56 protein-coding genes, 1 tRNA gene and 1 other RNA gene (1 of these 58 only partly in view) are annotated in these 56841 nt (G+C 66.5%); 20 read left to right on the forward strand and 38 right to left on the reverse strand.

Annotated elements, in window-relative coordinates; all coding sequences use genetic code 11:
- Positions 1–225 carry the end of a M16 family metallopeptidase gene (locus HLH35_RS01310; protein ID WP_182977405.1) on the forward strand. Its footprint begins 2478 nt before the window's first position, so 225 of the gene's 2703 nt are visible here — the last part of the coding sequence; its start codon lies beyond the left edge, outside the window; its stop codon occupies positions 223–225.
- Positions 226–300: 75 nt separating this feature from the next.
- Positions 301–450 carry a hypothetical protein gene (locus HLH35_RS01315; RefSeq protein WP_182977406.1) on the forward strand — a complete coding sequence of 50 codons (150 nt, stop codon included), beginning with the start codon at positions 301–303 and terminating at the stop codon, positions 448–450.
- Positions 451–460: 10 nt separating this feature from the next.
- On the opposite strand, the gene rpsA is transcribed toward HLH35_RS01315, so the two are convergent.
- The 3 genes from rpsA to aroA form a co-directional block, all read right to left on the reverse strand.
- Complete coding sequence (gene rpsA, locus HLH35_RS01320) at positions 461–2176, reverse strand: 30S ribosomal protein S1 (RefSeq protein ID WP_182977407.1); 1716 nt, start codon at positions 2174–2176, stop codon at positions 461–463.
- A 235-nt stretch (positions 2177–2411) separates the two neighbouring features.
- Entirely contained in the window at positions 2412–3068 is a 657-nt protein-coding gene (cmk, locus tag HLH35_RS01325; protein ID WP_182977408.1) for a (d)CMP kinase, read from the reverse strand.
- Positions 3065–4405 (reverse strand): 3-phosphoshikimate 1-carboxyvinyltransferase, encoded by a 1341-nt coding sequence (gene aroA / locus HLH35_RS01330; RefSeq protein WP_408870082.1) that lies wholly within the window; start codon positions 4403–4405, stop codon positions 3065–3067. Before aroA ends, cmk begins: the two co-directional genes overlap by 4 nt.
- A 204-nt stretch (positions 4406–4609) precedes the next feature.
- Between aroA and HLH35_RS01335 the strand changes: the two genes are divergently transcribed.
- Positions 4610–4936 (forward strand): TIGR02300 family protein, encoded by a 327-nt coding sequence (locus tag HLH35_RS01335; RefSeq protein ID WP_182977410.1) that lies wholly within the window; start codon positions 4610–4612, stop codon positions 4934–4936.
- A 197-nt stretch (positions 4937–5133) separates the two neighbouring features.
- Here HLH35_RS01335 and folB read toward each other — a convergent pair whose 3' ends face one another.
- The 9 genes from folB to HLH35_RS01380 all read right to left on the reverse strand — a co-directional run bounded on the left by folB (position 5134) and on the right by HLH35_RS01380 (position 13887).
- Entirely contained in the window at positions 5134–5541 is a 408-nt protein-coding gene (gene folB / locus HLH35_RS01340) for a dihydroneopterin aldolase (protein ID WP_182977411.1), read from the reverse strand.
- Between the two features lie 20 nt (positions 5542–5561).
- Positions 5562–6353 carry an SDR family oxidoreductase gene (locus tag HLH35_RS01345; RefSeq protein WP_182977412.1) on the reverse strand — a complete coding sequence of 264 codons (792 nt, stop codon included), beginning with the start codon at positions 6351–6353 and terminating at the stop codon, positions 5562–5564.
- Between the two features lie 171 nt (positions 6354–6524).
- On the reverse strand, positions 6525–7121 hold the full coding sequence (gene recR / locus HLH35_RS01350) for a recombination mediator RecR (RefSeq protein ID WP_182977413.1): 597 nt from the start codon (positions 7119–7121) through the stop codon (positions 6525–6527).
- A 25-nt stretch (positions 7122–7146) separates the two neighbouring features.
- A complete protein-coding gene (locus HLH35_RS01355) occupies positions 7147–7470 on the reverse strand; it encodes a YbaB/EbfC family nucleoid-associated protein (RefSeq protein ID WP_182949653.1) in 324 nt (107 codons plus the stop codon).
- A 13-nt stretch (positions 7471–7483) separates the two neighbouring features.
- Positions 7484–9529, reverse strand: coding sequence for a DNA polymerase III subunit gamma/tau (locus tag HLH35_RS01360; protein ID WP_182977414.1), 2046 nt, complete (start codon positions 9527–9529; stop codon positions 7484–7486).
- Positions 9530–9615: 86 nt separating this feature from the next.
- An RNA gene (gene ffs, locus HLH35_RS01365) (signal recognition particle sRNA small type) lies at positions 9616–9712 on the reverse strand.
- Positions 9713–9965: 253 nt separating this feature from the next.
- A complete protein-coding gene (gene ggt, locus HLH35_RS01370; RefSeq protein ID WP_220790482.1) occupies positions 9966–11753 on the reverse strand; it encodes a gamma-glutamyltransferase in 1788 nt (595 codons plus the stop codon).
- A 71-nt stretch (positions 11754–11824) separates the two neighbouring features.
- Complete coding sequence (gene map / locus HLH35_RS01375) at positions 11825–12634, reverse strand: type I methionyl aminopeptidase (RefSeq protein WP_182977415.1); 810 nt, start codon at positions 12632–12634, stop codon at positions 11825–11827.
- 113 nt (positions 12635–12747) lie between these two features.
- Entirely contained in the window at positions 12748–13887 is a 1140-nt protein-coding gene (locus tag HLH35_RS01380) for a D-alanyl-D-alanine carboxypeptidase family protein (RefSeq protein ID WP_182977416.1), read from the reverse strand.
- 302 nt (positions 13888–14189) lie between these two features.
- On the opposite strand from HLH35_RS01380, the gene clpS reads away from it, so the two are divergent.
- Positions 14190–14597: an ATP-dependent Clp protease adapter ClpS gene (gene clpS, locus HLH35_RS01385; protein ID WP_182977602.1), complete on the forward strand. Its 408-nt coding sequence runs from the start codon at positions 14190–14192 to the stop codon at positions 14595–14597.
- 323 nt (positions 14598–14920) lie between these two features.
- Positions 14921–17254, forward strand: a complete 2334-nt coding sequence (clpA, locus tag HLH35_RS01390) for an ATP-dependent Clp protease ATP-binding subunit ClpA (protein WP_182977417.1) — start codon at positions 14921–14923, stop codon at positions 17252–17254.
- Between the two features lie 183 nt (positions 17255–17437).
- Here clpA and HLH35_RS01395 read toward each other — a convergent pair whose 3' ends face one another.
- The 3 genes from HLH35_RS01395 to HLH35_RS01405 all read right to left on the reverse strand — a co-directional run bounded on the left by HLH35_RS01395 (position 17438) and on the right by HLH35_RS01405 (position 19604).
- Entirely contained in the window at positions 17438–17848 is a 411-nt protein-coding gene (locus HLH35_RS01395) for a DUF3465 domain-containing protein (RefSeq protein ID WP_246384781.1), read from the reverse strand.
- Between the two features lie 80 nt (positions 17849–17928).
- Positions 17929–18843: a PPK2 family polyphosphate kinase gene (locus HLH35_RS01400; RefSeq protein WP_182977419.1), complete on the reverse strand. Its 915-nt coding sequence runs from the start codon at positions 18841–18843 to the stop codon at positions 17929–17931.
- Between the two features lie 2 nt (positions 18844–18845).
- Complete coding sequence (locus tag HLH35_RS01405; protein WP_182977420.1) at positions 18846–19604, reverse strand: SDR family NAD(P)-dependent oxidoreductase; 759 nt, start codon at positions 19602–19604, stop codon at positions 18846–18848.
- Positions 19605–19721: 117 nt separating this feature from the next.
- On the opposite strand from HLH35_RS01405, the gene HLH35_RS01410 reads away from it, so the two are divergent.
- Positions 19722–20306, forward strand: a complete 585-nt coding sequence (locus HLH35_RS01410; RefSeq protein WP_182977421.1) for a YqgE/AlgH family protein — start codon at positions 19722–19724, stop codon at positions 20304–20306.
- 133 nt (positions 20307–20439) lie between these two features.
- Here HLH35_RS01410 and HLH35_RS01415 read toward each other — a convergent pair whose 3' ends face one another.
- From HLH35_RS01415 to cobU, 5 genes are all read right to left on the reverse strand, one after another.
- Complete coding sequence (locus HLH35_RS01415) at positions 20440–21297, reverse strand: TIGR01459 family HAD-type hydrolase (RefSeq protein WP_182977604.1); 858 nt, start codon at positions 21295–21297, stop codon at positions 20440–20442.
- The gene (locus HLH35_RS01420; protein ID WP_408870077.1) at positions 21297–22370 is read right to left on the reverse strand and encodes a quinone-dependent dihydroorotate dehydrogenase; all 1074 of its coding nucleotides are present in this window, start codon (positions 22368–22370) and stop codon (positions 21297–21299) included. Before HLH35_RS01420 ends, HLH35_RS01415 begins: the two co-directional genes overlap by 1 nt.
- A gap of 488 nt (positions 22371–22858) precedes the next feature.
- Positions 22859–24307, reverse strand: a complete 1449-nt coding sequence (gene fumC / locus HLH35_RS01425) for a class II fumarate hydratase (protein WP_182977422.1) — start codon at positions 24305–24307, stop codon at positions 22859–22861.
- Positions 24308–24628: 321 nt separating this feature from the next.
- Positions 24629–25579: a hypothetical protein gene (locus tag HLH35_RS01430; RefSeq protein ID WP_182977423.1), complete on the reverse strand. Its 951-nt coding sequence runs from the start codon at positions 25577–25579 to the stop codon at positions 24629–24631.
- Between the two features lie 765 nt (positions 25580–26344).
- A complete protein-coding gene (cobU, locus tag HLH35_RS01435) occupies positions 26345–26878 on the reverse strand; it encodes a bifunctional adenosylcobinamide kinase/adenosylcobinamide-phosphate guanylyltransferase (protein ID WP_246384751.1) in 534 nt (177 codons plus the stop codon).
- A 95-nt stretch (positions 26879–26973) separates the two neighbouring features.
- Here cobU and cobT point away from each other — a divergent pair, with 95 nt between their 5' ends.
- The 4 genes from cobT (at position 26974) to HLH35_RS01455 (ending at position 29531) form a co-directional block, all read left to right on the forward strand.
- Positions 26974–27972, forward strand: coding sequence for a nicotinate-nucleotide--dimethylbenzimidazole phosphoribosyltransferase (gene cobT, locus HLH35_RS01440; protein WP_246384752.1), 999 nt, complete (start codon positions 26974–26976; stop codon positions 27970–27972).
- A complete protein-coding gene (cobS, locus tag HLH35_RS01445; RefSeq protein WP_182977426.1) occupies positions 27969–28733 on the forward strand; it encodes an adenosylcobinamide-GDP ribazoletransferase in 765 nt (254 codons plus the stop codon). Before cobT ends, cobS begins: the two co-directional genes overlap by 4 nt.
- Before the next feature lie 110 nt (positions 28734–28843).
- Positions 28844–29077 (forward strand): hypothetical protein, encoded by a 234-nt coding sequence (locus tag HLH35_RS01450; protein ID WP_182977427.1) that lies wholly within the window; start codon positions 28844–28846, stop codon positions 29075–29077.
- Between the two features lie 121 nt (positions 29078–29198).
- Positions 29199–29531: an SMR family transporter gene (locus HLH35_RS01455; RefSeq protein WP_182977428.1), complete on the forward strand. Its 333-nt coding sequence runs from the start codon at positions 29199–29201 to the stop codon at positions 29529–29531.
- A gap of 24 nt (positions 29532–29555) precedes the next feature.
- Here HLH35_RS01455 and HLH35_RS01460 read toward each other — a convergent pair whose 3' ends face one another.
- A complete protein-coding gene (locus HLH35_RS01460; protein ID WP_408870078.1) occupies positions 29556–30065 on the reverse strand; it encodes a CHRD domain-containing protein in 510 nt (169 codons plus the stop codon).
- A gap of 8 nt (positions 30066–30073) precedes the next feature.
- Complete coding sequence (locus tag HLH35_RS20120) at positions 30074–30208, reverse strand: hypothetical protein (protein ID WP_275943759.1); 135 nt, start codon at positions 30206–30208, stop codon at positions 30074–30076.
- Between the two features lie 317 nt (positions 30209–30525).
- Here HLH35_RS20120 and HLH35_RS01465 point away from each other — a divergent pair, with 317 nt between their 5' ends.
- Positions 30526–30753, forward strand: a complete 228-nt coding sequence (locus HLH35_RS01465) for a hypothetical protein (RefSeq protein WP_182968385.1) — start codon at positions 30526–30528, stop codon at positions 30751–30753.
- Between the two features lie 70 nt (positions 30754–30823).
- Here the strand turns inward: HLH35_RS01465 and HLH35_RS01470 are convergent, their stop codons facing one another.
- Complete coding sequence (locus HLH35_RS01470; RefSeq protein WP_246384753.1) at positions 30824–31750, reverse strand: lysophospholipid acyltransferase family protein; 927 nt, start codon at positions 31748–31750, stop codon at positions 30824–30826.
- A gap of 323 nt (positions 31751–32073) precedes the next feature.
- Between HLH35_RS01470 and HLH35_RS01475 the strand changes: the two genes are divergently transcribed.
- Together HLH35_RS01475 and HLH35_RS01480 are read left to right on the forward strand one after the other, a co-directional pair.
- A complete protein-coding gene (locus HLH35_RS01475; RefSeq protein WP_182977430.1) occupies positions 32074–32226 on the forward strand; it encodes a hypothetical protein in 153 nt (50 codons plus the stop codon).
- A 225-nt stretch (positions 32227–32451) separates the two neighbouring features.
- Complete coding sequence (locus HLH35_RS01480) at positions 32452–32865, forward strand: hypothetical protein (protein ID WP_182977431.1); 414 nt, start codon at positions 32452–32454, stop codon at positions 32863–32865.
- A 21-nt stretch (positions 32866–32886) separates the two neighbouring features.
- On the opposite strand, the gene HLH35_RS01485 is transcribed toward HLH35_RS01480, so the two are convergent.
- The 3 genes from HLH35_RS01485 to HLH35_RS01495 form a co-directional block, all read right to left on the reverse strand.
- The gene (locus HLH35_RS01485; protein ID WP_182977432.1) at positions 32887–33813 is read right to left on the reverse strand and encodes a 2-hydroxyacid dehydrogenase; all 927 of its coding nucleotides are present in this window, start codon (positions 33811–33813) and stop codon (positions 32887–32889) included.
- 100 nt (positions 33814–33913) lie between these two features.
- Positions 33914–35020 (reverse strand): DNA polymerase IV, encoded by a 1107-nt coding sequence (gene dinB / locus HLH35_RS01490; RefSeq protein ID WP_182977433.1) that lies wholly within the window; start codon positions 35018–35020, stop codon positions 33914–33916.
- Positions 35021–35423: 403 nt separating this feature from the next.
- Positions 35424–36464, reverse strand: a complete 1041-nt coding sequence (locus tag HLH35_RS01495) for an alpha/beta hydrolase (RefSeq protein ID WP_182977434.1) — start codon at positions 36462–36464, stop codon at positions 35424–35426.
- Between the two features lie 173 nt (positions 36465–36637).
- Between HLH35_RS01495 and HLH35_RS01500 the strand changes: the two genes are divergently transcribed.
- Positions 36638–39541, forward strand: a complete 2904-nt coding sequence (locus HLH35_RS01500; RefSeq protein WP_338029270.1) for a diguanylate cyclase domain-containing protein — start codon at positions 36638–36640, stop codon at positions 39539–39541.
- A gap of 19 nt (positions 39542–39560) precedes the next feature.
- Here HLH35_RS01500 and HLH35_RS01505 read toward each other — a convergent pair whose 3' ends face one another.
- Positions 39561–40139, reverse strand: a complete 579-nt coding sequence (locus HLH35_RS01505) for a TetR/AcrR family transcriptional regulator (protein ID WP_182977436.1) — start codon at positions 40137–40139, stop codon at positions 39561–39563.
- A 90-nt stretch (positions 40140–40229) separates the two neighbouring features.
- On the opposite strand from HLH35_RS01505, the gene HLH35_RS01510 reads away from it, so the two are divergent.
- Entirely contained in the window at positions 40230–40625 is a 396-nt protein-coding gene (locus HLH35_RS01510) for a DUF5367 family protein (protein ID WP_246384754.1), read from the forward strand.
- Positions 40626–40954: 329 nt separating this feature from the next.
- The gene (locus tag HLH35_RS01515; protein ID WP_182977438.1) at positions 40955–41287 is read left to right on the forward strand and encodes a YciI family protein; all 333 of its coding nucleotides are present in this window, start codon (positions 40955–40957) and stop codon (positions 41285–41287) included.
- A gap of 145 nt (positions 41288–41432) precedes the next feature.
- On the opposite strand, the gene HLH35_RS01520 is transcribed toward HLH35_RS01515, so the two are convergent.
- The 9 genes from HLH35_RS01520 to HLH35_RS01560 all read right to left on the reverse strand — a co-directional run bounded on the left by HLH35_RS01520 (position 41433) and on the right by HLH35_RS01560 (position 52799).
- Positions 41433–42434: an ABC transporter ATP-binding protein gene (locus HLH35_RS01520; RefSeq protein ID WP_182977439.1), complete on the reverse strand. Its 1002-nt coding sequence runs from the start codon at positions 42432–42434 to the stop codon at positions 41433–41435.
- Positions 42431–43441, reverse strand: a complete 1011-nt coding sequence (locus HLH35_RS01525; RefSeq protein WP_182977606.1) for an ABC transporter ATP-binding protein — start codon at positions 43439–43441, stop codon at positions 42431–42433. The genes HLH35_RS01520 and HLH35_RS01525 overlap by 4 nt, the downstream gene beginning before the upstream one ends.
- On the reverse strand, positions 43431–44405 hold the full coding sequence (locus tag HLH35_RS01530) for an ABC transporter permease (RefSeq protein WP_182977440.1): 975 nt from the start codon (positions 44403–44405) through the stop codon (positions 43431–43433). The genes HLH35_RS01525 and HLH35_RS01530 overlap by 11 nt, the downstream gene beginning before the upstream one ends.
- Positions 44405–45430, reverse strand: coding sequence for an ABC transporter permease (locus HLH35_RS01535; RefSeq protein ID WP_182977441.1), 1026 nt, complete (start codon positions 45428–45430; stop codon positions 44405–44407). Before HLH35_RS01535 ends, HLH35_RS01530 begins: the two co-directional genes overlap by 1 nt.
- A gap of 238 nt (positions 45431–45668) precedes the next feature.
- The gene (locus HLH35_RS01540) at positions 45669–47363 is read right to left on the reverse strand and encodes an ABC transporter substrate-binding protein (RefSeq protein WP_182977442.1); all 1695 of its coding nucleotides are present in this window, start codon (positions 47361–47363) and stop codon (positions 45669–45671) included.
- Entirely contained in the window at positions 47360–49042 is a 1683-nt protein-coding gene (locus HLH35_RS01545; RefSeq protein ID WP_456305627.1) for an ABC transporter substrate-binding protein, read from the reverse strand. The genes HLH35_RS01540 and HLH35_RS01545 overlap by 4 nt, the downstream gene beginning before the upstream one ends.
- Before the next feature lie 81 nt (positions 49043–49123).
- Entirely contained in the window at positions 49124–49735 is a 612-nt protein-coding gene (locus HLH35_RS01550) for an SCO family protein (protein ID WP_182977443.1), read from the reverse strand.
- Positions 49735–52557, reverse strand: a complete 2823-nt coding sequence (gene polA / locus HLH35_RS01555; protein ID WP_182977444.1) for a DNA polymerase I — start codon at positions 52555–52557, stop codon at positions 49735–49737. Before polA ends, HLH35_RS01550 begins: the two co-directional genes overlap by 1 nt.
- An 11-nt stretch (positions 52558–52568) precedes the next feature.
- A complete protein-coding gene (locus HLH35_RS01560; protein ID WP_114727402.1) occupies positions 52569–52799 on the reverse strand; it encodes a zinc-finger domain-containing protein in 231 nt (76 codons plus the stop codon).
- Between the two features lie 58 nt (positions 52800–52857).
- On the opposite strand from HLH35_RS01560, the gene HLH35_RS01565 reads away from it, so the two are divergent.
- Complete coding sequence (locus tag HLH35_RS01565) at positions 52858–53940, forward strand: alpha/beta fold hydrolase (protein WP_182977445.1); 1083 nt, start codon at positions 52858–52860, stop codon at positions 53938–53940.
- Between the two features lie 52 nt (positions 53941–53992).
- Positions 53993–54069, forward strand: a tRNA-Arg gene (locus HLH35_RS01570).
- Positions 54070–54210: 141 nt separating this feature from the next.
- On the opposite strand, the gene HLH35_RS01575 is transcribed toward HLH35_RS01570, so the two are convergent.
- The gene (locus HLH35_RS01575; RefSeq protein WP_182977446.1) at positions 54211–54402 is read right to left on the reverse strand and encodes a hypothetical protein; all 192 of its coding nucleotides are present in this window, start codon (positions 54400–54402) and stop codon (positions 54211–54213) included.
- A 202-nt stretch (positions 54403–54604) separates the two neighbouring features.
- On the reverse strand, positions 54605–54826 hold the full coding sequence (locus HLH35_RS01580; RefSeq protein ID WP_182977447.1) for a hypothetical protein: 222 nt from the start codon (positions 54824–54826) through the stop codon (positions 54605–54607).
- Between the two features lie 121 nt (positions 54827–54947).
- Here HLH35_RS01580 and HLH35_RS19745 point away from each other — a divergent pair, with 121 nt between their 5' ends.
- Together HLH35_RS19745 and HLH35_RS01590 are read left to right on the forward strand one after the other, a co-directional pair.
- Positions 54948–55646 carry a LuxR family transcriptional regulator gene (locus HLH35_RS19745; RefSeq protein WP_220790483.1) on the forward strand — a complete coding sequence of 233 codons (699 nt, stop codon included), beginning with the start codon at positions 54948–54950 and terminating at the stop codon, positions 55644–55646.
- 73 nt (positions 55647–55719) lie between these two features.
- Positions 55720–56349 (forward strand): acyl-homoserine-lactone synthase, encoded by a 630-nt coding sequence (locus HLH35_RS01590; RefSeq protein WP_182977448.1) that lies wholly within the window; start codon positions 55720–55722, stop codon positions 56347–56349.
- Positions 56350–56841: the final 492 nt, after the last annotated feature.

The following is a 56841-nucleotide window of genomic DNA, read 5'->3' on the forward strand; positions in this document are numbered from 1 at the left end:
AAGGCGTCACTGCTGCGCGGCCTGCCACTCGCCCGCGCCAGCCTGGATTCGATCGCGGCGGAAGATCTGCACCTGATCGAACTCGGCCTGCCGCTCGACACGCCCGACCGCGCCGCCCGCTCCTATTACGACATGACCGCCGCCGCCGTGCAGACCGCCTTCCGCACCTGGGTCCGCCCGCACGACATGGCGGAAATCGTCAAGGGGCCGACACCGACGCCGTGATCTCGACTTGAAGAGAAGCCTCTTCTTTTTCTGAAGAAAAAGAAGCAAAAAGACTTTTACCCGTTCAGGAGCCTTGTGCTTGCTCGTTCCGAGGCTCCTGAACAAATCAGAAGTTTTTTGGTTCTTTTTTTCAAAAAAAGAACCGCACTTCCCTTGATGACCAGCCACACAAAGAAAAAGGGCGGTGCCGTTTCCGGCACCGCCCCTTCCCTGTTCAATCCGTGAAACGGACCGATCAGACCTCGGCGTTACGACGACGGATCGCCGCACCCAGGATGTCACCCAGCGAGGCGCCGCTGTCGGACGAGCCGTACTCGTTGATCGCCTGCTTGTCTTCCTCGACCTCGCGGCCGCGGATGGTCAGGGCCAGCTTGCGGGCCGCACGATCGACCGACACGATCTTCGCGTCGACCTTCTCGCCAACGGCGAAGCGCTCCGGACGCTGGTCGGCCTTGTCGCGCGCCAGCTCGGCGCGGCGGATGAAGCCGGTCAGCACGTCGTCAACCTTCACCTCGACGCCGTTCGACTGCACGGCGGTCACGATGCAGGTCACGATCGCGCCCTTCTGCACCTTGCCCAGCGCGTCGGCGGCGGGGTCTTCATGCAGCTGCTTGATGCCCAGCGAGATGCGTTCCTTCTCGACGTCGACATCCAGCACCTTCGCCTGAACGACCTGACCCTTCTCGTAGTGGGTCATGGCGACTTCGCCGGCTTCGTCCCACGACAGGTCGGACATGTGAACCATGCCGTCGATGTCCGCGGACAGGCCGATGAACAGGCCGAACTCGGTGATGTTGCGGATCTCGCCCTCGACCGTGGAGCCGATCTTGTGCTCCTCGGCGAACTGCTCCCACGGGTTGCGCTGCACCTGCTTCAGACCCAGCGAGATGCGACGCTTGCCGCTGTCCACATCCAGGACCATGACGTCGACTTCCTGCGAGGTCGCGACGATCTTGCCCGGATGGACGTTCTTCTTCGTCCAGGACATTTCGGAGACGTGCACCAGACCCTCGACACCCGGCTCCAGCTCGACGAACGCGCCGTAGTCGGTGATGTTGGTGACGCGGCCGGAATAGCGGGCACCCGGCGGATACTTGATCGCCACGTTCTCCCACGGATCAGCCTCGAGCTGCTTCATGCCCAGCGAGATGCGCTGCGTATCCGGGTTGAAGCGGATAACCTGCACGCGAACCGGCTGGCCGATCTGCAGAGCCTCGGACGGGTGGTTGATGCGCTTCCAGGCGATGTCGGTGACATGCAGCAGGCCGTCCACGCCGCCCAGGTCGACGAACGCACCGTAGTCGGTGATGTTCTTGACCACGCCGTCCAGGATCATGCCTTCCTTCAGGCCCTGGATCAGCTCGCTGCGCTGCTCGGCACGCGTCTCTTCCAGCACCGCACGGCGCGAGACGACGATGTTGCCGCGCGCCCGGTCCATCTTCAGGATCTGGAACGGCTGCGGCACGCCCATCAGCGGGGTGACGTCGCGCACGGGGCGGATATCGACCTGGCTGCCCGGCAGGAAGGCCATGGCGCCGCCGAGGTCGACCGTGAAGCCACCCTTGACACGGCCATAGATCGTGCCGTTGACGCGCTGGTTGCTCTCGAACGCCTTTTCCAGGTTCGTCCAGGCTTCCTCGCGACGCGCCTTCTCGCGCGACAGGACGATCGAGCCGTCGCGGTCTTCGTACCGTTCGACGAACAGTTCGATGACGTCACCCGGCTTCACGTCCGGCGACACGCCCGGCGGGCCGAATTCCTTGAGCGCCACGCGCCCTTCGCTCTTGAGGCCGACATCGACGATGGCGAATTCGTCGGTCAGGCGCACGACGCGGCCGGTGACGACCGAACCGTCGAACGCGGTATCGCGGCCGAGGGTCTCGTCCAGCAGGGTCGCGAAATCTTCACCGCCGAAATGGTCGGTGGCAGACTGTAAGGTGGCTGAAGCCATGAGGTACCGTAAATCCTGTCTCCGGCACGGCGGGCGGACCGGATGTCTTGCGCACCGCCGGTCAACGGCGGAACGACTTGCCCGGCTTGGTCCACGACCCTTGTCGCGACATGCCTGACGGCCGATGCATCAGCGCGCCCCAGGGAGGAACCGCGCGTGGCATGCACAGACACCCTCGCACCCCGGCCTGTCAACACAAACCGGCACAGATCAGCCCCCGCCGCGCGAAATCCGCCTACACGGTGCCGAGAGCCCCGGCCCGCACGCGCACCACCCGCAGCGCCTCGACCAGCACCTGTTCGGCCGTCAGATGGTCGGTATCGATCACCACCGCGTCGGCGGCGGCCTTCAGCGGCGCCACCGCGCGGCCGGCATCGGCGGCGTCGCGCGCCACCAGTTCCGCCTCGACCCGCGCGATCTGGGCCTCGCGGTCGGGGGCATGGAGATCGGTCGCCAGTTGCTCCCACCGCCGGCGGGCCCGCGCGGCGGGCGAGGCGGTGATGAACAGCTTGACCTGCGCATCGGGGAAAATGACGGTGCCGATATCCCGCCCATCCAGCACGCCGCCCGCCGCGCGGGCGAAATCACGCTGCACATCGACCAGGATCGCCCGCACCGCCTGCTGGGCGGCGACCAGGCTGGCCGCACGATCGACTTCCGGCACCCGCAGATCGCCGCGCTTCAGATCCTCTGGCGTGACCCGCCGCGCCTGTTCGTCGGCCGGGTGGGCCGCCGGGTCCAGCCCGGCATCCAGCATCCGCCGCCCGACCGCGCGATAGAGCAGCCCGGTATCCAGGTACGGCAGGCCCAGCGCGTCGGCCAGCCGGCGGGCCAGCGTGCCCTTGCCGGCCGCCGCCGGGCCGTCGACGGCAATGACCAGCGCGCGGCTCATGCCGCCAGCCCCGCGCCGATGCTGTTCATCAGCGCGATGAAGCCGGGGAAGCTCGTATCGATAAAGGCCGTGTCGTCCACCTGCACCGGCTGGGCCGCGACCAGGCCCAGCACCGTGGCGCTCATGGCCAGGCGGTGATCCATGCGGGTCTCGACCAGCCCGCCGCCAGGCACCGCCCCGCCCGTGCCGGTGACCAGCATGTCGTCCCCCACCACGTCCACGCTCACGCCGTTCCGCTGCAACAGCGCCACGGTGGCCGACAGGCGGTCGCTTTCCTTCACGCGCAGCTCCTCCAGCCCCCGGAACCGCGACGGGCCGGTAGCATGGGCGGCGACAACGGCCAGGATCGGATATTCGTCGATCATCGAGGGCGCCCGCTCGGCCGGCACGTCCACGCCATGCAGCGGGCCCGCCACCGCCGTCAGGTCGCCGACCGGCTCGCCGCCCTCGACCCGCTCGTTCGACAGGCGCAGGTCGGCGCCCATCTCGCGCAGGGTGGTGAACAGGCCGGTGCGCAACGGGTTCAGCCCCACGCCCCGCACCGTCACCGACGATCCGGGCACCAGCAGCGCCGCCGCCAGCACGAACGCGGCCGATGACGGGTCGCCCGGCACCGCCACGTCCCGCGCCACCAGTTCCGGCCGGCCGGTCAGGGTGATCACGCGCCCGCCGGCTCCCAGCGAGGCGACCGAAACCTCGGCGCCGAAATGGCGCAGCATGTTTTCCGTATGGTCGCGCGTCGCCACCGGCTCCTCGACGCGCGTGGTGCCGGCGGCATTCAGCCCGGCCAGCAGCACGGCCGACTTCACCTGCGCCGAGGCCACCGGCAGGCGGTAGGAAAGCGGCGCCGGGTCGGCCACGCCCTCGATCGCCAGCGGCAGCCGCCCGCCCGAACGGGCGGTGAAGCGCGCGCCCGTGGCCGACAGCGGGTCGATCACCCGCTTCATCGGCCGGCCGCGCAGGCTGCCGTCACCGGTCATGACCGAAAAGATGCCGTGGCTGGCCAGGATGCCGGACAGCAGCCGTGCCGCGGTGCCGGAATTGCCCATGTCCAGCACGTCGTCCGGCTCCTGCAACGCGCCCAGCCCCTGGCCCGTTACCTGCCAGGTGCCCGGCGCCACACGCGTAACGGTGGCGCCCAGGGCCCGCATGGCGGCGGCGGTGCGCAGCACGTCCTCGCCTTCCAGCAGGCCGGTGATCCCGGTTTCGCCGCGCGCCAGCGCCGCGAACATCAGCGCGCGGTGGCTGATCGACTTGTCGCCCGGCACCGCGACGGACCCGGAGAGAGGAGTCGTCGCCGAACGGACGGTCAGCGGGCGCGAGGCGGGGGCATTCATGCTTTCCATGGGACCAATCCCTTCCGGATTGTTCGCGGCGAAGTCAATTACCGGCGTGCATCCCGACATCAAAAAACGCCGTAATGTCGCAGATGCCACGATCGCGGTTTGACATGCGGCGCGCAAGCTGGCATGGGGCTCCGCCCTGAGCAGCCTTCGCCGCGGCTTTTGTCCAACCCACTCCAGGATCGACAGGTTTCAAGCATGGCCCAGCCTAATCTCGGCACCAAGCGCGTCTGTGTCTCCTGCGGCGCCCGTTTCTACGATCTGGGCAAAAGCCCGGTCGTCTGCCCGAAATGCGGCACCGAGCAACCGGCGGATGTGCCCCGCCCGCGCCGTACCCCCGCCGATGCCGTCCCCGAGAGCCCGAAAAAGGCCCAGGACGGTGACATCGATACCGCCGTCGATCTGGATACCGACGACGAGGCCGATGACGACGTGATGGAAGATACGTCGGACCTCGACGACGATGACGACGAGATCAGCGCCGACATCGACGTCAGCACCGACTCCGACGAGCACGATAACTGACGCCCTCCCCCCGCCTTCGGGCGGGGGCCAAAGGCTGATCCAAACCAGCCGCTGCTGGCAATCCAACGCGCGTTTTCTGCGCTTCGCGGCTCACGGCCGACAAGGCCGCTGCGCTGCGCTGCGATGCTCAAAAACACACGCTGGCCGCGGCCCGTCGGGCCGCTCTTGCTCAGCATCGACTGGTTTGGATCAGCCTTTTATCCTTGTTCGGCGGGCTGCCAGCGTTCGATCTCGACGCCCACGGCATCGAGATCGTCGAAGATGTCCAGCTTCTCGACCCGCACTCGCACCACGTGCACCCGCTCGTCGGCCAGCACGCCGACCGCGATTCGCTCGGCCAGCGTCTCGACCAGCCGCACATGGCCCTCGGCGATGATCCGCCGCACCATCAGCACGATCCGTTCATACGACACGGTGCGGCTCAGATCGTCGCGGCCGACCGCCAGCCCCGGCTCGTCCGGCACGCCGAACGAGATATTGACCCGGATACGCTGGGTGACGCCCTGCTCGTGGGGATAGATCCCGATATTGGCCTGAAGCACCATGTCCTTCAGGAACACGCGGCGCAACGGCGGCTGAACCGGCCAGGCGGCGAAAATGGACATCGAACGGCCTTTTGTTCTGGTTACTCTTCCGGGGTGTGGCCGGACGGGGGGGCCGGCGACCATTGCAGATGCTGCCCGCCATCCAGCGCCAGCATCTGCCCGGTCACCGAAGGCAGGCACAGCAGCGACAATGCGGCCCGCGCGACCTCGTCGGGGCAGGTCCCCCGCCCCATCGGCACCGAGGCGCATTGCCGCGCGAACTGTTCCACGCTCTGGCGCGGGCTGGGCAGCGCGGGGCCAGGCCCGATGGCATTGACCCGGATGCGCCTTGGCGCCAGCGCCAGCGCCATGGTACGCGTCAGCGTCCATAGCGCGGATTTCGAAACCGTATAGCTGACGAAATGCGGCGTCAGCGACCAGACACGCTCGTCGAGCATGTTCAGCACCATGCCCTCGGCCCCTTCGGGCACCTGCCCCGCGAAGGCCTGCGTCAGCACGAAGGGCGCGCGCAGATTGGGCTCCAGATGCGCATCCCAGCCAGCACGGGTGGCGTCGAACCATTCGTCACGCTCGAAGGTGCTGGCATTGTTCACCAGCACCCCGATCGGCCCCAGCTCCGCCCGCACCCGCGCGATCAGCGGCGTCACCTCGGCTTCATGGGCCAGATCGGCCCGCAGCATGCAGGCACGCTGCCCACGCGCCACGATATCTTCCACCGTCCGCCGGGCCTCATCGTCCCCCGAACGATAATGAATGGCGACGTCAAAGCCCGCATCCGCCAGCGCCAGCGCAATGGCCCGCCCCAGCCGCACCGCCCCACCCGTCACAAAAGCAACCCGGGGGATCGCCTCAGAAACCGGCCACATCGTCATCCCCCTCTTCACATAGTCTCCAAAAATCTGTTCGAAAACGCAGGCTGGCGAGCGAGAGTGCCGCAAAGCGGCACGCCCGGCGTGTGTTTCCGAGCACCGGAGCGGAGCGGCCTTGTGGGCCGTGAGCACCGGAGCACAGGAAACGCGCGTCGGATCGCCGCCAGCATGCGTTTACGAATAGATTTTTCGGGCCGTCAAAGCGGCGGCGAGCGTCCCATCATCCAGCACGTCGAGGGCACCGCCCATCGGCACGCCCTGCCCGACGCGGCTGACCGGCACATCATAGGCCGCCAGACGGTCCTGCAGCCAGTGCGCCGTCGCGGCCCCCTCGACCGTCGCCCCCAGCGCCAGGATCACCTCGCGCACGCCGCCCTCTTCCAGCCGCGCCAGAAGCGGCGCCACGTTCAGATCGTCCGGTCCGGTGCCCGACAGCGCCGACAGCGTGCCGCCCAGCACCTGATAGACACCGCGATGCACGCAGGCACGCTCCAGCGCCCACAGATCGCCCACCGTCTCGACCACGCAGACCACCGCCCGGTCGCGCGCCAGATCGGCGCAGATGCCGCAGGGGTCGTGCGTATCCAGATTGCCGCAGCTGGAGCAGGTCCGCACCGAGCGCGCCGCCTGCTCCATCGCCTGGGCCAGCGGGAGCATGCGCGTCTGCGGCTGGCGCAGCAGCGCCAGCGCCGCGCGCCGGGCCGAACGCGGCCCCAGTCCCGGCAGACGCGCCAGCAGCGCGATCAGCCGTTCGATGTCCGCTCCGCCCATGCGCCCGCCTGACCCGATCTGGTTCTTAGAACGGCAGCTTCAGGCCCGCCGGCAGGTTCAGCCCGCCCGTGACCTTCTTCATTTCCTCGGACGCGCGCTCGTCCAGCAGCTTGCGCGCATCGGCACAGGCGGCGACGATCAGGTCCTGCAACATTTCCATCTCGTTCGGATCGGCCAGCTTGGGGTCGACCTTGATGGCCTTCATGTCGCCTTTGCCATTCAGCGTCACCTGCACCATGCCGGCCCCGGCACTGCCCTCGATCGTCATGCCTTCCAGCTTGGACTGCATCTCTTCCATGCGCGCCTGCATCTGGGTGGCCTGCTTCATCAGCCCGGCAAGATTCTTCATCGACTGTCTCTCCTTACCTCTCGTCGCCCGCGTCCAGATCGTCCTCGTCCACCAGTTCGGCATCGAGTGGGGCGAATTCCAGATCCGGCGCCAGCGTGACGGATGCCGCCTCTTCGGGCGGCAGCCCGTAATCGTCAAGGGAATGATCGGTCACCGCCCCGAGTACGGCGTCGGGAAAGCGCGCGAAGATCGCCCGCACCAGCGGGTGGCTCTCGGCCGCCGCACGATGGAACTGGATGATCTGGGCACCCTGTTCCGCCAGCGTCGCCTGCCCCTCCTCGGTCGAGGACCGAATCTCCCATTCCTCCTGCCCGGTCTCCCGGCGCAGCAGGGCTTCCAGCCGCCGCGCCAGCCCCGGCAGGCCGGCGCGCTGCACCCGGATATCGATGCGCGGCGGCGCAAAGGCGACCAGATGGGTGGAATGCAGCATATGTCCATGCAGCTTGGGGTCGCGCCCGGACACGAAGGCCATGACCGCGCGCCATGTCGTCAGCGCGGGCGGGGTATCGTCTTCCGGCAGCGGCGCGTCCGGACGTTCGCCTGGAGCCTCCGGCACCACCGGGTCGGCAACCGAGTCGCCCGCCGGGTCGGCAATCCGCACGCCGCCATTGGCCACCATCCGCAACCCGCCATGGGCCATCACCTGCCCGCCACCCGGCCGCCCGGGGGCCGCCATGCCGGAAGCCGCCACCGCCATCCCGCCGCCGCTCGCACCCGGCCCGCCATCGGATGCCCCGCTCCGCACCGCCGGGCCGGCAGCAGCAGAAGCCCCCCCTTCGGTCAGGCGCCGCACCAGATCGCCAGGCGGCGGCAGGTCGGCCACATAGCACAGGCGGATCAGCACCATTTCAGCCGCCTGGCGCCGGTCGGCCGCCATCTCGACCTCCGACAGGCCCTTCAGCAGCATCTGCCAGGTCCGCCCCAGCACCGGCACCGACAGCCTGTCGGCGAGTGTCCCGCCCCGCTCGCGCTCGGCCTCCGGCAGATCGGCGGCCTGACGCAGCGCCGGCACGGCCTTGAGGCGCGAGACGGTGTGGATCAGCTCCAGCAGGTCGCCCAGCATCACGCCCAGATCGGCGCCACGGGCATGGGCTTCGTCGGTAATGGTCAGCGCCCGGTCCGGCTGGCCCGACAGCACGGCTTCCAGCAGGTCGAACACCCGGCCGCGATCGGCCAGCCCCAGCATGTCCGCCACACGCTCGGCGCCGATCGGCCCGCCATCCGCCTCGGCACTACCTTGGGCAATCGCCTGATCCAGCAACGACAGCCCGTCACGCACCGACCCGTCGGCGGCGCGGGCGATCAGTGCCAGCGCGTCTTGTGTGCACGCCGCGCCCTCAGCCCGGGCGATCCGGCCGAAATGGGCCGCCAGCTCGGCCTGCGGCACACGGCGCAGGTCGAATCGCTGGCAGCGCGACAGCACCGTCACCGGCACCTTGCGCAGTTCGGTGGTGGCAAAGATAAACGTGACCTGGGCCGGCGGCTCCTCCAGCGTCTTGAGCAACGCGTTGAACGCGTTGCGCGACAGCATGTGGACCTCGTCGATGATGAAGACCTTCATCCGCCCCTGCATCGGGCGGAAGCGCGTGGCCTCGATGATCTCGCGCACATCGTCCACGCCGGTGCGCGAAGCCGCGTCCATCTCCAGCACGTCGGGGTGGCGATCGGCCAGAATCGCCACGCAATTGGCACACACCCCGCACGGATCGGCGGTGGGCCCGCCATGACCATCCGGCCCGACGCAATTCAGCGCCCGGGCAATGATGCGCGCGGTAGTCGTCTTGCCCACCCCGCGCACGCCCGTCAGCATGAAGGCATGGGCCACCCGCCCCAGCGCAAAGGCATTGCGCAGGATACGGACGGTAGAATCCTGGCCGATCAGGTCATCGAGGGTGGTCGGGCGATATTTGCGCGCCAGCACGCGATAGGGGCCCTGCATGGGCGCGGGCGCCTTCTGGGCGGCGGGCGCGGGGGCGTCCCCGAACAGGCCCATGCCCGAATCGGGCGGAAGCGGCAGGTCCGGGTCCCCGGAAACATCCTGGTCCGAAGACACGGTCATCACGATTTCCGGAGAGAGCGCAGCACCGCATCCGGGGCGGCGGCATCATCGAAAACTGAAATCTCAGGGACCACTGAAATCCCGAGGTGGGAGACCGGACAGACGACCCGGGCGAAACTCACTGCGGCTGCTTCCTTCCGGACCTGACCGGGTTGGCAAGGCGCCCGTCCGTTGCCGGTCTCCCACCGCCTTCTTAGCACGCAAACGGGTGGCGGGCACAAGGGGGCCAACGGGCCGGCAGGCCGGTTTCAACATGCCACCGACGCATCCCGGAGATCAGAAATCCATCAATCTTTTGATTTTATTACCATAAACCCCGAAGCCAAAATCCCTCCGGGCCGATCGCACGACGCCGGCTCGCCCCTATGCGGGCCGAATCGCGCGACCGGGAGAAGAAACATTTCCCGTGCCGGCAGAGCCGGCACGGGACCAGCCTTTACTCCCCGACAGCCGCCCCACCGGGATGCCGCCGGTCGAAGCCACCGAAATAACGCGCCGTCCCAACAGGCCGCGCGCCCAGGCGCGGCGCGCCGACCAGGATACCCTCGGCCACGCCCCACGGCGCATGCGGCGCCAGCTTGTATCCCTCCTGCTGCAGCGTCGCCGCCACCGCATCGGTCAACGCGCCCTCCTCGATCTCGACCGGCTCGGGCTGCCATTGCTCGTGGATGCGCGGCAGGTCCACCGCCTGCTGGATATCCAGCCCGTAATCCACCACGCCCAGAATCGCGGACAGCACGATGGTGGGAATGCGCGATCCGCCCGGGCTGCCGATCACCATGACCGGCTTGCCGTTGCGCGACAGGATGGTGGGCGACATCGACGAAAGCGGCGTCTTGCCGGGCGCGATGGCATTGGCGGCGCTGCCGACAATGCCGAACATGTTGGGCACGCCCGGACGGGACGAGAAATCGTCCATCTCGTCATTCAGGAAGATGCCGGTATGTCCCCCGATCACCTTCGCGCCGAACCAGCCGTTCAGCGTATAGGTCACCGAAATCGCCATGCCCTTGTCGTCGGCAACCGAAAACTGGGTCGTCTCGTGCTTCTCGAGCTCGATCTGGCCGGGCGTCAGCGCGGCCGAGGGCACCGCGCGATCGGCGGGAATCGCCGCCCGCACCTGCCGCGCATAGCTCGGGTCGATCAGATGCGTCACCGGATTCTGCACGAAGGCCGGGTCGCCCAGATCCTGCCGGTCGGCATAGGCGCGGCGCATCGCCTCCACCTCGCGCTGCACCGCGGGCGCGCTGTACAGGCCGAGCTTGTGCATGTCATAGCCCGAGAGAATGTTCAGCATCTCGCACAGCGCCACGCCGCCGCCGCTGGGCGGCGGGGCCGTATCGACCTTGTAGCCGCGATAGGAGCAGGTCAGCGTCGGCAGCACGCGGGGCGCGTAGCGGCGGAAATCCTCGGCCTGGAGAATGCCGCCCCCGACCGTGCTGGCCTGGACGATCGCATCGGCAATCGGCCCGCGATAGAAGGCCGCCGCCCCGCTCCGCGCGATCAGCGACAGGCTGTCGGCCAGGTCGGCCTGCACCAGACGGTCGCCGACCTGCAACGGCGTGCCGTCCGGCCGCAGGAAGATCCGCCGCGCCTCGGGATCGCGGGCGAAATCGGCGGTCGACGTGTTCAGCAACTGCACATCGCCCTCGGCCAGGACAAAACCGTCCCGCGCCAGCGCGATCGCGGGCGCCATCACCTGCTGGCGCGTCATATGCCCCCAGCGATGCAGGATCATATCCATACCCGCCACCGTTCCCGGCACCGCGACGGCCTTCCAGCCCACGATCGACAGGTTGGGCACGACGGTACCCTTGGCGTCCTGATACATGGTCGCGGTCGCGGCCAGCGGCGCATGTTCGCGGAAATCGATGAAGACCGTATGCCCGTCGGGCGCGCGCAGCGTCATGAAGCCGCCGCCGCCGATATTGCCCGCCGCCGGATAGACCACGGCCAGCGCATAGGCCACCGCCACCGCCGCATCCGCCGCATTGCCGCCCTGCGCCAGAATATGCGCCCCGACCTCCGAGGCCAGATGCTGGGCCGACACGACCATGCCATGCGCCCCCTGCGCCGGCGCCAGCGACGGCAGGGCAGCCTGCGCCGGGCCGAAGGTCAGCACATCCCCCTGCGTCGCCGGCGCCGCCCCGGCGGGCAGCGCCGCCAGCATCGACCCCGCCAGCATGAGGGACGCACAGCGGACTCGAAACGGGGGAAAGCGCATTACAAACCTTTCAAGGATAAGGGATTTCCGTCACGAACGCCCGGCCGTGATCGGATCAGGCCGTGATCGGATCAGGCCGTGACCGTATAAGGCGGTTGGTCCAGACCGGCGGGCGAAAGCGTGAAGATTTCGCACCCATCCTCGGTCACGCCCAGCATATGTTCGAACTGAGCCGACAGCGAACGGTCGCGCGTCACCGCCGTCCAGCCGTCATCCAGCACTTTCACGTCCGGCCGGCCGCCATTGAGCATCGGTTCGATGGTGAAGAACATGCCCGGACGCAGCACCAGCCCCTGGCCAGGGCGGCCGTAATGCAGCACATTCGGCGCGGCATGGAAGGTGCGGCCGATGCCATGGCCGCAGAAATCGCGCACCACCGAAAAACGATGCGATTCGGCGAATTCCTGGATCGCGTACCCGATATCGCCCAGCGTATTGCCCGGACGCACCTGGGCGATGCCCAGCATCAGCGCCTCATAGGTCGCCTCGATCAGCTTCTCGGCTTTCCGCGGCACCGCGCCGACCGTGTACATGCGGCTGGTGTCGCCGAACCAGCCGTCCAGGATCACGGTCACGTCGATGTTCAGGATATCGCCATCCTGCAACTGCCGATCGCCCGGAATACCGTGGCACACGACATGATTGAGCGAGATGCAGCTCGATTTCGGATAGCCGCGATAGCCCAGGGTCGCCGGCGTGGCCCCGTGCGCGATCATGAAATCATGAATCAGCCGGTCCAGCTCTCCGGTCGTCACGCCCGCGCGAACATGCGGCACGATCATGTCCAGCGTACGCGCCGCCAGCTGGCCCGCCGCCCGCATGCCGACGAAATCCTCTTGCGTATGCAGGATCACGCGCCGCGCGTCCGTGTCACCATCCATAACGATGCCCCCTCGCTTGTTCATCGGCCGCAGAACGGCACCATCAACTCTCGGGGATAAATGCGCGGGACAGGGCCGCTAGGCAAGGGCAACGCGCCGCTCGTCCCCTCGCCTCAGCCGTGGCTGCGCCCACGCCGGCGCGTTGCGTGGCCTGCATGGCCAGCCGCGACCATATGCACGGGGGCATGGGCGCGCCCATGGTGCGTCCCGGCACGATGATGGGGCGTGCTCGGCAGTTCGGCCACCTGCTCCGGCCCGCCGCTGCCACGCGTCGCGGCGGCCAGCATGATCGCAGCCCGGCGATGGGTCCCACGCGCCAGCACCAGCGGCCGGCGCACATCGGCCACGCCTTCCTGGCGGAAACCGTCATCGAGGATACCGGCCATCAGGGCACTGCGCTGCGGATTGCTCCGCGCCCCCAGCACCACGCCGATCAGCCGCACATTCTCGCGAACCGCCGAGGTGACCAGATTGCGCCCGGCCAGGACCGTATAGCCCGTCTTCAGCCCGTCGGCGCCCGGATAGATCCGCAGCATCGGATCATGGTTGGGCACCTGACGACCGTGGAAATAGAAGGCCGGAACCGAGAAATAATGATAATATTCCGGGAATTCGGTGATGATCTGCCGGGTCAGAACCGCCAGATCGCGCGCCGAGGTCATCTGCTCCTCGTTCGGCAGCCCCGAGGCATTGCGAAAGGTCGTGTTGACCATGCCCAGCGTCCGCGCCTGGCGGGTCATGAGATCGGCGAACCGGGTCTCGTCCCCCCCGCCCAGCAATTCACCCAGCGCGCAGGCGGCATCATTGGCCGATTTGGTCACCAGTCCCAGCACCGCCTGCTCCACCGTCAGGTAGCTGCCGGGCACCAGCCCCAGCTTCGACGGCTCCATCGAGGCCGAATGGGCCGAAACCGGCACCGACTGGTCGAGCGTGATCTGCCCGCCCCGCATGGCCTTGAAAGCCATGTAGAGCGTCATCAACTTTGTCAGGCTGGCGGGAAAGCGCTGAAGGTCGGGGTTGCTCTGCGACAGCACGGCGCCCGTGCGGGCGTCCATGACGATGGAACTGATCTGGCCGACATACTGGGCATGGGCACGGGGCGTGGCGACCACGGTCGTGGCCAGATATCCGGCCGCCAGACCAACGGACAGGCGCAGGGTGCGCCCCCGACCGTCCTGACGGCGCGCGCCGTCAGGAACGAGAGACACCACAGCGCGACGCAGGTGGGCGAGCCATCCCCGCTTCTCGTCCATCCATGCTCCGTCGGCCACCGCCTGTCCCCTCGTTACAGGATCCGCATCATCCGTCAACTTTATGGCCTTTTTTCGGAACCCGTCCAGAGAAAACCACGATAAGGGGAAGAAAATACAGTCTTTTCAGTGGTGCCCACGCCCGGCCGCAAGCGGGAACAGGCAGCCATGCGCCGCTTCCGGTGGATTTCATCATCGAAAGCGGGCCCAGCCATGCTTAAAATTCCCCCGCTTCGCTCTTCCAACCCACGATGCCGATCCAATATGGTATGACCATGACAGCAGCATTTTCCCCTGTCCGTCCCATGATCGGCCCGCGCGTCACAGTCGCGGCGGGTCCGGTGTGGGCGCATGGCGGCAACAACCCGACCCGACGCGATGGCAACGGACAGGATTCCGATCCGGACAATCCCGATTCCCCCACGATCGGCGTCGTCGTCCGCACCCGGCCGCAGACGCGCAAGCCGGCGATGTACAAGGTCCTGATGCTGAACGACGATTACACGCCGATGGAATTCGTCGTGCATGTCCTCGAACGGTTCTTCCAGAAATCGCGCGAGGAAGCGACGGACATCATGCTGCATGTCCACAAGCGCGGCGTCGGCGTCTGCGGCGTCTTCACCTACGAGGTCGCCGAGACCAAGGTGACACAGGTGATGGACCTGGCGCGGCAGAACCAGCACCCGCTGCAATGCACGATCGAGAAAGACTAGGCTGAATCCCACCTCGTGGATTTAGCGCACGATCTTCGCCAGGTCGTTGTTTTTGCAACCTATCTCCGGCCATTCGGGCCGCTCGGCCCGAACCGGACGCCCGGCATGCCGCCGGCAGCGTCCCTCCCCTCCGGCCCACGCGCGCGGGCGCATGCGGCGTGCGAAAAGCCCACCCTGTCGCAGCCATGCGGCACCTGCGCGCCCCCGTCAGAACTTTATCGTTCTTTCCACTGGCTTTCCGTCCAAAACACACCAAATATGGTCCTGTTCGACCGGCCCAACCCGTCGGGTTCGTGTCCGGCCCAGGAAAAGGAGCGTCACGGATGTTGTCACGCAATCTCGAACAGACGCTTCACCGTGCCCTGACCCTAGCTGGGGATCGGCGTCACGAATATGCGACCCTGGAACATCTGCTGCTGGCCCTCGTCGATGACAGCGACGCGGTGACGGTCTTCCGCGCCTGCGGCGTCGATCTCGACAAGCTGCGGTCGGACCTGACCGAATTCCTCGACAAGGACCTGGCGGGGCTGGCATCCGACCGGACGGTCGATCCCAAGCCCACCGCCGCCTTCCAGCGCGTGATCCAGCGCGCCGCCATCCACGTCCAGTCCACCGGCCGCGACGAGGTCACGGGGTCGAACGTGCTGGTCGCCCTGTTCGCCGAACGCGAAAGCCATGCCGTCTATTTCCTGCAGCTTCAGGACATGACGCGGCTCGACGCGGTCAATTTCATCTCGCACGGCATCGCCAAGGCGCCGGACCGGTCCACACGCCGCCCGATCACCGGCAGCGCGCAGGAGAATCCGGAGGGCGAGCGCGAGGAACGCGGCAAGGGCAGCCAGAAGAATCAGGACGCGCTGAGCGCCTACTGCACCAACCTCAACCGCAAGGCCGAGGACGGAAAGGTCGATCCGCTGATCGGCCGCGATTCGGAAATCGAGCGCACGATCCAGATCCTGTGCCGCCGCACCAAGAACAACCCGCTCTATGTGGGCGATCCGGGCGTAGGCAAGACGGCCATCGCCGAGGGGCTGGCCAAGCGCATCGTCGAAGGCGACGTGCCCGAAGTGCTGCTCAAATCCACGATCTATTCGCTGGATATGGGTGCGCTGCTGGCCGGCACCCGCTATCGCGGCGATTTCGAGGAGCGGCTGAAGGCGGTCGTTACCGAACTGGACAATAATCCGGGCAGCATCCTCTTCATCGACGAGATCCATACCGTGATCGGCGCGGGCGCGACCTCCGGCGGGGCGATGGACGCTTCCAACCTGCTGAAGCCCGCGCTCGCGGCCGGCACGCTGCGCTGCATCGGCTCCACGACCTACAAGGAGTACCGCCAGCATTTCGAGAAGGACCGCGCTCTGGTCCGCCGCTTCCAGAAGATCGACGTCGCCGAACCGTCGGTCGAGGACGCGGTCAAGATCCTGCGCGGCCTGAAGGGCAATTACGAACGCCACCACAAGGTCCGCTACACCGAGGAGGCGATTCGCGGCGCGGTAGAACTGGCGGCGAAATACATCCATGACCGCAAACTGCCGGACAAGGCGATCGACGTGATCGACGAGGTCGGGGCCTCGCGCATGCTGGTGCCCGAGAACCGGCGCCGCAAGACCGTGACCCTGAAGGATGTCGAGGACATCGTGGCGAAGATCGCCCGCATCCCGCCCAAGAGCGTGTCGTCGGACGACAAGGAGACGCTGCGCACCCTCGAACGCGACCTCAAGGGCATGGTCTACGGCCAGGACCGCGCGATCGAGGCCCTGACAGCCGCTATCAAGCTGTCACGCGCCGGCCTGCGTGATCCGGAAAAGCCGATCGGCAACTACCTGTTCTCCGGCCCGACCGGCGTGGGCAAGACCGAGGTGGCGAAGCAGCTGGCCAAGACGCTGGGCATCGAGCTGGTCCGCTTCGACATGTCCGAATATATGGAGCGCCACTCGATCTCGCGCCTGATCGGTGCCCCGCCGGGCTATGTCGGCTTCGACCAGGGCGGCCTGCTGACCGACGCGATCGACCAGCATCCGCATGCCGTGCTGCTGCTGGACGAAATCGAGAAGGCGCATCCCGACCTGTACAATGTCCTGCTGCAAGTCATGGACCATGGTCGCCTGACCGACCATAACGGCAAGACCGTCGATTTCCGCAATGTGGTCCTGATCATGACGACCAATGCGGGGGCGGCGGACCTCAACAAGGAAGCGATCGGCTTCGGCCGCGACACGCGGGAGGGCGAGGATGAGGAAGCGATCAAGCGCATCTTCACCCCGGAGTTCCGCAACCGCCTGGATGCGATCATCCCCTTCGCCAACCTCACGCCCGAGATCGTGGGTCGGGTGGTCGAGAAGTTCGTCTTCCAGCTCGAAGCCCAGCTTGCCGACCGCAACGTCACGATCGAAATCTCGTCGGCGGCCAAGGAATGGCTGGCCGAACGCGGTTACGACCGCCTCTACGGCGCCCGTCCGCTCGGCCGGGTGATCCAGGAGAACATCAAGAAGCCGCTGGCCGAGGAATTGCTGTTCGGCCGGCTGGTCAAGGGTGGCGCGGTCAAGATCACGCTGAAGGATGGCGCGCTGGATTTCGAATATATCGAAGCCAATGGCGAGACTGCCACCGAGGGCGACGAGGGCAGCGAGCGGGAATCCGAAACCGCGAACTGACCCCCCGCCCCAGCGGGGACCTATAAAGAGGGCCGCACGGCACAAGCCGCGCGGCCCTTCTTTTATCCGATAACCATGGCTCCGCCCCGCACCCCAATCATCCGATAACGAATGGGTTTCCAAAGGGCGCCTGCCCTTTGGCGGGGCGTGGGGCAGAGCCCCGCAAAACCCACCCACACCTATTCACTGATACCGCGCGCCATTAACGGCGACATATCCCGGCATGCCCCATGTCCGGCCCGTGCCATGATGGGTCCAGTCGATGCCCTGACTACGCGGATTGTCGTAATAGTACCGGCCCACGACATCGACCGCATCCCCCTTGGCGACCCACGGCCAGGCCGGCGCAGCCATCCGGTCCAGGTCCGACACGATGCGGATCGACACACCCTGCCCGACATCGACATAGAAATAACCATGCCAGCCGCTGCGCGTCCGGCGCTGACGCGAGACCGCGATCACCCGGCCACAGACATGCACCGGCTGGTCTCCACGCAGCGATCCGCCCTCGAACGCCTGCTGCACCGCCAGGAAATGCCGGTTGTCGCAGGCGGGCCCGATGGCCTCCTGCGCCTGCGCGCTGTGCAGGCTCATCGCGAAGACAGCACCCGCGATGACCGCCCACACCCGCCAGCCCTTATGATCCATGCGCGAAGATCCACTCCGTTCCATCATCATGCGTGCTTCGCCTTCGGCGCCTGCGCTTCCAGTTCGCGGCGCACCGCCGCCATGTCGCGGACGATGTCGGGCGCCGGGTCGGGAATGCTCAGCTTCAGCCCCTCCAGCGCCGCGATGATCGTTTCCATCACCAGCAGCCGCGCCATCCATTTCCGATCGGCCGGAATCACGAACCACGGGGCGCTGGGCTGGGCGGTATTGCAGATCGCCTCGCGATAGGCATTGCGGTAGGCATCCCAATGCTCCCGCTCCCGCGCATCCGAGACCGAGAATTTCCAGTGCTTCTCATCCTGGTCGATCCGCCGCAGGAAGCGTTTCCGCTGCTCTTCCTTCGACAGGTTCAGGAAGAATTTCAGCACCACCGTCCCCTGCCGCGACAGGTAATGTTCGAAATGCCGTATGTCGCGATACCGCTCTTCCCAGATCGTGCCATCGCGCAGCGGGGCCGGAATCTTCTGCCGGACCAGCAGTTCGGGATGCACCCGCGTAACGAGAACTTCCTCGTAATGGCTGCGATTGAAGATCCCGATCCGCCCGCTGGAGGGCGCCGCCAGATGCACTCGCCACAGATAATCATGCGCCAGCTCGACCGGCCCCGGCTGCTTGAAGGACGTCACCGTCACGCCCTGGGGATTCACCCCGGACATCACATGCTTGATCATCCCGTCCTTGCCACCGGCATCCATCGCCTGGAAGACCAGCAGCAGCGACCAGGTGCCGTTGGCGTACAGCAGCTCCTGCAAGGCCGACAGGCGCTTCACGCCATGACGCAGCATGTGCTTGCCCGCCGCCTTGTCGATATCCGCGATCCCCGCGATGCGGGTCGGATGGTCCGCCAGGTCGAAACGCGCACCCTCCTCGACCCGGCAGCGATGCAGCACTGTCTTCAGGTCGAGCGCGTTCTCACCCACCGTCAGACCTCCAGCCCCCTCGCCACGGCCAGCCCACCGGCCGCCTGACAGGTCGGCATCATCTCGATACGGTTGATGTTGACATGCGCCGGCAGTCCCAGCACCCACGCCACGGTCTCGGCGATGTCCTCGGGCTGAATCGGGTGCGTGTCCTGATACACGGCGGCCGCCTTGGCATCGTCACGCAGACGCACATTGCTGAATTCGCTGCCCCCGCACAGGCCCGGCTCCAGGTTCGTCGCCCGTACCCTGGTGCCCAGCAGGTCGCAGCGCAGATTGCGCATGAACTGCGCCACGAACGCCTTGGTGCCGCCATAGACGTTGCCGCCCAGATACGGATAGGTGCCGGCAGTGCTGCCGATCGAGACGATATGCCCCCGATCGCGCGCCACCATGCCGGGCAGCAGGGCGTGCGTAATCTCGACCAGCCCGGCGATATTGGTCTCGATCATCTGCCGCCAGTCCGCGACCGCGCTGTCCTGCGCCTTGCCCATGCCCAGCGCCAGGCCGGCATTGTTGATCAGGATATCCACTTCCTGCCATCCGTCCGGCAGGCTGGCGGGCAGCGCGCGCAGGGCGGCGCTGTCATCCATGTCCAGCACCAGCGGCAGCAGCGCCGTCCCGAGCGACCCGGCCAGCGCCTCCAGCCGGTCGCGGCGGCGCCCGGTGGCAATCACCCGATATCCGTCATGCACCAGCCGTTCCGCAATCGCCTTGCCGAAACCTGCCGTTGCCCCCGTCACCAAAACAATCTTCGTCATCGCCGGATGCTCCCATGGCCATTCTGTCGCGAATATTTAAGCGCCAATCGCCCCGCCGCCGCAAATCGACATGCCGCGGTTGCAATGCCCGGCGGTTCTTGTTCTATGTACAAGGTGATGTTTCCCCTCTCCCAGACCTCGGCTGACTCCCTCACCGGTTCCCTGCTTGTCGCCTCCCCGGCCCTGGCGGACAGCCCCTTCGCCCGCACCGTGATCTATCTGTGCGCCCATGTGCCCGGAGAAGGCGCGATGGGGCTGATCGTCAATCGCCGATTGTCGCAACCAGGCCTGGATGACGTGCTGGAACGGCTCGGCATCGATCCGGTGCCCCCGCGCCGTCGGATCGCGCTGTGCGCCGGCGGCCCGGTGGATGGCGGCCGTGGCTTTGTGCTGCATTCCTCGGACTGGATCGGCGATAGCAGCCTGTCGGTCGATAATGGCACGACGCTGACCGCCAGCCTGGATGTACTGCGCGAAATCGCCGACGGCGCCGGCCCCCGCAACGCCCTGCTGGCCCTGGGCCATGCAAGCTGGTGCGACGATCAACTGGAAGACGAGATCATCCGCCACAATGCCTGGCTACCCGCCCCGCCCAGCGACGAAATCCTCTTCGGGCTGGACCACGGCGCCAAATGGCGCCAAGCCCTGGCAACCATCAACATAGACCCGATGCACCTAACCCACCAAACCGGCCGCGCCTGATCGGAAATGCGCGCTGGCGGCGATCCGACGCGCATTTCCGATCAGGCTCTTCGTTATCTTTTCGTATCAACGAATCAGAGTGTAACGCCTGCTGGGTTCGGACAACGCCCGAACACTGGCACCTGAGCGTCGCTCAGGCTGCCCAGCGGAAGGCCGGCACGCAGGCCACTGGGGCCAGCCCTGCCGAAGAGGCTTCCGCTTCGGCCAGTGCCGTGTCGTCGCCGATCATCTCCTGGTGGATGCCGCCCAGCACCCAGCAGCCATCGACCCCTATTGCCTTTGCTCCGCGCATGTCGGTGGCCAGCGCGTCACCGACCGCCAGCACGCGCTCGCGCGGTACGTCGAGCATGCGCAGGACAGGGCCATAGACCTCCGGATGCGGCTTGCCGATCCAGCGGACGGCGCAGCCTTTCTGCTCATACAGGCTGGCCAGCAAGCCGGCGCAGATCAGCCGCCGGCCGGCACGGATCACTTCCATATCCGGATTGGCGCACACCATCTTCAGCCCGCGTGCGGCACAGGCGTCCAGCAACGGCAGATAGGGAGCAGGGTCGCCCTCGCCCTGCTCCGGGTTCGGTCCGGTATTCAGGATGAAATCCGCATCAGCCGGATCTTCGACCCGCTCCAGATCCAGCCCTTCGAACAGATTATAGTCTTTCGGCGCCCCCAGATGCAGCATCCGGCGCCCCAGACCGGCAAACCAGGGGTCGGTACGTTCGGCCAGCAGGCCGCGCGTATATTCGCCGCTGGTCATCACCCCGTCGTACAGATCGTCCGCTATCCCCATGGCACGCAGCCCCTCGCGCACCACCGACACCCGCCGTGGCGCGTTGGATAGCAGCACGACACGCCGCTCCGCCGCGCGCAGCGCCGCCAGACAGTCCCGCGCCCCCGGATAGGGGCTGACACCATCATGAATGACACCCCAGAGATCGACGATAAAACCGTCATACTGCCCGGCCAGCGGCGCGATCCCGTCGAGAAAGCGCATCATGCGGTCCCCTTCGCGTCGGCCAGCGTCTCGAACCCTTCGGCATTCAGGGCACGAACCGTCTCACGCTTCAGGCGCCGCACAATCCCCGGCCCCTCATAGGCGAAGGCACTATAAAGCTGCACCAGGTCGGCCCCGGCACGCACCCGGTCCACGATATCGGCCCCGGTCTCGATCCCGCCACAAGCCACCAGCGTCAGCCGCCCGGCGGCAATCTGCGCCACGTCGCGCAGCACCGTCTCGGCCAGGGGGCGCAGCGGGCGCCCCGACAGGCCGCCGGTTTCGCCGGCATGGGGGCTGCGCAACCCGTCGGGCCGCGAGATCGTGGTGTTGGTCACGGTCACACCCTGCGCGCCACCGGCAATCACGGCCTCGATCACCGGCCCGATATCGTCGCGGGCCAGATCGGGCGCCAGCTTGACCAGCAGTGGCGGCCGGTCGGGATGGGCCTCGCCGATCGCCTGCAGGATCGCCTGCAGCCGGTCGGCCTGCTGCAGGTCACGCAGGCCGGGCGTGTTGGGCGATGACAGGTTCAGTACAATATAGTCCGCATAATGCTTCACGCGCCCGACCAGACGGGGATAGTCGCGCTCGGGGTCGGCACCATTCTTGTTGATGCCCAGATTGGCCCCCACCGGCACCCGTGCGCCGGCGCCATTGCCCTTGGCAGGCAGCTTGTGCAGCCGCGCCATGCGGACCGCGAACCGGTCGATGCCCTGGTTGTTGAAACCCATGCGGTTGATGATCGCCCGGTCTTCCGTCAACCGGAACAGGCGCGGACGCGGGTTACCTTCCTGCGGCAGCGGCGTCACCGTTCCGGCCTCGACAAAGCCGAACCCGATCCGCGCCAGCGGCCGGATCACCTGGGCGTTCTTGTCGAAACCGGCGGCAATGCCGATCGGGTTGGGAAAGCGCAGCCCCATCGCCCGCACCGACAGGGCCGGATCGTCCCGGCCCGAGCCATTGCCGCCCCCCAGACCGAGCATGAGGGCATCCAGGGCCAGGCGATGCGCGTCCTCAGGGTCCAGCCGCCGCACCAGCTTCATCAGCATATTCGACACGATATCCATCATGACCCGATTTTCTGCCGTACATCCCCGGACGTTAAAAGGGCCTCGCGGGAAAAACCCCGCCCGGCGCCCGGTCTCACGATCACGATGAAATTGTCAGAGCCTGCTTGAAAAGGTGGGCCGGTAAGCCCGAGCCACCATTACGCATCACCAATCAGCCGCAAAGAGTCTGCCCGGAAATGTGGGCTGGTGAGCGAGAGGGCCGCGCAGCGGCACGCCCGTCGCGTGTCTCCGAGCACCGAAGCGGAGCGACCTTCAACTCGTAAGCATCGGAGCGCAGGAAACGGGCGTCGGATCGCCGCCAGCGAAGCATCAAAGGATGCCTCTCAAAAGCCTGACTGGAAATGGGGGCTGGTGAGCGAGAGTGCCGCGCAGCGGCACGCCCGTCGTGGGTTTCCGAGCACCGAAGCGGAGCGACCTTCAGGTCGTGAGCATCGGAGCGCAGGAAACGCGCGTCGGATCGCCACCAGCGCGCATTTCCAGTCAGGCTTTCAGGCGCCGGCTATTCCGTGGCCTACCATATCGATCGGCCGCACCAGACGGTCGAACGTTTCCGCATTCACCAGCCCCGATCGCAAGGCCGCGTCGCGCAGCGACAGATCATGCTCCATCGCGTCATGCGCGATCGCCGAGGCCCGGTCGTAACCGATGGCGGGCGTCAGCGCTGTCACCAGCATCACCGATCCTTCGACATAGCGGCGAATCCGCTCGAGATTCAGTTGCGTCCCCTCCACCGAGAAGGTCCGGAACGACCGGCAGCCATCGGCCAGTATGCGCAGGGAATGCAGCACGTTCGCGATCACGACCGGACGCATCACGTTCAGTTCGAATTGCCCCTGACTGCCCGCGAAGGCCACAGCGGCATCGTTGCCCAGAATCTGGGTACAGATCATGACCATGGCCTCGCACTGGGTCGGATTGACCTTGCCCGGCATGATCGACGACCCCGGCTCGTTCGCCGGCAGGGACAGTTCCGCCAATCCGCATCGCGGACCGGAGCCCAGCCAGCGCATGTCGTTGGCGATCTTCATCAGCACCACGGCGCATCCGCGAATGGCGGACGACACGCGCACCATCGCATCCAGCCCGGCAAGGGCTGCGAATTTATTGGGCGCGGTCACGAACGCAGCACCGGTCAGTTCCGCCAGCCGGGCCGCGATCGCCTTCCCGAAACCCGCCGGCGCGTTCAGCCCGGTTCCCACCGCCGTACCGCCGGCCGCCAGCTCCAGCGCGCTTTCACGCGCGGCCTGCACGGCACGCATGGCATCGCGAATCTGATGCGCCCAGCCCGACCATTCCTGACCGACCGTCAGCGGCACCGCATCCTGCAGGTGGGTGCGGCCGACTTTCACGACATCCTGCCATTCGCGTGACCGGGCCTCGATCAACCCGGCCAGCGCGTCCAGTTCCGGCAGCAGGCCCGCATCGATCCCGCGCACCGTCGCCACATGCATGGCGGTGGGAAAAGTGTCGTTGCTGGACTGCCCCATATTGACATCATCATTGGGGTGAATCGGCTTCTGGCTTCCCGGCTCGCCACCCAGCAACTGGATCGCACGATTGGCGATCACCTCGTTGACGTTCATGTTGGTCTGCGTACCTGACCCGGTCTGCCAGACGAACAATGGAAAATGCGCGTCCAGCCGCCCGTCCGCGACCTCGTCCGCCGCCTGCATGATGGCGGCAGCCTTCCAGTCGGGCAGGCGCCCGGCCTCCTGGTTCACCAACGCCGCCGCCTTCTTCACCAGACCATAGGCCCGGCAGAGTTCCAGCGGCATGCGGTCGGTGCCGATCGAAAAATGAATCAGGCTGCGCTGCGTCTGCGCCCCCCAATAGCGGTCGGCCGGCACCGGCAGCGCGCCCAGCGCGTCATGCTCCTGCCGCTCGCCCTGCGCATTCAGGCCGATCGGCAGATCGGAATGCAGTCGGTATTCGGACATGTCGTCATCCTCCGTCACGTCAGATCACGTCGCCACGACCGGCATATCCGGCCAGCCGTCCGCGGCACGGTGCCACCCCGACCGACTCACCGTCCACCGAATCCCCCATCACCAATTCGGCATGAATCGCAAGCATCCCGCCTGTCGGAGACTGTCTTGGAACCCATGGGTCAGTGCGCGTCGTTTGCACTGGGCAATGCCCGCCAACCCGCCTTCTCCGAACGCCCCCGAAACCGCCAGAAAGAAAAAGGGCGGCACGTCCATGACGTGCCGCCCCTTTCCAATCAACGCTTGTTCGCCTGCGGCGCGATACGCCGGACGTTACTGGCCGCGCGCGGCTGCCAGACGGGCCAGACGCACCTGCTTGCGCGCTTCGCGCGCCTCACGCCATGCGTCGACCGCCGTGCGATCCCCTTTCGCCATGCGGCGGCCGGTTCCACGCTGCGGCGTCGGCGCGGCCTTGGCGGCAACCGCCTTCTTGGCCGGTGCCGGCGCCTTGGCACCCTTGGCCGGAACCTTCCCGGCCTTGGCAACGGTCTTCGCGGTGGGCTTCGGCGCGGCCTTCTTCACGGCGGCCTTCGCCGGAGCCTTGGCCACCGGCTTGGCGACGTCCTTCGGCGCGGCCTTCCGGCCAGCGGACGCCTTGGCCTTCACGGCAGTCGCCTTCACTTCGGGCTTCGGCGCTTCCTTGACCGACTTCGTCGTGGCCTTGCGCGCTTTTACCGAAGCCGGCTTCGCTTCCACGACCACGGCGGCACGGGCCTTCGCACCCCGCTTCGGGGCCTCGACCGGCGCAACGGCAACCGCTTCCTTCCGACGGGCCGGAGCCTTGGCAGGCACCACCGGCGCCACCACGACAGCGGCCTTGCGCGTCGTGCGGGCCTTGGCAGCAGGCTTCTTGGCCGTCGCGGCAACCGACTTGGCGGGCTTGCGGGGCGACGTCACAGCTTCTTCCGCAACGGGGCCGACCTTCAGCGCCGTGCGCGGCGTTCCACGACGCCGCGCGGGCGCAGGCGGAACCGGCGCAGCAACGGGCTCGACCGCCACCTTGGCCGCCTTGGCAGCGCGCGTGCGACGCGCCGGCTTTTCCTCGGCCTTGGCCGCGACGGGGGCCGGCGCGACAGGGACCGTTTCAATCTTGGGTGCGGCGGCCTTAGCCTTCCCGCGGCCGCGCTTCGCAGGCGCCGCCTCGGGCGCCGACGGCGCGGTCACCACGGTCTCGACATCCTTGCGGGACGTCCGGCGCCGGGTGGGTTTCGTCTCATCACTCATTATGGGTGCAACCTTTCGTTGTCTTGATGACCGACAGTCCGTCCGGAGCCGGTGCGCCATGACGGCGTGATCGGAAACCGGAATTCTGAAAGACCGTTTTCATTCCCCGCCATCGTCGATGGCCTGCCTGGGTGTCGGGTAAAAAAAATATCTTTCTTCTTCGGCATCATCTCGGCGTTGTGGCCGCCTCTGTCAAGTCAAAGCATTAACCGAGCCTCGTTTTTTCTTGCAGAACGCCGAAACGCACCACGCCGAAGCAGAACACTGAACATGTTAAAATCAATTTTTTCTTTATTATTTAATAGATTTTGCAAAAGTCAAAAAATTTCTCGGTTCTTCCGCCATGTTCGTCGCGACAGTCGACATGCCAGGCCCCGATGCCGCGAAGGGCGGCCGGATTCCCGCGTCGCACCGGCCGGGGATGGGTGAGACGGGAAATCGTCCATGCCGTCTGGCGATTTCCCGGCGCCCTCCGACCGGCCACCCGATCCCCGAAGAACCCGCAAGCCGCGAGATTTCGAAATTCGTCGAACGAACGGGCATGAGTACCATCGCTGGAGTCATGGGTCCGGCTATCGCGCGATGTCCCCCTCCCCGAAGCGAAAGCGATCATATCGCCCCCTGATTCCGGGAGAATCGCACCATGGCTGCCAGATAAAAAACGGTCGCCAGGAAGGCCTGCATCGGGACATGCCCGCCATGCGGCTGTCGAATGCACGATCGTGACCCGTTCGAAGACGGCATGTCGTGCTCCACCTTTCCCGTTCACCCGGCTTTCACGATCATCGGCAGTCCGGCCACCATGAAGACAACCCGCCGCGCCGCGCATGCCACGGCCTGGTTCAGCCATCCGGCCTCATCCCGAAAGCGCCTGCCCAGCGGCGTCTCCGGCACAATACCCAGCCCCACCTCATTGCTTACCAGAACGGTCGGAGCCGACCGCCGTGCCAAAACCCGCAACACCGCACCCGTCTCGGACGCGATATCGCGTTCCGCCAGCAGCAGATTGGTCAACCACAGGGTCAGGCAATCCACCAGCACCGGCGCCTGGCCGGCTTCCTCGAGCGCACCCGCGAGGCCCAGAGGCTCTTCGACCGTCTGCCAGCCGACAGCACGATCCTCCCGATGCCGCTCGATCCGCGCTTGCATTTCCTCGTCCCACGCGCGGGCGGTGGCGATATAGATCCAGGGTGCCGGCACGGCCATGAGCAGTTGCTCGGCATGCCGGCTCTTTCCCGAGCGAACGCCACCCAGCACCAGCGTACACTCCGTGCGCGCCTCCGTTTCCACCGATGCCATCCTGTTCATCTCCTTATGTCTTGCACCCGGGCGCATAACGCCACACAAGAACCACCATGCAAGTCCATCCCCAAGCCACCACGATTTTTTCAAGCATGGCCGACCTGCACGCCGCATGCGTCGATCTGCCGCCGCCCGACCACGCGGCTTCACAGGCCATCGCGGCGCGCGAGGCCATATTGACGAAGCCGGCCGGCAGCCTGGGCCGCCTGGAAGAGCTCGTTGCGTGGCTGGGAGCGTGGCAGGGGCGCGCAACGCCGAGCCTGGAACGCGTGCGGATCGTGATCTTCGCCGGGAATCACGGGGTCGTTCGGCAGGGTGTCTCCCCCTGGCCCGCCAGCGTCACCGCCCAGATGGTCGGCAATTTTTCCGCCGACGGGGCCGCGATCAACCAGCTTGCCCACATCGCGGACGCTACCCTGACCGTGATACCGATGGCGGATCTGGCACCGACCGAGGATTTCACCCTCGCCCCCGCCATGACCATTCCGGCCTTTCTGGATGCCGTCACGGCCGGTTACGCGGCGGTCGATGCCAATACCGACCTGCTGTGTCTGGGCGAAATGGGAATCGGCAACACGACGGCTGCCGCCGCGCTGGCGGCGGCGCTGTTCGGCGGCACCGGCCGCGACTGGGCGGGCCGTGGCGCCGGACTGGATGCGGACGGGGTGGCGCACAAGGCCGCGATCATCGACATCGCCCTGGCGCGTCACGCCACATGCTGCGACGACCCGCTGGTGGCGGCGCAAACCCTGGGTGGCTATGAGATGGCGGGCATCATGGGCGCGGTGCTGGCGGCGCGGCATCGGCGCATTCCGGTCCTGCTCGATGGCTTCGTCTGCAGCGCCGCCGCGGCACCGCTCCGGCGGCTGAACCCGATGGGATTGACCCACACCAGCCTGTCGCACCGCTCGGCCGAGGCCGCCCATCACGCGCTGGCAGGTTTTATGGGCCTGAACCCGCTGCTGGATCTCGGCCTGCGGCTGGGCGAAGCCTCGGGTGCCGCGCTTGCCGTGCCGCTGCTGCGGGCGGCACTGGCCTGCCACACCGGCATGGCCAGCTTCGCCGACGCGGGCGTCAGCGAGCGGACATGATCTGGCCGGCCCGGTGCCGCTCCGATCTGGCGGCCGGTATCGGCCTGCTGACGCGGCTGCCCGTGGGCTGGCTGTCCACGGACGCTGCCGGGATGGATCTGGGCCGTTCGGTATGGACATGGCCGCTGGTGGGCCTGGCCCTGGGGGCCATGGGCGGCCTGGTGCTGGGCGGTCTGGCGTCGGTGGGGCTGGACCGCCACCTGGCCGCCGCATGGGCGGTGGCACTGCAGATCCTGCTGACCGGCGGCCTGCATGAGGACGGGCTGGCAGACACGGCCGACGGTTTCGGCGGCGGCCGGGACCGGGAACGGAAGCTGGCGATCATGCGCGACAGCCGGATCGGCAGTTACGGCGCCCTGGCCTTGGGCATGGCCCTGCTGATCCGGGTGACCGCGGCGGCGGCAGCCCCCCACCCTGCCATCGCGATGGCCCTCGCCGGCGGGCTGGGCCGGGCCGCGATGGCCGGCCTGTCCGCGACCATGAAGCCGGCCCGGCAGGACGGGCTGGCCGCCACGCTGCCCGGCATCCCGCGCCCGGCATTGGCGGCCTGCCTGCTGATCCCCCTGGCGGCCGCGCTGCTGCTGCTGCCGGTCGGCAGAGCGTTTCAATCCTGCGGTGCCGCGGCGCTCGCGGCCATCTTGTTCGGGCGCCTGACGCGACAGCAGATCGGCGGCCTGACGGGCGACGTCCTGGGTGCCACCGCCATCGGCGTCGAATGCTGCATCCTGACCCTGCTGAGCATCGCCGCCGCGCCGGCCTGACCGGTAACCAGGCGGGCCCATCACATACGCATGATTGCCCTTCCCCCTGCTTGTGCCGGTATCCGGCCGCACCAGATCCTTCTCAGAGCCTGATTGCCAGATACGCGCCGGTGACGATCCGGCTGGTGTTTCCAGACAGGCTGCACGGCGCACGCAATCCGCGCGCCAGGATTCTGTTGGAAGGAAAACAGGTCATGGACAATAAACGCCTGGCCGGAATCCCCGGCGAAGATGCCGCGAGCAAGACCCGGCAGGTCATCGGCGGCGTTATCGTGGTGGCCGTGCTGGTCGCCGCGATCATCGTCAGCATCCTGGTCTCCCCGACGATTATCCCTCCCCACTGAAACGGCAGTGAAGGGCCCGGACGGGTAACGGCCCCGGCACAGCTTCCCAAACGGGTTCCGGTTCAGGCATGATCCGCCGCACCGGAACCCGCCGGAATCCCACCGAGGACCCGTGTGACACGTGACGACTTACCTGTATCTCGCCACGGCCATCATCGCCGAAGTCTTTGCGACATCATCCCTTAAATATACGGCCCAGTTCACCCGGCCCTTACCCACGCTGCTGACCTTCGGCGGGTACGGGGTGGCGTTCTTCTTCCTGTCGCTGACCCTGCGGGTGATGCCGACAGGCATTGCCTACGCCATCTGGTCGGGCGCAGGCATCGTGCTGATCTCCGCCATCAACTGGATCTGGCTGAAACAGCGCCTTGACGCCCCGGCTTTGGCCGGCATGGCGCTGATCATACTGGGCGTCGCCGTCATCAACCTGTTCTCCCGCACCACCGGGCACTGACGCGGCGAGGCCGGCAGATGACCGTCAATGAACCTGCAACTGGGCCCGCGCCTCGCCAGCAGGACGGGCGGCGGTATGCAGGTTGACATAGACACGGCCCGCCCGCAGTTCCTTGACCTGCTCCGGCGTCAGGACCACGGCGCCACTGAGCGGGCTGGTATAGGGTCCCTGGATCGGCGCCAGCACGCCGGCATCCTGGCCCGGATCGGCCGGACCATGGAAATGGGCCGCAACGACGGCACCGCTCAGTCCGCGCCATGTGATGCGATAGGTCACCATGTTCCGTTTTTCGTTCAAGGTGCCCGTCACGCTTCCCGTCGGGTGATCGTTCGCGCCAGCCACGGGGACGAATTCGCCCGTCACCTGCAGGGTTCGCCCCTCGGCCACGGCGATGGATGACGCGATCGGCGCGGCCAACAGCAGGCCGCCGAACAGCAGGGAACAACGCATGATCCCGATCTCCATTGAAACAGACAGGTTGAACACGAACCCGCCGGACGCGGCGCTGGTCCGCGCGTCCGGTCCGGGCATCATGCCGCCAGTCAGATATCCAGACCAGCCGACCGGTTCAGGGCCGACAGATCCGGATCGATCCGCGTATCGACAAATCGCGCGAGCTGAATGCCACAGGCAACAAGCAGAACCGACGCCAGGCTCATCATTCCCAGATAGACCATTATGCCCTCCTGATGAAAACCAATCCGATCGTGTCTGCAATGGCCGCCTCCTGTGCTCGAATCATGGCAAGAGGCAGGCTTTTTTTCAGCATGGGTCGCCGTCCAGGCGGGGCGAACCGGGCCCATCCGCGTTTCTATACGCGCGCGAACAGATATTCCCGTTAACTTAATAAGACGCGCGGGTGACAACGCCCCAACGTCCGATAACGGCATAAGGTTGCGCCGCCATGCTGCCGCCTGTCCATTTGCCCAAGGGCTGGACAGCCACCTGCCGCCACCACACATCATGCAGGTGGCACCCCAAGGGAATCCCAGCCATGTCCCGCTTTGCCGATTATGACGACCGCCCGACCGACGCCGACGCCGGCAAGCACGAACAGGCACGCCGCCTGGCCGAAGCCGCCCTGAAGGCCGAGGACGAAGGCGATCAGGCCCGCGCCGACGATCTGTTCGCCGAAGCCGACCGCACCGACCCGCAGGCGGTGGAAAATGTCCTGATGGAATGGCCCGACCATCCCCGCGCCAGACGACACGCGCGCCGCTGATGCCGCTCGGCCGCGAGGCCCGGATACAGGAAACGCGCGTCGGATCGCCGCCAACGCGCCTTCCAGCCTCTTAAGGCGTATGTGGGCCGGCGTCCTCGGCATTGCGGCGCAGCAGCGCCGCCCCTTCCGCCACCGCGTTCCAGGCCGCCTGGGCCAGCGCCTTGCGGCTGGGGAAGGCATCGGGATCGAGCGGCGGGTGCAGGATCACGCTGGCACGCATCGAGCGCCACTGCGCCAGCTGCCAGACATGCGGTGCCAGATCCATGTCGCCATACCAGGAAAAGACGGGCCGGCGATGACGATTGACGTTCAGCCCGTCCAGCCGGTCATAGACCAGCGACACGGGCTGGATCAGCGGTGCCATGCCGGGCGCATAGGTCAGCAGCGGCGGGTCGGTCTCGGCTCCCTTGCGCAGCGGCGGCATCTTGGCGATGGCGAAGAAGGCCGACATGAAGGGCAGCACACGCATCCCGTCCGACGACGTCCCTTCGGGGAACAGGACCAGATTGTCGCCCCCGATCAGGCGGCTGACCATTTCGTCGCGCTCGCGGCCGGTCGTGCTGCGCTGCCGGCTGACAAAGATCGTCCGTCCAATGCGCGAGACGGTGCCCATGATCGGCCAGGCGCCGATATCGCCCTTGGCCACGAACACCGATGGCAGGACCGTGCCCAGGACCGGCACATCCAGCCACGAGCAATGGTTTGACACATAGATCACCGGACGTTCGCCGCGCGCGCGCGCGCGCGCGCCGCCTACCGTGCCGGCCCGGGTGCCGATCACGCGGATATCCATCGAGAGCAGCCGGCACAGCACGCCCCAGATCACGCGCGTCCAGCGGATCTTCGCCGTGCCGGGCACCAGCAGCAGCAGGGCCTCGAACGAGACCGATGTCGGGACCCAGACCGCGATCGCCAGCAGGCGTGCCGTCGCCCGCAGGCGCGCCGACAGGCGGCTGCCCGTCGGGACCGGGGGGCTCTGGACGTCGGTGCAGGACATGTCGGGCCTGGCAAGACCCCGGGTCGGTGCTGGCCGGCGCGCGCTCATGGACAGGGGGCCCGATCGGAAACAGGGCGATACAGGATACGGCGAGGAACGAACTTCATGAACCGATCATAACCGGGTTGGGAGCCTGCATCAAAAAAGCCCCGCTCGGGGCCGCCTGACAGCGGTCATGCATCACCAATCGGACGCCATGTCAATGAAGGGCCGCCAGCCCGCCCTTCATCACATGGCCGACAGATCGGCAAACAACCCCGGCGATCCCGCGTTGAAACGACGTGGACGCGCCAACAGGGGCACACGCAATACGGAGGGTCATCATGTCGAACGACACGAAACCGACGCCGCCCAACCCGGACAAAAAGAAACCGCATCCCCCCACCGAGCAGGAGGAAGCCAATCTGGACGAGGAACTGAAAGACAGTTTCCCCGCGAGTGACCCGCCATCTTCCGGTCACACGAATTCGCACTGAACGCGACCGGCTGGGGACCAGGGATGCGGGCCCGCGGAAATACCGCTCCCTGCGCCCGACGCATGCCGAACATCCCACGTTCGTGATGCCCTGCCCCCTGCGCGGGGCTCCCGTCGATCCCCATGTCAGAGACTGGGTCACCGCCCCCTCCCGCATTGCCGTCATTTCGCGAAGCCGGCGGTCGACCCCTCCCGGAGAGGAAGATGGGAAGAAGGGAGATTGTCCATGACGACAGCATATTCAGGCGTGGCCGGCGGCTCCGAGCGAGCATCCGTCCCCTCCCCGCCAGCAGGGCCACCGGAATGGGCGGCCTATCTTGAGGCCCTCCTGGCCGGCGGCGAACCGCGCAATGGCTACGAGGCCCTGCTGCACCGGGCAGCCGATATAGGATTATACGACGTGGTCCGCTCCTGGGGCATGACCGACACCCCGATGCCGATCGACAAGATGACGACCCGCCTCCTGCTCCCTGCGGAGATGCTGGTCGCCATCACCCGCGAGACGGCCTGGAGCGAGGATGAAACCCTGGCGGTCCTGACCACCGAACTGCCCCTCGCGGTCCGGCGGCACAGTACCCGACAGCGTTTCAACCGCTTCGGCCATACCGGCTGCCATGGCGAAGACCCGGTGCGCCGATAAGAGGCTGTTTCAAACAGGGTCTCAGTAGCCGCGTCGGCGATCGACGAGCCCCACCGGCACTTCGCCCCGTTGCAGCCGCTGCAGGTTCTCGATGACCTGTGCAGCGGCGCTGGCCGGGGTCGTATCGCTGGCCACATGCGGTGTGATGGTGACGCCGGGATGGTCCCAGAACGGATGATCCACGGGCAGCGGCTCCCGCGCCGTAACGTCCAGGATCGCGTGGGACAATTGACCGCTCGCCAGGGCATCGAGCAGATCCTGCTCCACCAGATGGCCGCCACGCCCGCAATTCACCAGCGCCGCCCCGCGCGGCATGGCGTTGAAATGGGCGGAGCAGAGAATATCCCTGGTCTCCTCGGTCAACGGCAGCAGGCAGATCAGGATATCGGTCCGCGCCAGGAAGGGCTGAAGCCCCTCGGCGCCGGCAAAGCATTTTACGCCGTCGAGCGCATGTGCCCCCCGGCTCCATCCGGCGCAATCGAATGCGAACAGGTGCAGGCGTTCCAGCAAAGCGCGCCCCAGCACGCCCAGCCCCAACACCCCGACCCGCCGGTCACGGGCCAGCGTATGCGGCAGGCGCGTCCATTCATGGGCAGATTGCTGGCGGCGATAGGCCGGGATCTGCCGATGCAGGGCCAGCGTCGCCCAGGTTCCGTATTCCACCATCATCCCGGTCAGCGCCGGATCGACGATCCGCACCAGGCTGACGGTGTCCGGCAGGTCCAGCGACAGGAACTGGTCCACCCCGGCACCTTCCGAGAAGACGACCCGCAGATTCGGAAAACGCTGCACCAGATCGGGCGGCGCCTTCCAGGTCAGCAGCGCGGTGATCTCCGCCGGGTCGCCGCATTCGGGCCACAGCCGCACATCCAGATCGGGGGCCGCCTGATGCAGCGCCTTACGCCAGGCTGCCGCCCGGTCGGGTGAAGTTCTGACAAGCAACGCCATTTCATTCCATCCCGCGATGAGCCCGGCCGGGACATCGGCGCCGGAAACCCATGATGTTATGGGCTCCCTTCCCCTTTCCCGGCAAGCGTCTCCGCTATGGTCACGGCGCCTCCAGTTCCAGGGCGAATTGCGTGCCGGACGCGGCGGCCTCCTGACTGTCGAGGTTGGACAGCGTCACCCCCAGCAGACGCACTCCCCTTTCAGGTGGAAAGAACGGACGCATCAGCCCCGTCGCAATCTCCCGCAGGTCGGCACGGGAAGATATCGGAGAGGGAAGCGAACGGGCCCGGCCGGTATGGCGGAAATCGGCATAGCGGATCTTCACCGTCACCGTGCGCCCGCTCAGCCCGCGCCTGCCGCTGGCTTCCCACACCCGGTCGACCAGCGCGTCCAGCACCGCCAGCGCCTGGTCCCAATGATGGATATCCTGCTCCAGCGTGCGTTCGGCGCCGATGGATTTGCGCTTGCGGTCGGGTTCGACCGGCCGCTCGTCCAGCCCGCGCGCAATGCCGTGGTAGAACGCGGCGGCACGGCCGAAATGGCGCGCCAGACGCTCCATGTCCCATTCCCGCAGGTCCAGGCCGGTGCGAATGCCCAGCGCATGCATGCGCGCCGCCGTGGCGGGGCCGATGCCGTGAAAGCGCTCGACCGGCAGGCCCTCGACAAAGCGCGGCCCCATGCGCGGCGTGATGACATACAGCCCGTCGGGCTTGCGATGGTCCGATGCCAGCTTGGCGAGAAACTTGTTGTAGGACACGCCGGCCGATGCCGTCAGCCCGGTCTCCGCCCGGATCGCAGCCCGGATTTCCTCAGCGATCGCGGTGGCGGAGGGGTGCGCGACCAGCGGTACGGTGACATCCAGATAGGCTTCGTCGAGCGAAAGCGGCTGGATCAGCTTCGTATAGCGGGCGAAAATGGCGTGGATCTGGGCCGAAACCGCCCGATAGACATCAAAACGCGGCGGCACGAAGAGCAGTTCGGGGCATTTGCGCCGCGCGGTGACCGACGGCATGGCCGAGCGCACACCATATTGCCGCGCCTCGTAACTGGCGGCGGCGACCACCCCGCGCTGCCGGCTGCCCCCAACGGCCACCGGCCGGCCCCGCAAGGCCGGGTCGTCCCGCTGCTCGACCGACGCATAGAAGGCATCCATATCGACATGGATGATCCGCCGGATGACAGCCTCCCCCTCTTCCTGCCGCACCATGTCCGTTCAGCCGTGCGGGCCGGAAGCTACCCTGGGGGCTGCCCTGGGGGCCGCCCCGGCACGCGGCCGGAGCGGAAGCGTCAGGCTCAGTTCTTGTTGCAAAACACTTTCTTGACCACGAAGGCCAGCGCCGCAACCAGACCCACGGCCAGGATTCCCTTCACGCAGGGGGACTTGATCTTACATTTCGTCGGACATTCAGCCATCGGTCTCACTTCCTTGAATGCGACAGCCGAGGCGCACATGCCCCGGTGCCTGCCGCATTTTATGCGCCTCGTCTTCCCCCTGACTAGTGCCAACAATCCGGAATTTTCCAGATTTCAGATTGTTAACATCAGACAAATCAATATTTTAGCGAACTTCCCCGCCCCAAAATTCACCCCTGCAATGCAGAGGCTGGACATTACCCCGCCAGCGGATGGACCCTGTCGCACACTGTCGGATCGCCGTCCGGCGCGTAGGGCAGGCCCAGCACATCATGCAGGTAATCGCGCGTGGCGCGGCAGACGGCATCCGGAGTGCGCGAGCGCAGCGGCGAGGCGATGACATGGCTGTCGGCCTGCGGAAAATCCACCTGCCGCCGCAGGGCGACCGGCGTACCCAATTGCCCGAACATCCGCATCATCGCCGGCACCTCGACCGTCGGGTCGGTATGCGCCGGATCGCGGTCGTAATACCCCAGAAAGACCGGCGCCGTGACCTGGCGAAACACCGGTTCGACCATCCGCCCGCGCGTCAGCTGGGCCAGGGCGACATAACCGTCGACATGCACGTCCCCCGTCCAGACCGGCCCCAGCGCGGCGGCATGCGTCACGTCATGGCCGTGATTGTGGAACAGCCACATCAGCTGCAATCCCCACGGCCAGAACAGCGGGCCCAACTGGTTCCCCCGTTCGCGCACCAGCGGCGACCACAGGACCAAGCCGGCCAGCGCATGCGGAAAGCGCGCCGCCAGATCCAGCGCCAGGGCGCCACCGGTGGAGGCGCCAATCACCACCACCCTCTCGCCGATCGCGCCGCCAATCGCCAGCGCCCGCGCCGCCCCCTGCGCCAGGCGCTCCGCCGTCAGGCCACGCATCGCGTCCAGCGCCTGCAACCCATGGCCCGGCAGCCGCGCCAGATAGAGGTTGCAGCCGAACAGGCGGGCGAGATCCGTGTGGACCGGCGCCCCCTCCCCCTGGCTGGCAGTGAAACCATGCAGATAGACGATGGCGCAGGCGGTGCGCGCGGGGTGCGCCGGATCGGCCCATACGATCCGCGCCCCGGTGCCGGGTCGCAGCGGGCCGGCCGCCGCTTCGCCGGCCGCGATCTCGGCCTCGAGCGTGGCAGGATCGGAGGGCATTGACGGCAAACCGACCGTACCGGTCCACGGCCGCACGCGCGGCCCCAGCCCGATCGCCAATCCCAGCATCCCCGCCAGCAGAACGGCCCGCCACCCCATCATCGCCCGCATCCCGCGCCGTATCCCGACATATGAGCCCTATACCGAAATTTGCCTGATAAAATAGAGTGTTGTTTTTGTAATTACGAATATTGCCCCGTTCTCCTTTTTTCCTGCATACTCTCCGGCGGCAATACGGAACCGTTACCCCCCAGGATCGCAATATTTTGTTTACCGTGCATGAGCCTCCGGGAAAGACGCGCCATTCGTTATTTCGCCGCCGAAAAATTCCCGCATGGCTGATCTTCCTGCCCTGTACCGCAGCATTTCTGGCGGGGGCGCCCCCATCCGCGCGCGGTCAGACGATCCCCACCACGCTGTATGATGCCGCAAGCGGCCTGACGAATATTTCCATTATGTCGGCGATGCAGTTGCCGACGGGCCAGATCATTGCGGCGACCCAGCATGGCTTTTACTTTTTCGACGGCAGGCGTTTCGTTCCCTTCGGCCCGGAACAGGGCCTGCCGGCCGCCGGCGTCGGGGTCGCCGCCGCACAGACCGGCGACGGAGACCTGATCCTGACCTATGCCGACATGATCTATGTCGCGCACAATCTGTCTGCCGCCGCATCGCCCGACCGGCTGCGCTTCCAGCCCGTCGATAACGGGCGCTCGCTGGGGCATGACAGCCACCGCCGGATCATGCCGTGGCGTGGCGGCCTGGTCGTCACCGACCGCGACCGCCTGCTGTTCATTCACAAGGAGGGCGCCCGCGAACGCATCAGCCTGCTGGCCAGCACGCTGGGCATGCAGGGCGATCCGCTGACCGATGTGACGGCCCTGCATGAAGATGGCGACACACTGTGGATCGGCACCAGCAACGGGCGCCTGTGCGCCGTATCCGGGCCCGACCTGCACTGTCCATCCCTGCCGTCCCTGGCGGAGCCTCGCGGGCTGGGAGCAATCACCCAGGACCGCGACGGCACATTGCTTGCGCGGACCCTGCATGAACTCGTCGTCGTTCCACGCGGCCCAGCGGCCCCGCATGTCGAAACGATCCCTCACGCGGGCCGCCAATATGAAAACTACCAGCATCTGCTGACCATGTCCTGGTCCCCCCAGGGCGCGCTGATCACACAGGCCGACAACGACGAACTGGCTATCCGCACCGGCGGAACCTGGAAGACCGTCACCCTGGATGGCGAACTCTCCAATTCGCCGCTGACAGCCTTGCTGTTCGACCAGCAGGGGGCCCTGTGGATGGGCAGGATGGGATACGGCCTGGCCCGTGCGGGCGGATTTGGGACCTTCGAGACCTTCAGCCGGCGCGACGGCCTGGCGAGCGACGTCATGTGGCAGATGGCCCGGCAGCCTGGCGGTCCGCTCTGGATCGCTTCCGACACCGGCATCAGCGCACTGGATACCCGTACCAATACGGTCGTCCGCACCATTGGGCAGGCCGGATTCCACATTGCCGCCGACCGTCATGGCGGCATCTGGCAGGCCGGGCCGGAGGGCGTGGTCTACCACGACGCGCAGACGGACTGGCAGCGCGACCATGCGATCAAGCGGGTCAACCAGATCCTGATCGGCCGTGGCGACGACATATGGCTGCTGTCGGATCACGGAGCATGGCTGGCCGACGCCGCCCGGCGCGATCAGGAGCCCGTGCCCGTTCCCGGCCTGGATGGCTCCTATGTCACGGGGCTGATCGACGCGGCCGGCACGGCATGGCTGGTCGAAAGGGGGCGGCTGGTCGCCCGGCACGCCGACGGTACCATGGCAATCATGTTGCCCAAATGGACGCTGGCGACCTTCGCCCCCTACGTGATCGCCATGCAGGACGACCATCACCTGTGGATCGGCGGCCAGGGCGGCCTCTATCGGCTGACGCATGATGGCGACCGGGTCCAGGATCTGACATTCTGCGACCCGGCCGTGATCGGCAACAACATGCTGTACAGCCTCGTGATCGACCGGCATGGCCGGGTCTGGGCCGGTTCGGATCGGGGCGTGAACGTCTTCGACGGAAAACGCTGGGTCACGATCACCGAGGCCGACGGGCTGGTCTCCAACGATCTGGACCAGGACAGCCTGCTGGAGGATGCGGACGGATCGATCTGGATCGGTACCAGCCGGGGCCTCTCGCATCTCCTTCGGCCGGAGGCGCTGCTGACCGATATCTCCCCGCAACCGGTCATCACCGCCATGGCCCTGGGCGAACATCCCTATTATGGCGGACGGGCTGCCTTCAGCCGCGCGCCCCTGCGCGTGACCTTCGGCACGCTGGACTATCGCGACGCGCCGCGCCTGCGGTTCCGCTACCGGCTGGAAGGCGCGGACGAAAGCTGGAACGAGACCGCCGAAGGATCGGTGCGCTATCCGTCGGTGCCGCCCGGCTCCCATCGCTTCATGCTGATGGCCTTCGATCCGGACCGCCATCAGCAATCCGCGATCGTGACCGCCCGCATCACCATGGCCCATCCCTGGTGGGATGGCTGGGCCGTCCGCGGCCTCGCGGCCGTTTGCCTGCTGCTGGCCGGCTACATGGCGTGGCGCATCCGCGTCGGGCTGCTGATCAAGCAGCGCCGGAAGCTGCAATCGATCGTCGACCGCCAGACCCAGGAAATCCGGGCCGCCCACCAGGCGCTGATCGAACAGTCGCGCCTCGACAGCCTGACGGGATTGCTGAACCGGGGGGCGATCCAGTCCCTGCTGCAATCCAGCCTCGCCGAGCTGCCGGCCGCCACGCCGCTGATGGCGGGACTGATCGACGTCGATCATTTCAAGCAGATCAATGACCGATGGGGACACCTGACCGGCGATGACGTCCTGACCGAAATCGGCAGCCGCCTGCGCCAGGGACTGAGCGGGGGCGATGCGGCCGGCCGCTATGGCGGCGAGGAGTTCCTGGTCGTGCTGATGGGCGAGAGCGCGACACTGCCGCACATGCAGGCGCTTTGCCACACCCTGGGCGCGATGCCCGCGACCGTCGGCACGCCCGACCTGGTGGTCACGGTCAGCGCCGGCATCGCCCTGGCCTGCGCGAACGAGACCTGGCAGAGCCTGATCGAGCGCGCCGACAAGGCGCTCTACCGCGCCAAGGCCGAGGGACGCAACCGGGTGATCCAGGCCCCCTGACGCGCGTCCGCGCCGTCTTTCAGCCCGCCCGGCCGTCCGCCCGCAGCAGGGCCTCCGCCAGCCATGGCCCCGCCTCTGTTGTGCTGCCCGGGCAGGCCATCTCCAGCAGGGTCACCCCTTCAACGATCGACAGCAGGGCGGCGGGCGGACAGGGGCGATCCGGGTCGGGGATCAGCCTGGTGCCGATCCAGGCCGTCCAGTCGGCGACCACTTTCTTCGCAACCATGTCGTACGGCGCCTCACCAGCGGCGGCGCGCGCGATCACGTCGGTCCACACCCGCATGAACGGCATCACCACCGGGTCCCGCCCCAGCATCAGGACCTGGCCCAGGAATGCACCCGGCGAAACCGGCGGCCCCGCGCTGTAGGCTTGGAGCAGCACGGACAGTTTCTCGCCGATGCGCGCCAGCACGCCAGTCACCAGCGCATCCTTGCTGCCGAAATAATAGATCAGCATCCGGTCGCTGGTGCCCACCCGCCGCGCCAGGCCGCGCAGCCCCATCGTGCCCAGCCCCTCGCGCAGCACCAGTTCGGCCGCCGCCTCCGCCAGGGCGTCGCGCCGCCCGGCCCGGTCGGGGGTCGCGGAATCATCACTCATGAAATTCTCTCGGAAAGAATACGATTTCGCATTGAAGCGGCCGCTACACAGCGATAATGTAGCACTCGCTTCATGGAAGGTGAGACAGCAATGCTCCGCTTGAATCAGATCATCATCTGCTCCGTCGTGGCGTTCCTCTTCTGGGCTCTGGCCACCCTGTTCGTCCATACCCTGCCCGGCAGCCTGTATGGCATGCGCGGCAATATCGGCTTCGTGACCAGCATCCCGGTCGCGCTGCTCAGCGTCTGGCTTGTTTGCCGCCTGGCACGGCTGGAAGGCAACCAGATCCTCTCCGGCTGCCTGTTCATCATGGCCGACGCCATGCTCTACGATGCCATCGCCCTGCGCTGGTTCCCCACGCTCTACGCGGCCGACGACCAGACCTGCCGCCTGGCCTCGGCGTGGCTGCTCTGGGGCTACGGCATCAGCGCCTGGGGCGCCCTGCTGCTGGGCCTGTGGCGCGAACGGGCGGCTGCGCGGGCGTAAGGTCGGGCTCCCCCTCCCTTGGCTTTCCATCGCCCGTCCCGGCCGATGGAACCCTTGCGAACTCCGCCGGAACGCAATGATGGGACAGTAGTCGGGCGCGAGGCGAGCGCATCAGCCAAATGCGCCACCGCCGAATTTGGCGATCCGCAATCAGTTATTCGAAGACGGGAGCCAGGCGTTGCACGGCGCGTTCATATCGGAGATGCGGGAGCACCATCTCGGCATACCGAATCCCAATGAAGGTCCCCTGCTGTCGGACCGTCTGCAAGCCGCCTATGACGCCGTTATCGCCGAGGCCGCAGCACCATCCCCCTGAGGGAGACGAGACCATGCCCAGGTTCATCACGATCGGATATGGCGACCCGGCAGACTACCACCGCACGCCCCGCTCCGTCAGGGACGCCGCCCATATCGAGGACGCGAAACTGAGGTCCGAAGGCGCGGTGATCGGGATCGCCGGCGCACCGGTGCAGGTCCGCAATCCAGAAGCCCGCGGCATGGAAACCCGCGATGGGCCATTCATGTCGTCCGCCTTGCCGATCGCCGGATTCGCCCTAATAGAGGCCGCCGACCTGGCCGAAGCCATCGAAAAGGTTTCGCACGTACCCTGCGCGGTGGCACACGGCGTCGTTGAAGTCTGGCCATTGAAAGAGACATCCTGATCTCAGCCGCGGCTTGTTCAGCAGGCCGCGTATCGGAGTCCTCCCGCGTCCCGAACTCCGCTCACAGCAGAGCAGCGGGCGAGCGCCGTCTCTTGTGCAGGCTTTTTTACAGCCTGGGGACAACGCCCCGCGACAGACGCCCCAATCAGTGTCCTTCCCCCACCAACGGATAATGACACGCCACCTCACGCCCGTCCGGCAGGGCGCGCAGCCCCGGCGGATCGACGCGGCAACGGTCGCGCGCCACCGGGCATCTCGTATGAAACCGGCAGCCGGGCGGCGGTGCAATCGGGCTGGGCACGTCGCCGCGCAACGGCGGCGGCAGCCCTTCGGTACGCACCACCGGCTCCGGCACGGCGGCGATCAGGGCGGCGGTGTAGGGGTGGGCCGGGCGATGCAGCACAGCGTCGGCCTCGCCCAGTTCGACGATCGCGCCCAGATACATCACCGCAACCCGGGTCGAAATCTGCCGCACCACCGCCAGATCATGCGCGACGAACACATAGGTCAGCCCCAGCCGGTCACGCAGATCCATGAACAGGTTCACGATCTGCGCCTGGATCGACACGTCCAGCGCCGCCACGGGCTCATCAGCCACCACCAGCCGGGGTGACAGCGCCAGCGCGCGGGCAATGTTGATGCGCTGCCGCTGGCCGCCGGAAAATTCGTGCGGATAGCGCGTCAGCGCCGCCTGCGGCAGGCCCACCAGATCCATCAGTTCCGCCAGCCGGGCCGCGATATCTGCCCGGCTGCGCCGCCCGCCGCCAGGGGCGGGATGCACGCGCAGCGGCTCGGCCACCAGGTCGCCGACCCGGCGGCGCGGGTTCAGCGCCGCGTAGGAATCCTGAAACACCATCTGCATGTCCTGCCGCAGCGGGCGCAGGCGCCGTTCCGGCAGGGTGGTGATGTCGGTACCGTCGAAGACGACGCGCCCCGCACTCGGTTGCACCAGTCGCAGCAGGCAGCGGCCGAGCGTCGATTTGCCGCAGCCGGACTCGCCCACCAGCCCCAGCACCTCGCCGGGCCGCACCGAAAGCGACACGCCGTCCAGCGCGCGCAGCACCTGCCCGCGCCCGACCCGATAGGTCATACGTAAATCCTGCGCCGCAATCAGCGGAGAGGGAGAATCGACCGGCAGACGGGTCATGCGCTCATCTCCGCAACGAAACGCGGCGGCAGCGGGCGCCCCTCCGCCGGCAGCACACAGGCAACATCCTGCACCCCACTGGCGACCAACGCCGGCCGCACGGCGCAGGCCTCATGGGCATAGGCACAGCGCGGCGCGAAGGGGCAGCCGGCCGGGCGCTCGGCGGGGGCCGGCGGGCTGCCGGGAATGGACGGCAGACGCGCCGGGCGCGGCCCATGCAGCGGCGGAATCGAATCCAGCAGCGCCGCCGTGTAAGGGTGTCCCGGCTGCGCGAACAGCGCCCCGGTCGGCCCGCGCTCGGCAACCAGCCCGCTATACAGCACCAGCGTCCGGTCACAGGTTTCGGCCACCACGCCCATATCGTGGGTAATCAGCAGCACCGAGGACCCGTATTCCCGACGCAACCCGCGCAACAGATCCAGGATCTGGGCCTGCACCGTCACATCCAGCGCGGTCGTCGGCTCGTCGGCAATCAGCAGGGCCGGATTGCAGGACAGCGCCATCGCGATCATCGCCCGCTGACGCAGGCCGCCGGAAAGTTGGTGCGGATAGCGCCCCGCCACCCGTTCCGGGTCCGGCACGCCCATGTCACCCAGCAGGCGCACGGTGCGCGACCGGGCATCGGCTCGCGAGATCTTCTGATGCACGCGGATCTGCTCGTCGATCTGCCGCCCGACCGTATAGACCGGGGTAAAGGCGGTCATTGGGTCCTGAAAGATCATCGCGATCTCACGCCCGCGCAGCGCGCGATAGGCCCGTGGCGCCAGCCCCACCAGTTCGCGCCCGCGAAAACGCACCGACCCGCTGACGCGCGCCCCCGGCACGTCGATCAGCCCCATGATCGCCAGCGAGGTCACGCTCTTGCCCGACCCGGACTCGCCTACAATGCCCAGGATTTCCCGCGCACCCAGCGTAAAGGATACGGATTCGACGATCGGCACCAGCCGCCCGCCGATCGGCAGCGCCACCGTCAGGTCGCGCACCACCAGCAGCATGTCAGCGTCCATCACGCACTCTCGGATCCAGCAGAAGATACAGCATGTCCACGACGGCATTGGCGATCACGACGAACACCGCCGAATACATCACCGTGGCCATGATCAGCGGCAGGTCCAGGTTCGACAGCGCCTGATAGGTCAACCGCCCCACCCCCTGCAGGCCGAACACAACCTCGGTCAGCAGCGCACCGCCGCCGACCAGTTGCGCGAAATCCAGCCCGAACAATGAGACAAAGGTGATCATCGACGTGCGCAGCCCATGCACCAGCAGCACCCGCGCCGGCGACAGGCCCTTGGCACGCGCGGTGCGCATGAAATCCTCGCTCTGCACCGCCACAAGATCGGCGCGTAATACGCGGCTGTAGATGCCCACGAACAGCACCGCCAGCGTCAGCCACGGCAGCGCGAGCGCGCGGAACCAGCCCAGCGGGTCCTCGGTCAGCGGCACGTAGCCCAGCCCCGGCACCCAGGAAAACAGCCAGCTCTCGTGATAGCGGCTCTGCGTCACCAGATTCACCACCTGCCCCAGCCAGAAGACCGGGATCGAAATCCCCACCAGCCCCAGCATCATCAGGCCGCGATCCACCCAACTGCCGCGCAGCGCCGCCGCAATCACGCCCATGACCACCGACAGCACAACCCAGATCACGGCAGCGCCCGAGACCAGCGACACCGTGACCGGCGCAGCTTCCAGGATCTCCGGTACCACTTTCTGCCCGCGATTGACGTAGGATGTCAGATCCCGCGTGACGAACAGCTTTTCCATCATCCGCGCATATTGCACCGGCAAGGGCCGGTCGAACCCGTATTCCACACGCACCCGCGCCATCGTCTCGGGCGAGGCATTGCGCCCGGCAATGCGCGCCGTCGGGTCTGCGCCCGGCGTGGCGAAGAAGACCAGGAACACCAGGACCGAAATCCCGACCAGCACGAACAGCGTCTGGCCCAGACGCCGCAGAACCGCCATCACCATCACGCGCGCTCCCGTCCGCTGTCGCGCACATCCAGCGCGTCGCGCATGCCGTCCCCCAGCACATTCAGCGCCAGCACCACGATGACGATCGCAAGCCCGGGCGCGATGGCCACCATCGGGCGCGTATAGATCAGCCCCTCGCCATCCTCGATGATCGTGCCCCACGACGCCCCCGGCGCCTGCACGCCGATCGAGAGGAACGACAGGGCGGATTCCGCCATCATCGCCAGCGCCATCATCAGCGGCGCCAGCACCACCAGCGTCCCGGTGACATTGGGCAGAATGTCGCGCAGCACGATGCGATAGCCCGGCACCCCCAGCGCCCGCGCGGCGGTGACAAATTCCGCCCGCCGCAGCGACATCACCCGCCCGCGCACCGGCCGCGCCGCATAGGGCACATAGACCAGCGCGATGATGCAGATCGGGATCAGCAGATTATCGCTGGCGATGGCAACCGGCCCCAGCTTCAATCCCTGGCTGACGGTGACGATGGAAAGCGAGATCGCGAACAGATAGACCGGCACCGCCCACATGATGTCCATGATGCGCGACAGCACCGCATCGACGATCCCCCCGGCATAACCCGCGACGATGCCCACGATACCCGCCAGCACGATGCACAGCGCGGCGGCACAGAAGGAAATCAGCAGCGACGTCCGCCCGCCATACAGCAGCCGCGCCGCCAGATCGCGCCCCTGGCTGTCCGCCCCCAGCAGGTCGGCCGAGGCATGCCAGGTCGGGCCGATGGGCGACAGGCCCAGATGCAGCGGATTGTCGTTGGGCTGCATGATGTCGACACTGCGCCCGTCGATCGTCACCGATCCCGCGACGTTGGAAGTGAACGGATCGGTATGCGCCACATCGCGCGCATAGACCGGCGCCAGCAGACATGCCGCCGTCACCGCCAGCAGCACCGCCAGCGCCACCATCGCCGCACGGTCGCGCGCCAGCCGCCGCCCGGCGCGGCGCCACGGCCCGGCAGGCCGAGGCGCGGAATGGGACGAAGATGCGGTCGGCGCTGTCATGGGGAAAACCTTCTCACAGCCTGTTTGGAAACGCGCGTCGGACCGCCACCAGCGCGCATTCCCGAAAAACTCTGAAAGCCTGTCCGGGAATGGGGGCTGGTGAGCGGGAGTAGCCCGACAGGGCTACGCCCGGCGTGTGTTTTCGAGCACCGGCGCGGAGCGGCCTTGATGGCCGTGAGCACCGGAGCGCAGGAAACGCGCGTCGGACCGCCACCAGCGCGCATTCCCGGACAGGCGCTCAATGGACCCAGAGCTGCGCGAGCAACACCATGTAATAGGCGCTGGACAGCACATGCCCCACCCGCGCCGAGACCAGGTCCAGCCGGCGCGTCTGCACCAGCGGCACCACCGGCGCCTGCGCCATGATGGCGGCATCCGCCTGCTGCCACATGGCGTCGGCCCGCGCCGGGTCGCCCTGCTGCGCCGCCGCGGCATCGTCCATCAGCCGGTCGATCGCCGGATCGCAGAAGCCCGACATGTTCAGCGAATTATCGGACGAAGGATGAAAACTGTCGCAGGCGAACAGCGTGTGCAGAAACGCCCCCGGGGCCGGGTAATCGGCCTGCCACCCGGTAAAGCCGATCTGCACCGCGTTCGACGTATTCTGCAAATAGGAAAACTCGACCACCGGCGTGATCGGCCGCACGATGGCGTGGTAGCCCAGTTCCGCCAGCGTCTCGCGCACCGCCTGGCCCAGTACCCGCCCCATGGACGTGTTCATGGTCACGACCGTCACATCCTGCCCCGCCGTCCCGCTGGCGGCTACCAGCGCGCGGGCCCGCGCCATGTCCACCCCCTGCCAGGACGGCGCCGGATGCGCCACCGACGCCCCACGCCCGTAGGCACATTCCGGATCATGGCTCGGGATACCGCGCGGAATCATGTCGCACGCCGGATAGGCCAGCGCCGGGCCGCCTTCATGCAGGACCATGGCATGCCGATCCACCGCATCATTCAGCGCCCGCCGCACCTCGGGCATACTGAACGGCGCCAGGCGCACATTCATTTCCATGTACCAGACCACGAGCATGTCCGACAGATGGACGCGCGGCACATACCGGTCGCCCAACTCGCCCAGCCGGTCGCGCGGCGGCATGTCGAGCATCCAGTCATACTGGCCGTTTTCCACCGCCGTCACTTCGGCTTCCTCGTCCAGGCCGAAACTGTAGACGATCCGGTCGGGGAAGCCATCGGGCTGCGCCAGCCCATCCCACACCCGGAAATACGGATTACGTTCCAGCCGCATCATCCGGTCCGGATCGTAGAAGGTGATGCGATAGGGGCCGGTCCCCGGCGGGGCGACATTGCCCGTATCATGGTCGGGCGTCCCCGCCGGCACGATCGCGGCCTGCGGAAAGGCGAGCTTGTACAGGAAATCCGTATCCGGCCGCGCCAGGTGAAAGGTCACCGTCCCCGCCGCCGCATCGGTCACCACGCCGTTCGACAGGTCGCACCACCCCTGCCCGGCAAGACACGGAGCCGCCCCGAGCAGATTGCTGAAATACGGCCCCGCCGCAGGGCTGTTGACGCGAAAGATCCGGCGCATGGTCGCCGCGACATCCTCGACGCCCAGCACGTGCCCGTCGGAAAAGCGGATGCCCTGCCGCAGGCGAAAGACATAGGTACGGCCGCCATCGCGGATCTCGGGCATGCCGTCGGCCAGGTCCGGCACCGGCCGCACCGCATCGCCGCGCCCGCTCTTGGGAAACGCCATCAGCCCGTCATAGACCGGGGCCTCGATCTGCAGATTCTGCTGCTCGTACGCAATCTGCGGATCGACCGACCCGCCGGAGGACGCCGCCGTCAGCCGCAGCGTGCCACCGCGATGCGCCGCCATCAGCGCTCCGTCATCCATGCCATGCGCCGCGCCGCCGGCCAGGCCCAGCAAGAGAACAGGCAGAACACCCAGCAGGCGCGCCGCACCTCCCCTCACTGAACCCAAACCTGCGAGAAGATCATGTGATACAGGTCCGTATAGAAATAATTCCCCAGCCGTGACGATACCAGATCGATATAATTGATGCGAATGGCCGGCGCCGCCGGAGAGTCGCGGGTGATGATCCGCCCCGCCTGCGCCCAGAGTTCCGCCGCCCGCGCCGGATCGGTCTCCTGCTTGGCCGCATCCATCGCCGCCTGGGCTTCCTTGTTGCAATAGCCGGCGATGTTGATCGAATTGTCGGTACCGGGATGAAAATTCTCGCACCCGAACAGATCGTCCAGAAAGTTCGAGGCCGACGGGTAGTCCGCAAACCAGTCACTCAGGCTGATCTGCACATGGTTCGACGTGTTCTGGATATATCCAAGCTGCACCGCATGCGACAGCGGCTTGACGCTGGCGTCATAGCCGATGGCCTGCAGCATGTTGCGCAGCCACACCCCCATGCTCATCTCGACGGCGGTATTCTGCACCACCACCGTCACCTTCTGCCCGGCGGTGCCGCTGGCGGCCACCAGCCGGCGCGCACCTTCCAGATCCGCCCCGCGCCATGACGGCGCCGGGTGGTCCGGGTCCGCCCCGACCGTATGGGCGCACTCGTCCAGCGCGCCGGGAATGCCCGGCGGCACGATGGTGCAGAGCGGCCCCGCCACGGCGGCCCCGCCATACAGAATGGTCATCGCGCGCCGGTCCAGCGCCCGGTTCACCGCCTGCCGCGCCATGCGGTTGTTGAAGGGCGGAATATTCACGTTCATCGGCACGTAATAGAAGCCGTAGAGCGACCGGAGATGGACCTGCCTGGTATGGCGCGCACCCAGTTCGCCCAGCCGGTCCAGCGGCTTCATGTCGAACATCCAGTCATACTGCCCGTTTTCCACCGCCGTCACCGCCGCTTCGTCCGGCAGGCCGAAATCGTAGCGGATATGATCGGCATAGCCGTCGGGCTGCGCGTCGGCGCTCCAGACATGGAAGAACGGATTGCGCTCCAGCACCGCGCCCCGGTCCGGATCGTAGCTGACGAACCGGTAAGGCCCTGTGGTCGGCGCCGGCACATTGCCCAGATCATGGTCAGGCATGGCCGCCGGCAGGATCGAGGCATGCGGAAAGGCGAGCTTCTGCGGGAATTCGGCATCCGGCTGGCTCAGGTGAAAGACGACGGCCCGCGTCGCCGGATCAACCTCCAGCCCACCCGACAGCGTGCAATGGGCCGGATCGCGCAGGCAGGCATCGGCCCCGACGATGGCCCCGTAGAACGACCCCGCCGTAGGGCTGCCGACCCGGAACAGCCGCCGGATCGAGGCCGCGACATCCGCCACCGTGACCTCCTGCCCGGTCGAGAACCGCACCCCCTGCCGCAGCGTGAAACGCCAGGTCCGCCCGCCATCCTCGGGCTGCGGCACGGTTTCGGCCAGGTCGGGCACCACCTCGTCGCTGGTGCGGTCGTCCGCCTTGCGGAAATTCAGCAGCCCGTCATACAGGACCGTGAAAAGCTGGGCATATTCCGAAGTATAATTGATCTGCGGGTCCAGCGTCCCGCCCGAGGACGATGCCGTCAGCCGCAGCATCCCCCCGCGATGCGGGCTGCCCAGCGTCTGCCCGTCCCCCACCGGCCGGGCGCTGCCCGGCGGCGCGGAATCCTGTGCGCGGGCAGCGTAGCCGGGCACAGCCGCCAACACCGCCAATACTCCGGCAAGCAGAAGAGGCCGGCTCAGAGCCAGTCTGGAAAGCCGCGCTGGCGAGCGAAAGCGGCTCCCCACCTATTGCGCCGCCATGAGACCATTCAGACGATCGGCCATCTCCTGGGCCGAGGCATCGGACTGGATCGTCCCGGCATAACGCCCTTCGGGCGACATGATGACGATGCGCGGCGACGGCTCCATGCTGTAATCGCCATCCTTGCCCTCATGGCGCACATAGGGCGCATGATATTCGGCGGTGACGGCCTTGAGCATGGTCGGCGCACCGGTCATGGCGAAGATGCGCGGCCCGAACCGCAGCGTATAGGCCCGCATCGCCTCGGCGGTGTCACGCATCGGATCCAGCGAGATGAACAGCGGCGCCACAAACCGGTGGCGCGGCCCCAGCAGGTCCATCGCGCCCGCCATCGCCCGCAGCGTCGCGCCGCATTGTTCGTCGGGGCAGTGCGTGTAGCCGAAATAGACCAGCATCCAGCGGCCCCGGAAATTACTGTCCGACACCTCGCCCTCGGCCGCGCTGACCAGCCGGAACGACCCGCCGATCTCGTTGCCATGGGTGGACAGCAGCGGCCCCGCGCGATCCATCGCCCAATAGCCCGCATAGCCCCCCGCGGCCGAAAGCACGGCGATGACCGCCCCGATCGCCAACCGGCGCTTGTCCCGTTCCTGCATCAATGTGCGTCCGCCCAGTTCATTCCGGTCCCGGTCTCCACCACCAGCTTCACCGAAAGATCGGCGGCGGATTCCATCACCTGTTTCACGAGTGCCGACAGGTCGCCCTCCTGGCCCTGCCGTACCTCGAACACAAGTTCGTCATGGACCTGAAGCAGCAGCCGTCCGTCAAGCCCGGCATCGGCCAGCGCATGCGGCAGGCGCACCATCGCGCGCTTGATGATGTCGGCCGCCCCGCCCTGCAACGGCGCGTTGATCGCCTGCCGCTCGGCATAGGACCGCCGGGCCGCATTGCGGTCGCCGATGCCCGGCACCCAGCAGCGCCGGCCGAACGGGGTGGTGACGTAACCGTTCGCCTTCGCCTCTTCCTTCATCCGGTCCATAAAGTCGCGGATTTCCGGATAGCGGGCGAAATAGGCATCGATATACGACCGCGCCTCGCCCGGCGGGATGCCAAGCTGCCGCCCCAGCCCGAAGGCGCTGATCCCGTAGATGATGCCGAAATTGATCGCCTTGGCCCGCCTGCGCGTCAGCGGGTCCATGCCCTCGATCGGCAGGCCGAACACTTCGGACGCCGTGCGGGCGTGAATATCCTGCCCCAGCGCAAAGGCCTCGCGCAGGGCGGGAATATTCGCCACATGGGCCAGCAGCCGCAATTCGATCTGCGAATAATCCGCCGACAGCAGCACATAGCCCGGCGCCGCGACAAAGGCGCGGCGGATGCGCCCCCCTTCCTCGGTGCGGATGGGGATATTCTGCAGATTCGGCTCGTTGGAGGAGAGGCGGCCGGTCGAGGTGATAGCCATCTGGAACGACGTATGCACCCGCTCCGTCCCCGGATCGGCCTGGCCCACCAGCGCATCGGCATAGGTCGATTTCAGCTTGGCCAGTTGCCGCCAGGCGAGAATGCGCCCCGGCAGTTCATGCCCCTGGTCCGCCAGATCCTGCAATACGGAGGAATCGGTGCCCCAGGCGCCCGATTTCATCCGCTTGCCGCCGGCCAGCCCCATTTCGTCGAACAGGATCTCACCCAGTTGCTTGGGCGAGCCGACATTGAACGACCGGCCGGCCAGACGATGGATCTCCACCTCCATCTCGCCCATGCGCGCCGCAAAATCGGCCGACAGGCGCCGCAGTTCGGTCACGTCGACCGCGATCCCGGCCCGCTCCATGTCGGCCAGCACGGCCACCAGCGGCCGCTCCAGCTCCTCATACAGCGCCAGCGCCCGGTTAGGCCGCAGGGTCGGATGCAGCACCAGCCACAGCCGCAGCGTCACATCCGTATCTTCGGCCGCATAGGCCGTGGCCCGCGCCACATCGACCCGCGCGAACGGAATGCGGTTGCGCCCGGTACCCGTCACCTCGTCATAGGAAATCGGCGTATGGCCCAGATACAGCCGCGACAATTCGTCCATGCCCTGCCCGTGCCGCCCGGCATACTGGGCATAGGAAATCAACATGGTGTCGTCGATCGGCGTCGGCTGTGGCGCTCCGGCGCGGGTCAGCACCAGCAGGTCGAACTTGGCATTCTGGAAGATCTTCAGCACCGACGGGTCGATAAACAGCGGCCCCAGGATCTCCAGCGCGGTGGCCACCGGCATCTGGACGCCAACGGGGTCCTCTTCCACACCCTCCTCGGGCAGAAGCTGCGCCTGTGCCGGCGCGCCCTCATGCGCCAGCGGAATATAGCAGGACCGCCCCGGCGCCACCGCCAGCGAAATCCCGACCAGCCCGGCATGCAGCGGGTCCAGCCCATCGGTCTCGGTATCGACGGCGCAGAAGCCCACCCGGCGCGCCTCCGCGACCCAGGCTTCCAGCGCCTCGGCCGTGCGCACGGTCTCATAGGGGCCGAAAGCCGCGCGATCAGGCGCCACCGGCGCCGCGGCCGGCGCCGCGTCCGCACGGGCGACGGCCGGAGACGGAGCATGGCTGGCCACACCGACCGCCGCCGCCGTTTCCTTCAGCCCCATCCGATGCACCAGCGAGCGGAAACCCATCCGCGTCAGCCAGGCACCCAGCTGCGCCTCATCCGGCGCACGGCAGACCAGTTCCTCCAGCGCCACCGGGCACGGCGCATCCTCGCGCAGCGTCACCAGTTCGCGCGACAGGCGCGCACGCTCGGCATGCTCGATCAGATTGTCGCGCCGCTTCGAGGCCTTCATCGTGGGCGCGCCCTCCAGGATCGCGTCCAGCGACCCGTATTCCGCGATCAGCGCCGATGCCGTCTTGGGCCCGATCCCCGGCACGCCCGGCACATTGTCCACCGAATCGCCGATCAGCGCCTGCACGTCGATCACCTTGTCGGGTGTCACGCCGAATTTCGCCTCGACCTCCGCCGGCCCGATGGGCTTCTGGCGGATCGGGTCCTGCATCTCCACGCCCGGACGGATCAGCTGCATCAGGTCCTTGTCGGACGAAACGATGGTGCAGCGTCCACCCGCATCGGTCACACGGCGGGCATAGGCCGCAATCAGATCGTCGGCCTCCCACCCCGCTTCCTCGATCCCCGGCACCCCGAAGGCCGAGGTGGCGTCGCGCACCAGGGCGAATTGCGGGCGCAGATCCTCGGGCGGCTCGGGCCGGTGGGCCTTGTACTGGTCATAGAGTTCGTTGCGGAAAGTCAGCCGCCCCGCATCGAAAATGACCGCCAGATGCGTGCCCACATGGTCGCGCAGCAGGCGCGCCAGCATGTTGGTAAAGCCGAAGACGGCATTGACCGGCGTCCCGTCGGGCGCGGTCATCGGCGGCAGGGCATGGAAGGCACGGAAGATGAACCCCGATCCGTCAACGAGGATCAGGTGAATCGGGGCGTCGCTGGACATGGGAGGTCTGATCAGTGCGCGCTGTCTTCCCCGGCATCGGGACTCAGCACGAACAGGCGCGAGCAATAGGGGCAGAAGGTCTGGTGTCCTGCGATGCGCAGCCACACGCGCGGATGGCCCAGCGCCCCCAGCCCGCCGTCGCAGGACAGGACCCGCGACTGCACGATCACCGTCTCGACATGGCCGAGGCGCGGATGGGGGACCGGATCGCCGGATTGGGCCGGAAGGGTCTGGACCTGCATATGTTCGCTCCGCCTCGTGATGATGGCCCTGTCGGCCGGTGGTCAGGATGGATGGGGGATGATACGCAGGATCACCGTGCTTTCAAACCTCCGCCTGTCACGCCTGCGCTATCTGGCCCCGCTCCTGCTGCTGGCCGGATGCACGATGCAGGACCCGCCGCCCCCACACCCGCCCGCCGCCTGGGCGGCGGATGGCCGTCTGGTGCCACCCGACACGATCCTGCGCCTGCCCGACGGCACCGGGGTCCCCACCCGAATCTGGCCCGCACGCGGGCAGGTCCGGGCCGTCATGCTGGCACTGCATGGATTCGACGACAGCCGCGAGGCGTGGGAATTCGCCGCCCCCACCCTGGCCGCCCAGGGCATCACCCTCTACGCCCCCGACCTGCGCGGCTTCGGCGGCATGAAGGATCGCGGCCAGTGGGCCGGTACCGACCGCATGGTGGCCGATGCACGCGACGAGGCCCTGATCATCGCAAGCCGCCACCCCGGCGTGCCGCTCTATCTGCTGGGCGAGAGCATGGGCGGGGCGGTCCTCACCTGCCTGATGGCCCGCCCCGACGCGCCGCCGGTCGCCGGCACCATCCTGCTGGCCCCCGCGGTCTGGAAACTGGGGGTCGGCCCCGAAACCGTGCTGCGCCTGCTGGCCGCCACGGCGCCCGACTGGCGCCTGACAGGCCACGAACTGCCGGTCCACGTCGTCGCGGGCGACGACATGACGGCAATGCGCCGCCTCTATTTCGACCCGCTGACCCTGCATGCCACCCGCATGCAAGCCGTCGCCGGCCTGGCCGCCCTGATGCGCCAGGCCGCCGACGCCGCCCCGCGTCTGCGGGGCCCCGCCCTGGTGATCTATGGCGGCCACGACCAGCTCGTCCCCCCGTCCGCCATGGCCACCCTGTGGCGCTACCTGCCCACCGACGTGCGGCGCGACTACATCCCGCAGGGCTATCACCTGCTGCTGCGCGGCCGCAGCCGGCAGGCCACGATCGCCGACATCGCGCAATGGATCACCGACCCCAACCGCCCCCTGCCCTCGGGCGGCGATATCGCCGCCGCCGTGTGGCAAGCCCTTCCCCCGGATGGCAGCGACACCCCACCCCCCATCCTGGCCCCATTGGACAACCTGCCCGGCAAATAATTGCCCGACAGGGCTGGCGCCCCGAAACGGTTCGAGGTATGGAGGCGTCACTGGACTCGTAGCTCAGCTGGATAGAGCGTCGCCCTCCGAAGGCGAAGGTCGAAGGTTCGAATCCTTTCGAGTCCGCCATTCCTCGGGAAAATTGTTGTATTTCAACCTTGTATTTTCAGGTGTGACACTTTTTCCAGAAGGTTTGACACTTTCACCCAGCATTGACATTGGGATTTCAGGAGCCATTCAGTTGATGTGCCCAGGACTCGAGCGAGCGCATCAAGTCGCTCCTGTTTCGGGGGCCGCACGACCGGATTCGTATTGTATGATCGCATTGCCGGTCACCTCGATCGCACGACCAAGCTCGCCGGTCGTGAGGCCCATGATCTCGCGCTTGGAGCGTATCCGCGCTCCCAAAGCGTGAGCTATCTCGCTGCGCGCGCGGCGCCGGATTTCTGTGGCCTCGGTCATTCGCTATTGTTGCGGAGGAGCCATGGCCCGTAAAGCGGCCACCCGGTCTTAACCGCCCGCTGCCTTTTCCTGATTGGCCCGCCGGTCTGCAACCGGCATGTCCCACGATTCACAGCCTCAACCGACGCACCCGGGCCCGCACAGATCATCGTTGAGATAGGCGATCAGATAGGGCCAGCGGCCGCCCCAACAAAAGACGCCGTTAGATCCCTAATTTCCTCAGCTCTTCTATCTGCCTCTGCAGTTGATCGATCCGCTTGCGCCGCAACTCAATCGCTTTGCCTGCAGCATCCTCGGCCGAGCGAAATGCCTCGCGGCCGAAGAGGAAGGTTTTACGCCCATCGCAGACCCACAGGCGGTGAACATATAAACGCGTGCCGGGACGGCAGGGCGCGATTTCAGTCCAGCCCTTGGCGGCCATCATGTCAGGTCGATAAAATCTTTCACTAGGCATCGCGTGGCTCTAACCTTGTGGGGACCATCCTGCTTGTGCGTATCCGAAAACGATGCCACTTGACAATGGAGGCATGCAGCGGACGAATCAAATGATAGATATTGTCAATGCATCTGATTATATGGAATCGGTTCGATCAATAGAAGAGTTGGTGACGGTATACCGTCAATTACTGAGCAATCTGAGTGATCTATATTTCGCATTGGGCCGTTTCGATCGATTCCAGAAGCGGGAACATGAAATAATCGACGTAAATTATCCGAAAGAATGGGTCTCCTATTACACGGACCGTAAGTATATACTCGAGGACCCTACTGTTTCTCAATCAGCACAAACTCAAACCCCATATCTCTGGCAGGAATTCCGTGATCTCCGACCGTCACAGCGGGTCATATTCTCGGATTTGTCAGATTTCGGTGTGCAGGACGGCTACACGATTCCGCTCCATGCCCCTGACGGCATGACGTTTGTCGCCAGCTTTGCCTTCCGACGCCCGGTTGTATCGGCTGCTGATCGCCTAGCCATCACGGCGCTGACCACGCAATTTTACTTCCGCTACAAGCGGTTGTTAAATCCGCCATCGTCAAGAGAGAATGTACTGTCTGAACGTGAAGGCGAATGCCTTTGCTGGGCAGCGCGAGGAAAAAGCTCATGGGAGACTGGCGTGATTCTCGGTATTACCGAGAACACCGTGAATTTCCACATCAAGAATGCACTTGGTAAATTGCAGAGCAATAACCGAATAGAAGGTGTCGTCCGGGCAATATGCCTCGGTCTGATTTCGCCGTAAACCTACCAGATCTAGTAGCTTCCAAATCTCACGAAATCAAAATACTTCACAAATATTCCGTGGAGTATTTCCAATGATTGAATTGTTGACACTCGAGACCGCCCACTACATGGGGACGGCGCTTATGGAACAGTATAAATTCCGATATAGGCAGTTCGTCGTGCGCGAACAATGGGACGTTCCGAATTATAATGGAATGGAATACGACCAGTTCGATACCCCAGCTGCAGTCTATCTGGTTTGGCGCGACGAGCGTGGGGCCGTTCGCGGCCTGGTGCGCCTGCTGCCGACAACGCAGCCTTATATGATCGAGAGCCTGTGGCCCGAGCTGATTCCTGACGCCGGCGCTCCGCGATGCACTGCGGTCTGGGAGAACACTCGGTTCGCGGTCGACCGCGACCTGCCCCCGACGGTAAGGAAGCAGGTGACGGCTGAATTAATCATTGCGTCGATGGAATTTGCGCTACAGCAGGACGTTCGTTCGTTTCTCATCGTGTCACCACGGGCAATCCTGGAACGTACCTTACCGAGGGCCGGACTTCAGCCCGAGATCCAGAAGAGCGTGCTCCTGCCGTCGGGCCATGCTGTTTCCTCTGCCTACGTCAATGTATCGGTTGATCGTCTGGAAACAGTCCGTCGCAAAGTGGGCCTTCAGCAGCCGGTTCTCCGCAATCATCTACAAGAGCATCAACATGCCGCATGAATGTACGCTGTCATCCAGTCAACGGGAGGAGAAAGCGCAGCAGATCGCCAGCGCGCTTGCCTATTTGCGGCTTGAAGCGGCTGGCGCCGGATTCTCCGATACGGTCTCGGGCCTCGAGGACCTGGAGAAGAGGGTCGTCCGCGAGGCGCGGGCGATCGTGTTCCAGTATAGCGGAAATGGACCGCCGATGAGGAGTAACTAATGGCTCTTCTATTTGATGATATATTTCCAAATGGACACGATTATAACAAAATCCCTTTCGAATTTACAGACAATCCAATGATTATCGCATATATTTTGAGAGGGATAGAAGCATCATGCCCGGAGGCAGTCGATGTTATTGCTGGGCTGCTCAATCGGCTTGATAGCCGCGAGATCGGATTACAACATATTTGTTCCAGCTTAAGCTAAGAATGCCGCGGACCGGTGGCTCAAGCGGCGCATAGGGTTGCTTTCCTGAAACCTGCCTCCCGTGCGCCCGGATGGAGTCGG

This window comes from Gluconacetobacter asukensis, assembly GCF_014174375.1.
GTDB lineage: Bacteria > Pseudomonadota > Alphaproteobacteria > Acetobacterales > Acetobacteraceae > Gluconacetobacter > Gluconacetobacter asukensis.

Excerpts from the sequence above, each read along its gene's own strand:
- HLH35_RS01360 (WP_182977414.1), bottom strand. The coding sequence starts at position 9,529 with ATGACCGTGTCTTCGGACCAGGATGTTTCCGGGGACCCGGACCTGCCG.
- HLH35_RS01355 (WP_182949653.1), bottom strand. The coding sequence starts at position 7,470 with ATGAAGAATCTTGCCGGGCTGATGAAGCAGGCCACCCAGATGCAGGCG.
- cobS (WP_182977426.1), top strand. The coding sequence starts at position 27,969 with ATGATCTGGCCGGCCCGGTGCCGCTCCGATCTGGCGGCCGGTATCGGC.
- HLH35_RS01480 (WP_182977431.1), top strand. The coding sequence starts at position 32,452 with ATGACGACAGCATATTCAGGCGTGGCCGGCGGCTCCGAGCGAGCATCC.
- HLH35_RS01415 (WP_182977604.1), bottom strand. The coding sequence starts at position 21,297 with ATGCGCTTTCTCGACGGGATCGCGCCGCTGGCCGGGCAGTATGACGGT.
- polA (WP_182977444.1), bottom strand. The coding sequence starts at position 52,557 with ATGTCCAGCGACGCCCCGATTCACCTGATCCTCGTTGACGGATCGGGG.
- recR (WP_182977413.1), bottom strand. The coding sequence starts at position 7,121 with ATGGGCGGAGCGGACATCGAACGGCTGATCGCGCTGCTGGCGCGTCTG.
- HLH35_RS19745 (WP_220790483.1), top strand. The coding sequence starts at position 54,948 with ATGATAGATATTGTCAATGCATCTGATTATATGGAATCGGTTCGATCA.
- HLH35_RS01535 (WP_182977441.1), bottom strand. The coding sequence starts at position 45,430 with ATGACAGCGCCGACCGCATCTTCGTCCCATTCCGCGCCTCGGCCTGCC.
- fumC (WP_182977422.1), bottom strand. The coding sequence starts at position 24,307 with ATGTCCGAATACCGACTGCATTCCGATCTGCCGATCGGCCTGAATGCG.
- HLH35_RS20120 (WP_275943759.1), bottom strand. The coding sequence starts at position 30,208 with ATGGTCTATCTGGGAATGATGAGCCTGGCGTCGGTTCTGCTTGTTGCC.
- HLH35_RS01515 (WP_182977438.1), top strand. The coding sequence starts at position 40,955 with ATGCCCAGGTTCATCACGATCGGATATGGCGACCCGGCAGACTACCAC.
- HLH35_RS01510 (WP_246384754.1), top strand. The coding sequence starts at position 40,230 with ATGCTCCGCTTGAATCAGATCATCATCTGCTCCGTCGTGGCGTTCCTC.
- HLH35_RS01560 (WP_114727402.1), bottom strand. The coding sequence starts at position 52,799 with ATGCAGGTCCAGACCCTTCCGGCCCAATCCGGCGATCCGGTCCCCCAT.
- HLH35_RS01485 (WP_182977432.1), bottom strand. The coding sequence starts at position 33,813 with ATGGCGTTGCTTGTCAGAACTTCACCCGACCGGGCGGCAGCCTGGCGT.
- HLH35_RS01410 (WP_182977421.1), top strand. The coding sequence starts at position 19,722 with ATGTTTCCCCTCTCCCAGACCTCGGCTGACTCCCTCACCGGTTCCCTG.
- HLH35_RS01380 (WP_182977416.1), bottom strand. The coding sequence starts at position 13,887 with ATGGACGAGAAGCGGGGATGGCTCGCCCACCTGCGTCGCGCTGTGGTG.
- HLH35_RS01405 (WP_182977420.1), bottom strand. The coding sequence starts at position 19,604 with ATGACGAAGATTGTTTTGGTGACGGGGGCAACGGCAGGTTTCGGCAAG.
- HLH35_RS01470 (WP_246384753.1), bottom strand. The coding sequence starts at position 31,750 with ATGTCCTGCACCGACGTCCAGAGCCCCCCGGTCCCGACGGGCAGCCGC.
- cmk (WP_182977408.1), bottom strand. The coding sequence starts at position 3,068 with ATGAGCCGCGCGCTGGTCATTGCCGTCGACGGCCCGGCGGCGGCCGGC.
- HLH35_RS01395 (WP_246384781.1), bottom strand. The coding sequence starts at position 17,848 with ATGAGCCTGCACAGCGCGCAGGCGCAGGAGGCCATCGGGCCCGCCTGC.
- HLH35_RS01465 (WP_182968385.1), top strand. The coding sequence starts at position 30,526 with ATGTCCCGCTTTGCCGATTATGACGACCGCCCGACCGACGCCGACGCC.
- HLH35_RS01575 (WP_182977446.1), bottom strand. The coding sequence starts at position 54,402 with ATGACCGAGGCCACAGAAATCCGGCGCCGCGCGCGCAGCGAGATAGCT.
- HLH35_RS01430 (WP_182977423.1), bottom strand. The coding sequence starts at position 25,579 with ATGAGTGATGAGACGAAACCCACCCGGCGCCGGACGTCCCGCAAGGAT.
- HLH35_RS01345 (WP_182977412.1), bottom strand. The coding sequence starts at position 6,353 with ATGACGATGTGGCCGGTTTCTGAGGCGATCCCCCGGGTTGCTTTTGTG.
- HLH35_RS01565 (WP_182977445.1), top strand. The coding sequence starts at position 52,858 with ATGATACGCAGGATCACCGTGCTTTCAAACCTCCGCCTGTCACGCCTG.
- clpA (WP_182977417.1), top strand. The coding sequence starts at position 14,921 with ATGTTGTCACGCAATCTCGAACAGACGCTTCACCGTGCCCTGACCCTA.
- cobT (WP_246384752.1), top strand. The coding sequence starts at position 26,974 with ATGGCCGACCTGCACGCCGCATGCGTCGATCTGCCGCCGCCCGACCAC.
- HLH35_RS01335 (WP_182977410.1), top strand. The coding sequence starts at position 4,610 with ATGGCCCAGCCTAATCTCGGCACCAAGCGCGTCTGTGTCTCCTGCGGC.
- HLH35_RS01550 (WP_182977443.1), bottom strand. The coding sequence starts at position 49,735 with ATGCAGGAACGGGACAAGCGCCGGTTGGCGATCGGGGCGGTCATCGCC.
- dinB (WP_182977433.1), bottom strand. The coding sequence starts at position 35,020 with ATGGTGCGGCAGGAAGAGGGGGAGGCTGTCATCCGGCGGATCATCCAT.
- HLH35_RS01520 (WP_182977439.1), bottom strand. The coding sequence starts at position 42,434 with ATGACCCGTCTGCCGGTCGATTCTCCCTCTCCGCTGATTGCGGCGCAG.
- HLH35_RS01580 (WP_182977447.1), bottom strand. The coding sequence starts at position 54,826 with ATGATGGCCGCCAAGGGCTGGACTGAAATCGCGCCCTGCCGTCCCGGC.
- HLH35_RS01420 (WP_408870077.1), bottom strand. The coding sequence starts at position 22,370 with ATGATGGATATCGTGTCGAATATGCTGATGAAGCTGGTGCGGCGGCTG.
- HLH35_RS01460 (WP_408870078.1), bottom strand. The coding sequence starts at position 30,065 with ATGATGCCCGGACCGGACGCGCGGACCAGCGCCGCGTCCGGCGGGTTC.
- HLH35_RS01590 (WP_182977448.1), top strand. The coding sequence starts at position 55,720 with ATGATTGAATTGTTGACACTCGAGACCGCCCACTACATGGGGACGGCG.
- HLH35_RS01495 (WP_182977434.1), bottom strand. The coding sequence starts at position 36,464 with ATGATGGGGTGGCGGGCCGTTCTGCTGGCGGGGATGCTGGGATTGGCG.
- folB (WP_182977411.1), bottom strand. The coding sequence starts at position 5,541 with ATGTCCATTTTCGCCGCCTGGCCGGTTCAGCCGCCGTTGCGCCGCGTG.
- map (WP_182977415.1), bottom strand. The coding sequence starts at position 12,634 with ATGGATGGTGACACGGACGCGCGGCGCGTGATCCTGCATACGCAAGAG.
- HLH35_RS01505 (WP_182977436.1), bottom strand. The coding sequence starts at position 40,139 with ATGAGTGATGATTCCGCGACCCCCGACCGGGCCGGGCGGCGCGACGCC.
- HLH35_RS01525 (WP_182977606.1), bottom strand. The coding sequence starts at position 43,441 with ATGGACGCTGACATGCTGCTGGTGGTGCGCGACCTGACGGTGGCGCTG.
- rpsA (WP_182977407.1), bottom strand. The coding sequence starts at position 2,176 with ATGGCTTCAGCCACCTTACAGTCTGCCACCGACCATTTCGGCGGTGAA.
- HLH35_RS01530 (WP_182977440.1), bottom strand. The coding sequence starts at position 44,405 with ATGGTGATGGCGGTTCTGCGGCGTCTGGGCCAGACGCTGTTCGTGCTG.
- clpS (WP_182977602.1), top strand. The coding sequence starts at position 14,190 with ATGATCGGCCCGCGCGTCACAGTCGCGGCGGGTCCGGTGTGGGCGCAT.
- aroA (WP_408870082.1), bottom strand. The coding sequence starts at position 4,405 with ATGAATGCCCCCGCCTCGCGCCCGCTGACCGTCCGTTCGGCGACGACT.
- cobU (WP_246384751.1), bottom strand. The coding sequence starts at position 26,878 with ATGGCATCGGTGGAAACGGAGGCGCGCACGGAGTGTACGCTGGTGCTG.
- HLH35_RS01475 (WP_182977430.1), top strand. The coding sequence starts at position 32,074 with ATGTCGAACGACACGAAACCGACGCCGCCCAACCCGGACAAAAAGAAA.
- ggt (WP_220790482.1), bottom strand. The coding sequence starts at position 11,753 with ATGCGCTTTCCCCCGTTTCGAGTCCGCTGTGCGTCCCTCATGCTGGCG.